Source organism: Comamonas suwonensis (genome assembly GCF_012844455.2).
Classification (GTDB): Bacteria; Pseudomonadota; Gammaproteobacteria; order Burkholderiales; family Burkholderiaceae_C; genus Comamonas; species Comamonas suwonensis.
In genome coordinates, this window is sequence record NZ_JABBCQ020000006.1 from 1 (window position 1) to 56,869 (window position 56,869).

At 59.5% G+C, this 56,869-nt stretch carries 57 protein-coding genes (1 of these 57 cut by a window edge); 15 read left to right on the plus strand and 42 right to left on the minus strand.

Annotated elements, in window-relative coordinates:
* The first annotated feature begins 236 nt into the window (after positions 1–236).
* Positions 237–2,123: an ATP-binding cassette domain-containing protein gene (locus HF327_RS08130; RefSeq protein WP_169107768.1), complete on the plus strand. Its 1,887-nt coding sequence runs from the start codon at positions 237–239 to the stop codon at positions 2,121–2,123.
* Between the two features lie 125 nt (positions 2,124–2,248).
* Here HF327_RS08130 and HF327_RS08135 read toward each other — a convergent pair whose 3' ends face one another.
* The 7 genes from HF327_RS08135 to HF327_RS08165 form a co-directional block, all read right to left on the minus strand.
* Positions 2,249–3,352, minus strand: a complete 1,104-nt coding sequence (locus HF327_RS08135) for a protein-glutamate methylesterase/protein-glutamine glutaminase (RefSeq protein WP_198460447.1) — start codon at positions 3,350–3,352, stop codon at positions 2,249–2,251.
* Positions 3,353–3,365: 13 nt separating this feature from the next.
* Positions 3,366–4,100: a chemoreceptor glutamine deamidase CheD gene (gene cheD, locus HF327_RS08140; protein ID WP_169107769.1), complete on the minus strand. Its 735-nt coding sequence runs from the start codon at positions 4,098–4,100 to the stop codon at positions 3,366–3,368.
* A gap of 24 nt (positions 4,101–4,124) precedes the next feature.
* Entirely contained in the window at positions 4,125–5,039 is a 915-nt protein-coding gene (locus tag HF327_RS08145) for a CheR family methyltransferase (protein WP_169107770.1), read from the minus strand.
* A gap of 17 nt (positions 5,040–5,056) precedes the next feature.
* On the minus strand, positions 5,057–5,545 hold the full coding sequence (locus HF327_RS08150; protein WP_169107771.1) for a chemotaxis protein CheW: 489 nt from the start codon (positions 5,543–5,545) through the stop codon (positions 5,057–5,059).
* Between the two features lie 69 nt (positions 5,546–5,614).
* A complete protein-coding gene (locus tag HF327_RS08155; RefSeq protein ID WP_169107772.1) occupies positions 5,615–7,816 on the minus strand; it encodes a chemotaxis protein CheW in 2,202 nt (733 codons plus the stop codon).
* A gap of 32 nt (positions 7,817–7,848) precedes the next feature.
* Complete coding sequence (locus tag HF327_RS08160) at positions 7,849–8,211, minus strand: response regulator (protein WP_169107773.1); 363 nt, start codon at positions 8,209–8,211, stop codon at positions 7,849–7,851.
* A 42-nt stretch (positions 8,212–8,253) separates the two neighbouring features.
* On the minus strand, positions 8,254–8,703 hold the full coding sequence (locus HF327_RS08165) for a hypothetical protein (RefSeq protein WP_169107774.1): 450 nt from the start codon (positions 8,701–8,703) through the stop codon (positions 8,254–8,256).
* 116 nt (positions 8,704–8,819) lie between these two features.
* Here HF327_RS08165 and HF327_RS08170 point away from each other — a divergent pair, with 116 nt between their 5' ends.
* The gene (locus HF327_RS08170; RefSeq protein ID WP_169107775.1) at positions 8,820–9,941 is read left to right on the plus strand and encodes a hybrid sensor histidine kinase/response regulator; all 1,122 of its coding nucleotides are present in this window, start codon (positions 8,820–8,822) and stop codon (positions 9,939–9,941) included.
* Positions 9,942–9,996: 55 nt separating this feature from the next.
* A complete protein-coding gene (locus HF327_RS08175) occupies positions 9,997–10,626 on the plus strand; it encodes a response regulator (RefSeq protein WP_169107776.1) in 630 nt (209 codons plus the stop codon).
* A gap of 148 nt (positions 10,627–10,774) precedes the next feature.
* On the opposite strand, the gene fliR is transcribed toward HF327_RS08175, so the two are convergent.
* The 13 genes from fliR to fliF all read right to left on the minus strand — a co-directional run bounded on the left by fliR (position 10,775) and on the right by fliF (position 22,232).
* Entirely contained in the window at positions 10,775–11,539 is a 765-nt protein-coding gene (gene fliR, locus HF327_RS08180; protein WP_169107777.1) for a flagellar biosynthetic protein FliR, read from the minus strand.
* Positions 11,540–11,678: 139 nt separating this feature from the next.
* On the minus strand, positions 11,679–11,948 hold the full coding sequence (gene fliQ / locus HF327_RS08185; RefSeq protein ID WP_169107778.1) for a flagellar biosynthesis protein FliQ: 270 nt from the start codon (positions 11,946–11,948) through the stop codon (positions 11,679–11,681).
* 21 nt (positions 11,949–11,969) lie between these two features.
* Positions 11,970–12,719, minus strand: coding sequence for a flagellar type III secretion system pore protein FliP (fliP, locus tag HF327_RS08190; protein WP_169107779.1), 750 nt, complete (start codon positions 12,717–12,719; stop codon positions 11,970–11,972).
* Positions 12,712–13,098: a FliO/MopB family protein gene (locus tag HF327_RS08195; protein ID WP_169107951.1), complete on the minus strand. Its 387-nt coding sequence runs from the start codon at positions 13,096–13,098 to the stop codon at positions 12,712–12,714. The genes fliP and HF327_RS08195 overlap by 8 nt, the downstream gene beginning before the upstream one ends.
* Before the next feature lie 49 nt (positions 13,099–13,147).
* On the minus strand, positions 13,148–13,585 hold the full coding sequence (gene fliN, locus HF327_RS08200; RefSeq protein ID WP_169107780.1) for a flagellar motor switch protein FliN: 438 nt from the start codon (positions 13,583–13,585) through the stop codon (positions 13,148–13,150).
* The gene (gene fliM / locus HF327_RS08205) at positions 13,575–14,579 is read right to left on the minus strand and encodes a flagellar motor switch protein FliM (RefSeq protein ID WP_169107781.1); all 1,005 of its coding nucleotides are present in this window, start codon (positions 14,577–14,579) and stop codon (positions 13,575–13,577) included. Before fliM ends, fliN begins: the two co-directional genes overlap by 11 nt.
* A 15-nt stretch (positions 14,580–14,594) precedes the next feature.
* Entirely contained in the window at positions 14,595–15,146 is a 552-nt protein-coding gene (locus tag HF327_RS08210; RefSeq protein ID WP_169107782.1) for a flagellar basal body-associated FliL family protein, read from the minus strand.
* 192 nt (positions 15,147–15,338) lie between these two features.
* Positions 15,339–16,655 (minus strand): flagellar hook-length control protein FliK, encoded by a 1,317-nt coding sequence (locus HF327_RS08215; protein ID WP_169107783.1) that lies wholly within the window; start codon positions 16,653–16,655, stop codon positions 15,339–15,341.
* Between the two features lie 2 nt (positions 16,656–16,657).
* Complete coding sequence (locus HF327_RS08220) at positions 16,658–17,122, minus strand: flagellar export protein FliJ (RefSeq protein ID WP_169107784.1); 465 nt, start codon at positions 17,120–17,122, stop codon at positions 16,658–16,660.
* A gap of 33 nt (positions 17,123–17,155) precedes the next feature.
* Entirely contained in the window at positions 17,156–18,550 is a 1,395-nt protein-coding gene (fliI, locus tag HF327_RS08225) for a flagellar protein export ATPase FliI (protein ID WP_169107785.1), read from the minus strand.
* Positions 18,547–19,368, minus strand: a complete 822-nt coding sequence (locus tag HF327_RS08230; RefSeq protein WP_169107786.1) for a FliH/SctL family protein — start codon at positions 19,366–19,368, stop codon at positions 18,547–18,549. Before HF327_RS08230 ends, fliI begins: the two co-directional genes overlap by 4 nt.
* Positions 19,361–20,356 (minus strand): flagellar motor switch protein FliG, encoded by a 996-nt coding sequence (fliG, locus tag HF327_RS08235; RefSeq protein WP_099740013.1) that lies wholly within the window; start codon positions 20,354–20,356, stop codon positions 19,361–19,363. The genes HF327_RS08230 and fliG overlap by 8 nt, the downstream gene beginning before the upstream one ends.
* Before the next feature lie 178 nt (positions 20,357–20,534).
* Entirely contained in the window at positions 20,535–22,232 is a 1,698-nt protein-coding gene (gene fliF / locus HF327_RS08240; RefSeq protein WP_169107787.1) for a flagellar basal-body MS-ring/collar protein FliF, read from the minus strand.
* Positions 22,233–22,405: 173 nt separating this feature from the next.
* On the opposite strand from fliF, the gene fliE reads away from it, so the two are divergent.
* Positions 22,406–22,714 carry a flagellar hook-basal body complex protein FliE gene (gene fliE / locus HF327_RS08245; protein WP_169107788.1) on the plus strand — a complete coding sequence of 103 codons (309 nt, stop codon included), beginning with the start codon at positions 22,406–22,408 and terminating at the stop codon, positions 22,712–22,714.
* Between the two features lie 184 nt (positions 22,715–22,898).
* Here the strand turns inward: fliE and HF327_RS08250 are convergent, their stop codons facing one another.
* The 4 genes from HF327_RS08250 to motA form a co-directional block, all read right to left on the minus strand.
* Positions 22,899–23,519 carry a protein phosphatase CheZ gene (locus HF327_RS08250; RefSeq protein WP_169107789.1) on the minus strand — a complete coding sequence of 207 codons (621 nt, stop codon included), beginning with the start codon at positions 23,517–23,519 and terminating at the stop codon, positions 22,899–22,901.
* A gap of 3 nt (positions 23,520–23,522) precedes the next feature.
* On the minus strand, positions 23,523–23,909 hold the full coding sequence (gene cheY, locus HF327_RS08255; RefSeq protein WP_099740009.1) for a chemotaxis response regulator CheY: 387 nt from the start codon (positions 23,907–23,909) through the stop codon (positions 23,523–23,525).
* Positions 23,910–23,980: 71 nt separating this feature from the next.
* Positions 23,981–25,042 (minus strand): flagellar motor protein MotB, encoded by a 1,062-nt coding sequence (motB, locus tag HF327_RS08260; protein WP_169107790.1) that lies wholly within the window; start codon positions 25,040–25,042, stop codon positions 23,981–23,983.
* Positions 25,043–25,084: 42 nt separating this feature from the next.
* On the minus strand, positions 25,085–25,945 hold the full coding sequence (gene motA / locus HF327_RS08265) for a flagellar motor stator protein MotA (RefSeq protein WP_169107791.1): 861 nt from the start codon (positions 25,943–25,945) through the stop codon (positions 25,085–25,087).
* 379 nt (positions 25,946–26,324) lie between these two features.
* Between motA and HF327_RS08270 the strand changes: the two genes are divergently transcribed.
* The 5 genes from HF327_RS08270 (at position 26,325) to HF327_RS08290 (ending at position 32,180) form a co-directional block, all read left to right on the plus strand.
* On the plus strand, positions 26,325–27,854 hold the full coding sequence (locus HF327_RS08270) for a flagellin (protein WP_169107792.1): 1,530 nt from the start codon (positions 26,325–26,327) through the stop codon (positions 27,852–27,854).
* Positions 27,855–28,162: 308 nt separating this feature from the next.
* Entirely contained in the window at positions 28,163–29,761 is a 1,599-nt protein-coding gene (locus HF327_RS08275; protein WP_169107793.1) for a flagellin N-terminal helical domain-containing protein, read from the plus strand.
* Positions 29,762–29,926: 165 nt separating this feature from the next.
* Positions 29,927–31,369 (plus strand): flagellar filament capping protein FliD, encoded by a 1,443-nt coding sequence (gene fliD, locus HF327_RS08280; RefSeq protein WP_169107794.1) that lies wholly within the window; start codon positions 29,927–29,929, stop codon positions 31,367–31,369.
* A 93-nt stretch (positions 31,370–31,462) separates the two neighbouring features.
* Positions 31,463–31,876: a flagellar export chaperone FliS gene (gene fliS, locus HF327_RS08285; RefSeq protein ID WP_169107795.1), complete on the plus strand. Its 414-nt coding sequence runs from the start codon at positions 31,463–31,465 to the stop codon at positions 31,874–31,876.
* Positions 31,877–31,880: 4 nt separating this feature from the next.
* On the plus strand, positions 31,881–32,180 hold the full coding sequence (locus tag HF327_RS08290; RefSeq protein WP_169107796.1) for a flagellar protein FliT: 300 nt from the start codon (positions 31,881–31,883) through the stop codon (positions 32,178–32,180).
* 224 nt (positions 32,181–32,404) lie between these two features.
* Here HF327_RS08290 and HF327_RS08295 read toward each other — a convergent pair whose 3' ends face one another.
* The 17 genes from HF327_RS08295 to flgB all read right to left on the minus strand — a co-directional run bounded on the left by HF327_RS08295 (position 32,405) and on the right by flgB (position 51,183).
* The gene (locus tag HF327_RS08295) at positions 32,405–33,124 is read right to left on the minus strand and encodes an RNA polymerase sigma factor FliA (protein ID WP_169107797.1); all 720 of its coding nucleotides are present in this window, start codon (positions 33,122–33,124) and stop codon (positions 32,405–32,407) included.
* A gap of 5 nt (positions 33,125–33,129) precedes the next feature.
* Positions 33,130–33,987, minus strand: coding sequence for a hypothetical protein (locus HF327_RS08300; protein ID WP_169107798.1), 858 nt, complete (start codon positions 33,985–33,987; stop codon positions 33,130–33,132).
* The gene (gene flhF, locus HF327_RS08305) at positions 33,980–35,593 is read right to left on the minus strand and encodes a flagellar biosynthesis protein FlhF (protein ID WP_169107799.1); all 1,614 of its coding nucleotides are present in this window, start codon (positions 35,591–35,593) and stop codon (positions 33,980–33,982) included. The genes HF327_RS08300 and flhF overlap by 8 nt, the downstream gene beginning before the upstream one ends.
* A complete protein-coding gene (flhA, locus tag HF327_RS08310; protein ID WP_169107800.1) occupies positions 35,590–37,692 on the minus strand; it encodes a flagellar biosynthesis protein FlhA in 2,103 nt (700 codons plus the stop codon). Before flhA ends, flhF begins: the two co-directional genes overlap by 4 nt.
* Positions 37,692–38,873 carry an EscU/YscU/HrcU family type III secretion system export apparatus switch protein gene (locus tag HF327_RS08315; protein ID WP_169107801.1) on the minus strand — a complete coding sequence of 394 codons (1,182 nt, stop codon included), beginning with the start codon at positions 38,871–38,873 and terminating at the stop codon, positions 37,692–37,694. Before HF327_RS08315 ends, flhA begins: the two co-directional genes overlap by 1 nt.
* A 178-nt stretch (positions 38,874–39,051) precedes the next feature.
* On the minus strand, positions 39,052–40,335 hold the full coding sequence (locus tag HF327_RS08320) for an HDOD domain-containing protein (RefSeq protein WP_169107802.1): 1,284 nt from the start codon (positions 40,333–40,335) through the stop codon (positions 39,052–39,054).
* 55 nt (positions 40,336–40,390) lie between these two features.
* A complete protein-coding gene (gene flgL, locus HF327_RS08325) occupies positions 40,391–41,593 on the minus strand; it encodes a flagellar hook-associated protein FlgL (protein WP_169107803.1) in 1,203 nt (400 codons plus the stop codon).
* A gap of 23 nt (positions 41,594–41,616) precedes the next feature.
* Complete coding sequence (flgK, locus tag HF327_RS08330) at positions 41,617–43,563, minus strand: flagellar hook-associated protein FlgK (RefSeq protein WP_169107804.1); 1,947 nt, start codon at positions 43,561–43,563, stop codon at positions 41,617–41,619.
* Complete coding sequence (flgJ, locus tag HF327_RS08335) at positions 43,560–44,612, minus strand: flagellar assembly peptidoglycan hydrolase FlgJ (RefSeq protein WP_169107805.1); 1,053 nt, start codon at positions 44,610–44,612, stop codon at positions 43,560–43,562. Before flgJ ends, flgK begins: the two co-directional genes overlap by 4 nt.
* Positions 44,609–45,757: a flagellar basal body P-ring protein FlgI gene (locus HF327_RS08340; RefSeq protein WP_169107806.1), complete on the minus strand. Its 1,149-nt coding sequence runs from the start codon at positions 45,755–45,757 to the stop codon at positions 44,609–44,611. Before HF327_RS08340 ends, flgJ begins: the two co-directional genes overlap by 4 nt.
* A 20-nt stretch (positions 45,758–45,777) precedes the next feature.
* Positions 45,778–46,497: a flagellar basal body L-ring protein FlgH gene (locus HF327_RS08345; protein ID WP_169107807.1), complete on the minus strand. Its 720-nt coding sequence runs from the start codon at positions 46,495–46,497 to the stop codon at positions 45,778–45,780.
* Between the two features lie 171 nt (positions 46,498–46,668).
* A complete protein-coding gene (flgG, locus tag HF327_RS08350) occupies positions 46,669–47,451 on the minus strand; it encodes a flagellar basal-body rod protein FlgG (protein WP_169107808.1) in 783 nt (260 codons plus the stop codon).
* Between the two features lie 18 nt (positions 47,452–47,469).
* A complete protein-coding gene (flgF, locus tag HF327_RS08355) occupies positions 47,470–48,210 on the minus strand; it encodes a flagellar basal-body rod protein FlgF (RefSeq protein WP_169107809.1) in 741 nt (246 codons plus the stop codon).
* A 156-nt stretch (positions 48,211–48,366) separates the two neighbouring features.
* A complete protein-coding gene (flgE, locus tag HF327_RS08360) occupies positions 48,367–49,620 on the minus strand; it encodes a flagellar hook protein FlgE (RefSeq protein WP_169107810.1) in 1,254 nt (417 codons plus the stop codon).
* Between the two features lie 49 nt (positions 49,621–49,669).
* Positions 49,670–50,332: a flagellar hook assembly protein FlgD gene (locus HF327_RS08365; protein ID WP_169107811.1), complete on the minus strand. Its 663-nt coding sequence runs from the start codon at positions 50,330–50,332 to the stop codon at positions 49,670–49,672.
* Between the two features lie 16 nt (positions 50,333–50,348).
* Entirely contained in the window at positions 50,349–50,753 is a 405-nt protein-coding gene (flgC, locus tag HF327_RS08370; protein WP_169107812.1) for a flagellar basal body rod protein FlgC, read from the minus strand.
* A gap of 16 nt (positions 50,754–50,769) precedes the next feature.
* Entirely contained in the window at positions 50,770–51,183 is a 414-nt protein-coding gene (gene flgB / locus HF327_RS08375) for a flagellar basal body rod protein FlgB (protein ID WP_169107813.1), read from the minus strand.
* Positions 51,184–51,389: 206 nt separating this feature from the next.
* Here flgB and flgA point away from each other — a divergent pair, with 206 nt between their 5' ends.
* From flgA to HF327_RS08390, 3 genes are all read left to right on the plus strand, one after another.
* Positions 51,390–52,148: a flagellar basal body P-ring formation chaperone FlgA gene (gene flgA, locus HF327_RS08380; protein ID WP_169107814.1), complete on the plus strand. Its 759-nt coding sequence runs from the start codon at positions 51,390–51,392 to the stop codon at positions 52,146–52,148.
* Positions 52,149–52,267: 119 nt separating this feature from the next.
* Positions 52,268–52,579, plus strand: a complete 312-nt coding sequence (flgM, locus tag HF327_RS08385) for a flagellar biosynthesis anti-sigma factor FlgM (RefSeq protein ID WP_169107815.1) — start codon at positions 52,268–52,270, stop codon at positions 52,577–52,579.
* A gap of 23 nt (positions 52,580–52,602) precedes the next feature.
* Positions 52,603–52,965, plus strand: coding sequence for a hypothetical protein (locus HF327_RS08390; RefSeq protein ID WP_169107816.1), 363 nt, complete (start codon positions 52,603–52,605; stop codon positions 52,963–52,965).
* Between the two features lie 74 nt (positions 52,966–53,039).
* On the opposite strand, the gene HF327_RS08395 is transcribed toward HF327_RS08390, so the two are convergent.
* The gene (locus HF327_RS08395) at positions 53,040–54,521 is read right to left on the minus strand and encodes an ArnT family glycosyltransferase (protein ID WP_169107817.1); all 1,482 of its coding nucleotides are present in this window, start codon (positions 54,519–54,521) and stop codon (positions 53,040–53,042) included.
* Between the two features lie 137 nt (positions 54,522–54,658).
* On the opposite strand from HF327_RS08395, the gene HF327_RS08400 reads away from it, so the two are divergent.
* The 3 genes in view from HF327_RS08400 to HF327_RS08410 are tightly spaced (each overlapping or abutting the next) and all read left to right on the plus strand, a layout consistent with a single transcriptional unit that may run on beyond the window.
* Positions 54,659–55,663, plus strand: a complete 1,005-nt coding sequence (locus tag HF327_RS08400; protein ID WP_169107818.1) for a glycosyltransferase family 2 protein — start codon at positions 54,659–54,661, stop codon at positions 55,661–55,663.
* The gene (locus HF327_RS08405; protein ID WP_169107819.1) at positions 55,663–56,076 is read left to right on the plus strand and encodes a GtrA family protein; all 414 of its coding nucleotides are present in this window, start codon (positions 55,663–55,665) and stop codon (positions 56,074–56,076) included. The genes HF327_RS08400 and HF327_RS08405 overlap by 1 nt, the downstream gene beginning before the upstream one ends.
* Positions 56,073–56,869: the 5' portion of a ChbG/HpnK family deacetylase gene (locus HF327_RS08410; RefSeq protein ID WP_169107820.1), read on the plus strand. The gene runs 34 nt beyond the window's last position; only the first 797 of its 831 coding nucleotides appear in the window; its start codon is at positions 56,073–56,075; its stop codon lies off the right edge, out of view. The genes HF327_RS08405 and HF327_RS08410 overlap by 4 nt, the downstream gene beginning before the upstream one ends.

The following is a 56,869-nucleotide window of genomic DNA, read 5'->3' on the forward strand; positions in this document are numbered from 1 at the left end:
CTTTCAGTGTATCACAGTTCTCATCCACTTCGCTGCGACTTTTTTAATCTTGCGAGGCAGTTGTTTGCTGCGATGGGTTGAACTATAGCATAGGTGAAACCCTAGATAGACCAAAACTGACACAAAAGCTTCACGCCTTAAAGGGGTCTTTGCCGTTGATCCCGCCCTTGCAGAAGATAGAGACAGAGGCCTGACGGCCTCTGTCTCTATCTAAGCGCATAGATAATGCGCGCACGATGGCACTGATTACTTTGTTGGACGCTCAATTGGCGTTCGGGCACGTGGCCCTGCTGGACCACGCCACTTTCTCCCTGGAAACCGGCGAACGCGTCGGTCTGATCGGCCGCAATGGCGCTGGCAAGTCTTCGCTGCTCAAAATTTTGGGCGGCCTGGTAAAAGCCGATGACGGTCAGATCCAGGTCCAAAACGGGGTTCGCATTACTTATGTGGCCCAGGAGCCGGACCTGAATCCGGAGCACACGGTCTTTGAATCCGCATCCGACGGTCTGGCGGCTGTGATTACCGTGCGTGAGCGCTATCTGGCTGGTGGCGAGGGCGAAGATCTGGATGTTTTGCAGACCCAGATTGAGGCATATGACGCCTGGAACTGGGAACAGCGCGTAGAAGAAACGCTGCAGCGTCTGCACTTGGATCCAGCCGCACTGGTGGGTAGCCTGTCTGGCGGTACCCGCAAGCGCGTGGCGCTGGCGCAAGCTTTGGTAGCCCGCCCCGATGTGCTGCTGCTGGATGAGCCCACCAATCACCTGGACTTGGACTCTATTGAGTGGCTGGAAGATTTGCTGATTGCCTTCAAGGGAAGCGTCATCACCATCACCCACGACCGCAGCTTTCTGGACCGCATTGCGACCCGCATTGTGGAACTGGACCGAGGCCACCTGCTCTCCTACCCCGGCAACTTTGCTCAGTACGTGGTGCAAAAAGAAGAACAGCTGGCTCAAGAGGCGGTAATCAACGCCAAGGCAGACAAGCTGCTGGCCCAAGAAGAAATCTGGATTCGCAAGGGCGTGGAAGCCCGCCGCACCCGCAGCCAGAGCCGCATCACCCGCTTGCAAGAAATGCGTGCCAATCGCTCCGCCCGCCGGGATGTGCAAGGCAGCGTGAACATGGATATTTCCTCTGGCAAGGGCGATAGCTATCAGGGCAAGATCGTGGCCGAGCTGACCGATGTCAGCAAGACCTACGGCGAAAAGAAGATTGTTGAAAAGTTCAGCGGCACGATTTTGCGTGGCGACAAGGTCGGTCTGCTCGGCCCCAATGGCGCTGGCAAGACCACGCTGCTGAAGATGATCCTGGGCGAGCTGGCACCGGATAGTGGCAATGTGCGCCTGGGCGCCAATATGCAAGTGGCCTACTTTGACCAGATGCGCCACCAAGTCGATCTGGACGCAACGCTGGAAGACTTCATCAGCCCCGGCAGCGAGTGGATTGAAATTGGCAACCAGAAGAAGCACGTCAAGAGCTATCTGAGCGACTTCCTGTTCTCGCCCGCGCGTGCGCATTCTCCCGTGCGTTCTCTGTCGGGTGGCGAGCGCAACCGTTTGCTGCTAGCCCGTTTGTTTGCCCGCCCTGCCAATGTACTGGTGCTGGACGAGCCGACCAACGACCTCGACATCGAGACGCTGGACATGCTGGAAGACCTGCTGCAAAGCTACGACGGCACCGTCTTCCTGGTCAGCCATGACCGCACCTTCCTCGACAACGTCGTCACCAGCACCATTGCCTGGGAAGGCCCTGGCCACTGGCGTGAATACGAAGGCGGTGTGACGGACTGGATGGAGCAATCTCGCCGCAGCAAGGCGATTGCAGCAGCCGCCCAGCCCAAGAGCACTCACAAGGAAGAGGCCAAGCCTGTGGCAGCGCCCGCCGAAAGCGTGGCCAGCCCCAAAAAGAAGCTCAGCTACAAAGAGCAGCGTGAGCTGGAAACCCTGCCCGCCCAGATTGCGGCACTGGAAGCCGAACAAAAGCAGATTCAGGAAGTGCTGGCGAACGGCAATCTGTTCTCCACCGACAACGCCAAGGCCGTTGCCATGCACCAGCGTGATGCGGAAATTGACGAAGCGCTAATGGAAGCACTGGAGCGCTGGACAGCCCTGTCCGCCTAAGAACAGCAGCAGACCGCTGCAATCAATAGAAGAGCGCCTTGCGCTTGTCTATCAAGGACTTTGGCTACTCATATAGCGAAGACCCTTGAATGACAGGCGCAAGGCGCTCTCTTTTTATTTAGCTTTTAGATGCGGTGATGCACTTGATCGGAGCCGCCGCGCAGCTTGATCAGCAGGGCTTGCGCAATTTGCGGCAGGGGCAGCACCTCGTCAGCCGCGCCACGGGCAATCGCTTCGCGCGGCATACCGAAGACGATGCAGGTGGCTTCGTCTTGCACGAGGTTGTAGCTGCCTGCGTCACGCATCTCGCGCATGGCGGCTGCACCATCGGCCCCCATGCCTGTGAGCATGATTCCGTAGGCGTTACGACCCGCATTGGCCGCCACAGACTTGAACAGTACCTCGACGGAGGGCTTGTGGCGGTTCACCGGCGGCGCATCATCGACCACGGCCACATAGTTGGCACCGCTGCGGCTGATAGAGAAATGCTTGCCACCGGGGGCGATATAGGCGTGGCCGGGCAGCAAGCGTTCGCCATGGGTCGCTTCCTTCACCGTCATCTGGCACAGACTGTTAAGCCGCGCCGCAAAGCTGGTGGTGAAGCCCGGCGGCATATGCTGGGTGATGACGATGGCCGGGCAATCGGCAGGCAAATGGGTCAGCACTTCACGAATCGCTTCTGTGCCGCCCGTGGATGCGCCAATGGCAATGATTTTCTCGGTGGAAACTCTCCCCAGCAGCGTGGGTACGGCTGACAGGCGGGCCACAGCAGGTTTGGCACCCGCAGCCACACCATGTGGTGCCACCGGCAGGCGATGCACCTGAGCGACCGCCGCCACACGAATCTTGTCCACGATCTGCGTGGCAAGCTCCTGCAAACCATTGGCCACCCCCACACGGGGCTTGGCCACAAAGTCAATGGCTCCCAGCTCCAGTGCACGCATGGTGACTTCAGCGCCGCGCTCGGTCAGCGTGGAGATCATCACCACCGGCATGGGGCGCAGGCGCATGAGACGCCCCAGAAAGTCAATGCCATCCATACGGGGCATTTCCACATCCAGCGTGATGACATCGGGATTCAGTTCACGGATCATCTCGCGCGCGATCAGCGGATCATTGGCCGATCCAATGCATTCCATATCGTGCTGACGGTTGATGATCTCGGCCAACAAACTGCGCACCAGCGCAGAGTCGTCCACCACGATCACCCTGATTTTTGGCTTTAGCAAAGCTCAACCTTCCTCAAAACAGATCCACCGAGCCACCCGCCGTGTTGCGCGCAACGACAGCGGCGCTGCCACGGCTGATTTCCTGCTGCACCAGCGCTTCAGGATGGGCATGGGCCAGTCGTTTGACCATGGCCTTGCCGGTGGATGGAAAAAAGACCACTTTGCGCGGGTAAATATCCAGCACGTCCTCAGAGACGATAGGAATGCGCTCGGTCTGCAAATACTTTGTCACAAAATCTGTGTTGCGTTCACCCACATTCATGGTCGTGAAGTTGGCCATGACCTGAGCGCCGCCGAAAACCTTGGCCTGCATGGACTCGCGCCGTGCGCCCATCTTCAGCATCTCGTTGATCAGCAACTCCATGGCGTAAGAGCCATAACGGCCCGAGACATCTCGGCTGTCACCCTCGGGCAACATGAAGTGATTCATGCCGCCAATGCGCATGAATCGGTCCCACAAACAGGCTGCAATGCAGGAACCCAGCACGGTGACGATGGCCATCTCGTCGCGCGAGACAAAATATTCGCCCGGCAGCACCTTGGCGGAATTGAGCTGAAAGTGCGGGTCGTAATAAAAGAACGAGGCTTCACCCGGCTGGCGTGGCCTACGCTTGAGCTGCTCCAGCGATGACACCGGCGCTGTTGCTGCTGGCTCAGAATAGGGCTGCCCCATATAGGCAGGACTGCGCAAAGACCGGCCTGCGGCGCCAGCACCCGGCATATCCGGCGGAGAGCTCAGATTCCTCATGATTGGCGACCCTGCCCTTCAGACTCATTGACGCTCATAAACGGTCTTCCCCTTGAGAGCGAACAGATCTCGCGCGTCGCTGAAATTCTCGGCATGGCCCACAAACAGCAGCCCGCCGGGTTTCAGCACCTGATGGATACGCTCCAGCACACGGCGCTGAGTCGGCGCATCAAAGTAAATCATCACGTTACGGCAAAAGACCACGTCGAATGTCTCGCGAAACGGCCAGTCGCCCGCAATCAGGTTGACGTTGATGAAATCCACCATCTGACGCAGCTCGGGCTTGATGCGAACCATGCCTGAGTTGCCGGAGCGCCCACGCAAAAAGAAACGGTGCAGCCGCTCGGTGCTGACGCCCTTGACGCTTTCAGCCCGGTACACGCCACGCGATGCCGTCTCCAGCACGCGGGAATCAATGTCGCTGGCCGTCAGCTGAAAGCTGGTCGATGCACCCAGACTCTCCACCGCCGTCATCAGAATGGAATAAGGCTCCTCGCCCGTCGATGCCGCGCTGCACCACACCTTCCAGCCATTGCCACCCGGCTTATGGCTACGCAGGTGCTGGGACAGAATTTCAAAATGGTGCTGCTCGCGAAAGAACGCCGTCAGATTGGTGGTGAGCGCATTGACGAACTCCTGCCACTCCGGCCCATCGTTAATCGACTCCAGCCAGTCCAGATAGCTGGCAAAGCTCTCATGTCCTGTCTCGCGCAAGCGACGGGACAGACGGCTGTAGACCATGGCGTGCTTGCCATCATGCAGACTGATGCCGGCATGTTTATAGATCAGTGTCTGAACGCGGGAAAAGTCACGGTTAGACCAGACAAACTCGCGCCCCTGAGTCAGCGGGCCAGACAAATGGTCTGGCGACGCATCGTCATCCTGCACCAGATGGGCAGGAGCTTTGTTGGATGAAGCGCTACGCCCCAGATTCAGCACACAGGCCTCTGGATCGCTCAGGCTTCAGAGGCCACCAGGCCCATGTCGACATTGCCCATGAGCTTTTCAATGTCCAGCAAGATGAGCATGCGTTCGCCCACCGAACCCAGGCCCAGAATGCAGCCACTGTCGATGGCGCTTTCGATATCGGGTGCGGGGCGCACGGCATCCGCGGCCAGCTCCATCACATCGCTGACCGAGTCCACCACAATGCCCACCACGCGGCGACCCAGATTCAGAATGATGACCACGGTGAAAGCGTTGTACTCCACTTCAGAGCAGTTGAAGCGCAGGCGCATGTCCACGATAGGCACGATGGTGCCGCGCAGATTGACCACGCCCTTGATGAATTCGGGCGCATTGGCAATGCGTGTGGGCGGCTCGTAGCCACGGATTTCCTGCACCTTCAGAATATCGATGCCGTACTCCTCAGCACCCAGGCGGAAGGTCAGATATTCGCGTGAGCCCGTGGTCAGGCCTTCGGCAGTCTTGTTGAGGATGTTCATGTCAGCTCTCTCTGGGTTATTCAGGTTGGTTCAGTCGCGGCGTGGCTTGGCTCAAGCCAGGCTCAATGGTCAATGGCGGGTTCGGCGCACCAGAGCGCCGGTATCCAGAATCAGTGCCACGGATCCATCACCCAGAATGGTGGCGCCCGAGACATTGGGCACCTTGCGGTAATTGCTCTCCAGGTTCTTCACCACCACTTGGTGCTGCCCCAGCAGCTCGTCCACCAGCAGGGCGACACGGCTGCCGTCGGCTTCGACCACCACCATGATGTTGCTGGTCTCGTTCTCATCGGCGCGCGGCACCTGGAAGGTTCGCTCCAGCGCAATCACAGGCATGTATTCATCACGCACCTTGACCAGCTGCGTACCGTTGGCCACGGTGTTCACATCATCGCCCTTGACCTGGAAGGACTCCACCACAGAGGACAGGGGGAGGATGTAAACCTCCTCGCCCACACCGACCGACATGCCATCCATGATGGCCAGTGTCAGCGGCAGGCGCACCGAAACCTTCATGCCCTGACCGGCGACGGAGTCAATCTCCACCGTTCCGCCCAGCGAGCTGATGTTTCGCTTGACCACATCCATGCCCACGCCTCGGCCCGACACATCGGTCACCACATCTGCGGTAGAAAAGCCTGGCGCAAAAATCAGCATCCAGACTTCGCTGTCAGGCATGCTGTCAGAGACATCCATGCCGCGCTCGCGCGCCTTGCTCAGAATCTTCTCGCGGCTCATGCCCTTGCCGTCGTCACGCACCTCAATGACGATGGAGCCTCCCTGATGCGAGGCTGCCAGCGTCAGCGTGCCGTTTTCAGACTTGCCAGCCGCCAGTCGCTCCTCCGGCATTTCAATGCCGTGGTCCACGCTGTTGCGCACCAGATGGGTCAGCGGGTCAGTGATCTTTTCGACCAGGCCCTTGTCCAGCTCGGTGGCTTCGCCCAGTGTGATGAAGTCCACCTTCTTGCCCAGCTTGCCCGCCAGATCACGCAACATGCGCGGGAAGCGACTGAACACGGTGGACATGGGAATCATGCGGATCGACATCACGGACTCCTGCAAATCCCGCGTGTTGCGATCCAGATCGGCCAGCCCCGCCAGCAGTTGTTGATAAGCCGTAGGGTCCAGACCCTGGCTGTTCTGCGCCAGCATGGCCTGTGTAATCACCAGCTCGCCGACCAGATTGATGAGCTGGTCCACCTTCTTCACATCCACGCGGATGCTGGTGGACTCCATATGCGCAGCGGCCGCCTTGGGTGCAGCCTTTTGTGCCCCTGCCGCAGCTGGGTCTTGCGCTGAACGCTCTTGATTCAATAGCGCATCAGGGCTGCCAGGTGCTCCGGCAAAAAAGCCATAGGCTTCCTCTGCCGACAGGTGGACGGAAGGCGTAGCCTGCTCATCATCCCCGGCCACAATCGCGTCAGGCTCAGCTACCGCAGCCTCAACCTCAGAGACAGGGACTACGAGCTGTTGTGTCAGCTCCTTGATCTGCACCTGCTCTTTGGAGACGTGGAAAACGAACAGATCACGCAATTCGTCATCGGTAGAAACGGTTCTGACCTCAAACAGGCGGTAATCCGGCTTGCTGCTGACCTGATCCTGAATCGTGCCCAGACCAGGAATATCGCGGAACAGCTCCTTGATGGCATCGCCCAGCTCCAGCTTGGGCAGTGGGCCAATGTCGATGTGCAGCACGCGTGCACCTTCGGGTGGCTCCGTGCCGATCACGACGCCGGGCGCTGCGACCTGAGCGGGAACAGAAACTGGCACAGGCGCTACAACAACAGGAGCTGCTTGCGTTTTATCAGCAACGGCTGCAGCACGATTAACCTGTGGAATCTCCGTCAAACCCTGGGCCAGTGCTTCAATGCGCACCACCAGTTCGGCAGTGGATATCGGCTCGCCCTCATCACCCGACTGGTGACGTGCCAGCAGGCTGCGGCTGGCGTCTGCAGACTCCAGCAGTACATCCACCATGGCGGGAATAGGCGTGATTTCATGGCGACGCAGGCGGTCCAGCAAGGACTCCATGCGGTGCGTCAGCTCGGTCACGTCTGAGAAGCCAAAGGTTGCCGCCCCCCCCTTGATGGAGTGGGCGCAGCGAAAAATGCCGTTGAGTTCTTCGTCATCGGCGGCCGACAAATCCAGGCTGAGCAGCATCTGCTCCATCTGGTCGAGGTTCTCGCTGGCCTCCTCGAAAAAGATTTGATAGAACTGGCTAAGGTCAAAGTCCGCGCCCGAACCTGTGCCATCCTGGTGTGTATCCGCCATGGTGTTTCCTGCTGTGATTCGTTGTTATCGGCTTAACGGAGGACTTTCTGAATGACTTCAATCAAACGATTGGGGTCAAAAGGCTTAACCAGCCAGCCCGTAGCCCCTGCAGCACGGCCTGCCTGCTTCATCAAATCGCTGGATTCCGTCGTCAAAATCAAGATGGGCGTGCCCTTGAACTTGGGGTCTTCACGCAGCTTGCGGGTGAGGCCAATGCCGTCAAGGCGCGGCATGTTCTGGTCGGCCAGCACCAAATCTATGCTTTCTGCCTGGGCTTTTTCCAGCGCATCTACACCGTCGACGGCCTCCACCACCTTAAAGCCAGCACTGCTCAATGTGAAAGAAACCATCTTTCGCATCGAGGGGGAATCATCAACAGCCAGAATCGATCGCATGTACAGCTCCAACAGACGGGCAACAGTAAACAGGGTAGAAGGTCAAAACAGCTCTACAGAGCCGGCATCCATCTCGCTTTGCGTGACGGGGTTGGGTTTCTCGGGCAGGCTCGGCAGGCAGACGTCTGTTTCTGCCTCGTCCTCATCCGTACCCATGGCAGCAGCCCCCAGCCTGAAAGCGCAGGCTTGCAAGGTATGCGCCATGTGAGCAATCAATTGTGAAGACATATCGTGGAACTGCAGCTCGGTGACGGCCAGGCGCAGCGCCTCACGCGCCGAGTCCAGTCCTGCCGTATTCAGCAGAGCAGGGTGAGACAATTGGCCGTTGGCCTGCTCAAAGCGCTCAAGCAAATTATGCGTGGCATGGTCCAGCAGCCCCTCAAGCCGCTGCAAGTCACGCAGCGTGACCAGCAAGGCATCTTGCAGCTCCGCAGCCACCATCACCGGCACGGCAACCGCAGGCACACCCGATGGGTTTTGCATTGTCTGCATCGTTACTCCAACTGCGAAAAACCTTCATGACGACCACGCCGCCATGCACCACGAAATAAACAGATCAGAAGCCCTTGCCGCCGCTGGTCAGTCCTGACCTGACGACTATTGCTCCAATGTTCCAAAATGTATCCAATGATAGCGTTCTTGGCGATGTGCAATTACAGGATCAGCACGTGAAAATCCTCCATATTGAAGACTCTGTCGCAGATCAGGCCCTGGCGCGGCTGAGTCTCAAGCGCGGACCGCTGTCCTGCACCCTCACGGCGGTAGACACTCTGCCCGCTATCGAAGACGCTTTGCAGAAACAGACGTTCGACCTGATTCTGGCGGACTACTACCTGCCCGGCTTCACGGCGCTGGATGTCTGGGAACTGGTTCGCACCCGCGCCGACGCCCCGCCATTTGTGCTGCTGTCGGGTGCCATTGGCGAATCGGCGGCGGTGGATATCATGCGACTGGGCATCAGCGACTACCTGCTCAAAGACCAGATCAGCAGCCTGCCCCATGTCATCCAGCGCGCGATGGAAGTGCACGAAGCCCGGCTGGCACGCCGCCGTGCCATGCAGGAGCTGGCCCAATCCGAAAAGCGCCTGGCCGAACTGACCGAGCACCTGCACACCAGCATTGAGCAAGAGCGGGCCAATATCTCGCGCGAGATTCATGACGATATTGGTGGCTCGCTCACCGCCGTCAAGTTCGATCTGGCATGGATGAGCCGCAACAGCCCTGAAGGCGCGCTGCGCGAGCACGCCCAGTCGGCACTGGCAATGCTGGAGCACGCACTGGGTGCCAGCCAGCGCATCATGCAGAACCTGCGTCCGCCAGTGCTTGACCAAGGGCTGGTCGCAGCCGTGCAATGGTTGACTCAGGACTTTGAGCGTCGCACCGGCATCCCCGCCCAGCTGCACACCAGCCGCGAGCACATGGAGATAGCCCCCGCTCAGCAGGTCGCCGTGTACCGCACGGCGCAAGAATCGTTGACCAATATCAGCAAATACGCACAAGCCAGCCGTGTGACGCTGGATTTATCCGATCACGAAGGTTTTTTGACACTGGAAGTAACAGATAACGGGGTAGGCTTGGCCCCAGAAGCCCGTGAAAAGACCCAATCCTTCGGGCTTCGTGGGTTAAGTGAGCGCGCACGAACAGTCAACGGATGGCTGGATGTGAGTAGCCACCCCGGTCGAGGAACCTCTATCATCCTCACCATTCCTCTGACTGATACCGACACATGAGCAACGCACTATGGCTAGTTGAGCCTTGGCGAGCTGTTTACCTGGGAGGTGTACCTTGATTCACGTCGTGCTATGCGATGACCATGCCATTTTGCGACGAGGCATACGCGACACCCTGGCCGAGGCCACGGACATCATCGTCACCGCCGAAGCAGGCTGCTACGCCGAACTGCGCGAGCAACTGCGCACTGCTACCTGCGATGTGCTGCTGCTGGACATCAACATGCCCGGTCGCAGTGGTCTGGAAGTGCTGGCCAGCGTGCGCGAAACCCACCCGCACATCCACGTCATCATGGTCTCTATGTACCCCGAGGATCAGTACGCCCTGCGCAGCATCAAGGCCGGCGCGGCGGGCTATGCCAACAAGGCGGGCGACCCGGTGCAGCTGATCGAAGCCGTGCGTATCGTGCAAAGCGGCCGCAAGTACCTAACCCCCGAAGTGGCCCAGATGCTGGCCGAAAGCTTGGCACAGCCCGTTGCCCCCGTGCCCCACGAAACCCTGTCCGAGCGTGAAATGCAGACTTTGCTGAAGATTGCCAGCGGGCAGAAGCAGACGGATATTGCGCAGGAGCTGATGCTGAGCCCCAAGACGGTGAGTGTTTATCGGGCCCGAGTGCTGGAGAAGCTGGGGATGAGTAGCAACGCCGAGTTGACGGCTTACGCGATCCACAACAAGCTGATCTAGCCCTGCACTTATCTAGCTCTAGTGCTTATGCATCAAGCGGCAGCAGCTATCTTTTTGATAGATATGCTACGTGCTTGCTTTGCCCTGTTACCCATTCCGAGAAACCCGGCTTCTGCAAGCGAATCGGGTATGCAGCCTAACCCGCCCATCAAACCCCAAAAACCGCGACACCCTTCAGTAACAGCTCCACCATAGGCTGCTCCATCAGCGGCAAAGTCGCCACCAGCCCCACCAGGCCCACGGTCAGCGTGACCGGGAAGCCCACTGCATAAATATTCATCTGCGGCGCAACGCGGGAGATGATGCCCAGCACCAGGTTGACGAACAGCAGCATCGCCACCATAGGCAGCGCAATCCAGAAGGCACTGGCAAACACCGCACTGCCCATCTCGTGAATGCGCATCTGCGAGAGGGCCTGCAAAAAATTGCCATCCACCGGGAAGGCCTCAAAACTCTTGAGCACGGCCATCAGCACCAGCAAGTGGCCGTTGATGACAATGAACAACAGCGTCGCAATCTGCACCATGAAGCGCGCCACGGCGCTGAGCTGTGCGTTACTGGTGGGGTCGAAGAATGAGGCGAAGTTCAGACCCATTTGCAGACCCACTACTTCACCGGCCACTTCGATAGCGGCCATGACCAGGCGCACGGCAAAACCGACGGATAAGCCGATGACCACCTGCTGCACCAATGTGCCCAAAGCTTGCGCCGAGGCGATGCTGACCACTGGCTGCTCGCCCAGCATGGGCTGCGCACACAGCGCGACCAGAAAGGCCAGCCCGACCTTGAGCCGCATGGGAATGGCTTTTTGAGAAAAAACAGGGGCTGTGGTGAACAGCGCCAGCACGCGCACAAAAGGCCAGATCAGGGGCGAGAGCCAGGCCGCAATCTGGGCTTCGCTGAAGGTAATCACTTCAGTGACTCCACAGCGCTTGAAATAGCGCACACACTAAGAAACCGCTGCGGCCAAAGCAAGGGATGCCAAGCAAGGGCCGCCCCGCAGCGAAGGCATCGTCCTCCTTCAGTGGGAAGCCGCAAAGCGGCACAGGGAGTCATCCCACGGCTCCGGGGATGCCCTCAATAGTGCGGCGAATGAAATCCACCAGCGTGGACAGCATCCACGGCCCGGCCACGGCGAACACCGCCACGGCGGCCAGCAGCTTGGGCACAAAGGCCAGTGTGGCTTCATGCACCTGCGTGACGGCTTGAAAAATGCTGACAAGCAGGCCCACACCCATGACCACGCCCAGCACCGGCATGGAAATCATGAGCAGCAAAGTCAACGCCTCGCGGCCAAAGGTCAATACAAATTGAGAGGTCATGACGTTCTCTGAAAGAAGCCGCTAGACAGCAAAACTGGCGGCCAGCGAACCAATGATGAGATTCCAGCCATCGGCCAGCACAAACAGCATGAGCTTGAAGGGCAGCGCCACCAGCACGGGCGACAGCATCATCATGCCCAGCGACATGAGGATGGAGGACACCACCATGTCGATGACCAGAAACGGAATAAAGATCATGAAGCCGATCTGGAAGGCGGTCTTCAGCTCGCTGGTCACAAAAGCGGGTACCAGCACGCGCAGCGGCGCGGTTTCAGCGGTGACGCTGGCATCCAGCTTGGCCAGGCGTTTGAACAGCGAAAAATCGGACTGGCGCGTTTGCTTGAGCATGAAGCTGCGCATGGGCGCTTCGGCCTTGTCGATGGCCTGCTCGAAGCTGATGCTGTTCTGTGTATAGGGCAGGTAGGCGTCCTGATAGACCTTGTCCAGCGTCGGGCCCATCACAAACATGGTGAGGAACAGCGACAGACCAATCACCACCTGATTGGGCGGCGCAGACTGCGTACCCAGCGCCTGACGCAGCAGGCTGAGCACGATGACGATGCGGGTAAAACCCGTCATCAGCAGCAGGATGGCGGGCAGAAACGACAGTGCCGTAAAAAACAGCAATGTCTGAATAGGCACAGAATAACTGGCACCACCGGCACCCTGCCCTACCAGCAAGGGCAGGCTTGCAGGTGCGCTCTGCGCGGCGGCCAGCAAGGGCAGCGACAGCAGAGCAGCGGCGGCGGTGCGAGAGACGAACTTAGTCATTTCCAGAATCCCGGGCAGAACCCGCAGCCTGTGCACGCACCAGAGAGTCGGTGAATGAGGGCGGTTTTGCTACATATTCATTAGCAGCTTGCGCTTTTCCTGCATGGGTTTGAAGCACATGCAGGCATTGAATCTGCTGCGCGGTGACGCCCAGCACCAGGCGCACGGCTTCATGGCCCTCGCCCACTTGCACCGTCACCACGCGCTGCTGGGGGCCAATAGAAAGCGAGCCCAGTACCAGCTGCTGCATCGGGGCCGCGCCCCGCGCCATGCCCATGCCGCGGGGCAGCAAATTTTTGTTCTGCAGGCGGCGCACCAGCCAGGGCAGCGCCAGCATGGCGACGACAAACAAAACGACCAGAATCAGCGTGGGCCACATGGATGGAGCGGCTGTCATTGCAGTACCTGTGGCCGCGCTTGCCGCGTTCTCAACCACGGCTGACCCGGCGCAGGCGCTCGGAGGGGGTCACCACGTCCGTGAGGCGAATACCGAACTTGTCGTTCACCACCACCACTTCGCCCTGAGCGATGAGGTAGCCGTTGACCAGCACATCCATGGGTTCGCCAGCCAGTGCATCGAGTTCGACCACCGAGCCCTGCGCCAGCTGCAGAATGTATTTGATGGGTACCTTGGTGCGACCCAGCTCCACGGAGAGCTGAACCGGAATATCCAGCACCATATTGATGTCGTGCACAGGCACATCACCGTAGTTGCTGCGCGATGCATCACCGCTCAGCGGGCCGCCTTGCTCAGAGACATCGGGGCCGCTTGCGGCCTGATCGTGCTGACGCTGTTCTTCCAGCGCTTCGGCCCAACCCGAAAAAGGATCATCGCCCGCGGGCTTGTTGTTTTCATCAATTGCCATGCTTCTCTCCCATCCAGCCTGCATCGCCGCCGCGCAGGCTGCGCTCCACGCGGATTGCATATTTGTCGTTGTGCGTGCCGTACTGGCACTCGAAAACTGGCACCCCACCAATGGAGGCACGAATCAGTGGCTCGCGGTCCAGCTCAATAAAGTCGCCGGGGCGCATGGCCAGCAGTTGCTCCACCGTCGCATCGGCGCGGGCCAGCTCGGCCACCAGCGTCACCTCGGCAGATTGAATCTCACGGGTCAGCACCTTGACCCAGCGGCGATCGACCTCGATCGCATCACCCTGCGTGGATGAATACAGCACATCGCGAATCGGCTCCAGTGCGGCATAGGGCATGCAGACATGGATGGAGCCGGAGATATCGCCAATCTCCAGCTGAAACGCGGTGGAGACCACGATTTCGCTGGGTGTAGCGATATTGGCGAACTGGGGCTGCATTTCCGAGCGCTGATAGGCCAGCTCCAGCGGGTAAATGCCGTGCCAGGCTTTTTTGTATTCCTCGCAGATCACGTTGACCAGACGGTTGATCACGCGCTGCTCGGTGGTCGAAAAATCGCGACCTTCGATACGGGTCTGCAGACGGCCTGTGCCGCCATACAGGGTGTCGATCACGCCAAAAATCAGCGAAGGTTCGCAGACGATCAGGCCATTTCCGCGCAGCGGGCGAATGGCCATGATGTTGAAATTGGTGGGAACGGCCAGTTCGCGCAAAAAGGCGCTGTAGCGCTGCACGGTCACCGTGCCGACAGAAACCTCGGGGCTGCGGCGGATGAAGTTGAACAGGCCGATGCGGAAATTGCGGGCAAAGCGCTCGTTGACAATTTCCATGGTGGGCATGCGCCCACGCACGATGCGTTCCTGACTGGAGATGTCGTAGTTGCGGATCTGGCCGTCATCGACCTCCACCACTTCGGAACGCTGGCTTTCGCCGGTAACGCCTTCAAGAAGGGCGTCAACCTCTTCCTGGGAGAGAAAAGAATCGCTCATTCACTTCCTCTCTGCTTACTGAATGATGAAGCTGGAAAACAGCACGCGGCGCACGGGGCTCTTGCGGCTGGTGCGCGAGCTGTCTTCGTCCGCGTCTTCATCGCGTGAGCGCTTCTTGGCATTGGCGCCATAGCCCAGCGGTGCGGAGACCTCTTCCAGTATGTCGGCGGCCAGTTTTTCCTTGCCTTCACGGGCCAGCAGCTCATCGGCCGTGCGCTGAGACACCAGCAGCAAAATGCCGTTGCGAATGCTGGGCAGGTATTGTTTGACGGTGGAAGCGGTCTTCTCGTCGTTCAGCTCGAGCGTAATGCCCAGTTGCACAAAACGATCACCACCGGGGTCCGACAGATTGGCTACCATATTTTCCAGCGGCAGAAAAGTGGGCACCGAGGTCTTGGCGCTGACTTCTTCATCGCCCTCGCCACTGCTGTGCTGGCGTTGCATCATCAGCACATAGGCGGCAGCCGCCACAATGGCCAGCACGGCAACGATGGCCACGATGACGATCAGCTTCTTGCTTTTTGCAGGAGCAGGTGCAACAGGGGCGGCATTGGGATTGGCTGACACGGCGGGTTTCCTCAAGAGTGGGGGATGGCATCCACCCCGCAGCCATTGCCACGACACGGAAGATCCACGCCTGAATTATTCGCCGCCCACCACCCCGACCATTGCCGGAATAAAAGCGCGAAACCCGGTTTGATCCGGGTTTCGCTATCGCATTAACAGAGCGCGCAGGCTGTAAGAAACGCTACTTCCGCCTCAGACAAACAGGTCCACGCCCGTCTGCGCTGCTCGTGAGACCTGGCGTGTATTCAGCGCATCCACCGGCAGATCAGCCGCATTCACCGCCACCCGGGCGCTTCTGGCCTGCGCGCGCTGGCCATCATCCGACTGCCCGCCAGCGCCTTGCTGATGGGCGCCGCCGGCATCCACGCTCACGCCACTCAGGTTCAGACCCTGCGCTTCCAGCAGCTCACGCAGCTGAGACTGGCCATCCGCCAGCAGCTGGCGGGCCTGCTCATCATCCGCTGCGAAGCGCACATGCGCCTCCTGGCCGTTCAATTGCACCTGAACCTGAATCGGCTTTCCTTCATGCTGAATCGACAGCGAAGCGTTCTGCACCTTCTGGTGCACCCAGAAGGCCACTTGCTCGGACACTTCCTGCTCGCGCTCGGCAGGCGCCGACTCTTGACCGCTCAGGCTCTGCCCCAGATCCGATGCGTTCTGGCCGCCTCCCTGCATGCCAGCACCCGCTGCGCCCATGGCAGCGCCAATAGCGACAGCAGCGCCCGTTAAATCGTGCGATCCACTGCTGGAACCCGGCTTGCCTGCTACCCCACCCTCGTCCAACGACGCTGGGCGCGCAGCGCGCAGCAAGTCCTTGAGTCCTTCCAGGGTCTGTGGCTGCACGGCCGTCATGCCTTGCAGGCTGACGCCCTGATGGCCTGCCGCCTGCAGCTTCTGCGCAGCCTGCTCGGCACGCGCAGCCACGGGCTCATCAGCCGCCGCAAGCAAGGCGCTCTGGCTTTGCTCACTGTGATCGGCTTTGACGGGCAAGGCAGCATCATCAAAATTAGTAGCTACTTGCGCCTGTATTGATTGGGCTTGAGGCTGATTTGACTGCAAATCCTTACCCATAAAGGCCGCATGCGCGCCACCAGCACCCACATCGCCAGTCTGCAAGGCTTGGCGATGCGCCAGTTGCGTGACATTGCTGCGGCCCGAGAGAAAGTCGGTGGCCGCGCCCTGACGCATATCATCATCCCCTTGCGTATCCAGCCGTGCCGTCTGGCCCACCAGACTCATCCACGGCGCATGGCCTTGGGCAACAAGCAAAGTATCTTGCTCGGCAAGCCCAGGCAAGGTGGTTTTTTCTTCCTGTGCATCACCGGGCGGCAAGGCGACCTGCGGCAGGCCGGTGGCAGCAAAACTATCCAGCGCCGCCAGCAGCGATGAAAAAGCAGGGGCTTCATCACCCGCCGCCAGCGTGCTTTTGACCGAGGTCATGGCCTGAGCTGTGGTCTTGGCCACACGCGACTCAGCGCTGCGCGGGGTATCAATTCTGGTTTCCGCCATCGTCAAGCCTCCTGGAGCTGCAAGCCAAAGCTGCGCCGAAAAAAAGCCATGGCGGCGCGCTCATCGGTGTCTTTTTGCTCGCGGCGCATCTGCACCAGCGCCATGTCGCGCTTGCGCACCTGCACCACTTTTTGCAGGCTTGTCACGCGCAGTTCGGTGGCCAGCAAGGCCTGGCGGGCGGTTTCAAGGCGAATATCCTGATCGGCCACCATTCGGGTCTGCAGGCCAATGGCGTGCTGCAGCCGCTCCATGAACTGGTACTGGTGGTGCATGACCTCGGGTTGCACGGCCAGTCCTTCCTGCGCGCCCCAGCGGCCCTGCATCTCCTGCACATAGCCCTGCAACTGGTCCATCTGGGCCTGCGCCGCCTGCTGGGCGCGCTGGCGCTCCTGCATGGCGGTGCGGGCCGCGTCACGTTTGCGCTCTGCAGCTTCAATGGCGACATTCAATGCATTCAAGGACGACATCTAGGACAACTCCTTCACTCAACCGTTGCGGACTCAACCCTGTTGCATGGCCTGCGCCATGCCGCTCAGGCTTTGCTCCATGCTGGAGCTTTCAAACATGCTTTGCTGCAGAAAACCGGTCATGGCCGGTTGCAGCGCAATCGCTTCATCCAACTGCGGATCAGAGCCGGGCACATAAGCGCCCACCTGCACCAGATCGCGCCCCTTCTGGTAGCGCGAATACACGGCGCGAAAGCGGCGAGCCAGCTCGAAATGCTCACGCGAGACTACGTTGTGCATGACGCGCGAGGCCGACTGCTCAATGTCGATGGCCGGGTAGTGCCCGGTCTCGGCCAGTGCCCGCGAGAGCACGACGTGACCGTCCAGAATGGCGCGGGCCGCATCGGCAATCGGGTCCTGCTGGTCGTCTCCCTCAGACAGCACGGTGTAGAAAGCAGTGATGGAGCCCACACCATGCAATCCATTGCCGCTGCGCTCGACCAGCGCAGGCAGCTTGGCAAAGCACGATGGCGGGTAGCCCTTGGTGGCCGGGGGCTCGCCAATGGCCAGAGCGATTTCGCGCTGGGCCATGGCATAGCGGGTCAGCGAATCCATGAGCAACAGCACATGCTTGCCCTTGTCGCGGAAATGTTCGGCAATCGCCGTGGCGTAGCTGGCACCCTGCATGCGCAGCAGTGGCGGTGCATCGGCCGGGGCAGCCACCACCACGGCACGACTACGATCCTGCGCCCCCAGAATGTCTTCGACGAATTCCTTGACCTCGCGGCCACGCTCGCCAATCAGCCCCACCACAATCACATCGGCCTGGGTGTAGCGCGCCATCATGCCCAGCAGCACGGACTTGCCCACGCCCGAGCCGGCAAACAGGCCCAGACGCTGGCCGCGCCCCACGGTCAGCAGCGAATTCAGCGCCTTGACACCGGTATCGAGCGACTCGCGCACCGGGTCGCGGTCCATGGCGTTGATGGGGTTGCGGTCCAGCACCTCGGGCACCACGCCCTCCAGCGCGGGGCCACGGTCCAGCGGAATGCCTTGCGAATCGACCACGCGGCCCAGCAGACCATCCCCCATGGGCAGGCGCAACACGCCCACGGTCTGGCTGACGTCCTCGGCCGCCTCCACGCCCAGCTGGGGCACGGGAATAAAGGGCGCAGCGGGCACGACCATGGCCCCGCTGGACAAGCCCTGAATATCGCCGGCAGGCATCAGAAACGCGCGCTCGCCAGCAAAACCAACGACTTCGGCCAGCACGGGCTCCTGTCCTGGTTGATGGATATGGCATTGCGCGCCCACGGGCACGCGCAGGCCTGAAGCCTCCAGCACCATGCCCGTTAGCTTGGTCAGGCGGCCCCGGCATTCCAGCGGCACAGGCTGGGCATAGCGCGCCCGCGCCTCGCTCATGAATTGCTGCCAGGAGTTGTCACTCATGCCTTGTCTCCCTCGTACCAGGTGGAGACCAGGCCCAGCGCAGCCACAGCACGGCGCCAGCGCTTTTCCAGACCACCATCAATCTCGGCACCGCCAGACTCCACCTTCACATCGCCCGCAGCAATAGAGGCATCGCCCACCCACTGAATGCGGCTGTGCGCGCCATGCTCGGCACGCAGGGGCTCATCGAGCACCTCAAAGTCAGCAGGATTGAGGCGCACGGTCACCGGGCGGCTTTCTTCGACCAGCATGTCCAGCGCTTCGCGAATCACGGGCAGCAAGGCCTGTGGCTGGCTGCGCAGCTCCTGGCGCACCACCTGCCGGGCAATGTCGCAGGCCAGGTTCAGCAGCTCTTGCGCCGTGGCGCTCTGCATCTGCTTGAAGTTGTCTTCCAGCCCCTGCAGCACGCTGTTGACCCGGCGCACACTTTCACGGCCTTCACCGCTGATATGGTCATCCATGCGCTGCTGCCATTGCTGCTGTGCCTGTGCGCGACCTTCGGCCAGGCCTTGGGCATGACCTTCTTCGCGGGCCTGCTCCAGCAATTGCTGCAACTGCTCTTCATCAATGGCCGGCTCTGCAGGCGGCTGCTCCACCACTTCGGCCTCAGGCTGGGCTTGGGGCTGGTGCGTGATCGAAGGCGAAAACCCGTTGAACTGGGGAGAGCCGGCAGGGATGAAGGCCGCGGCCTGCATGGGCTTGAAGGCATCGCCCGGCGCATCCACCGCACCAAAGCGCCACCGCACCACGGTGCTGTTGTCAATTTCTTCCTGCGGAATAAAGCGCGAATTGGAGCGTGGAGGCTGGCCGTTAGACATAACTGTCCTCCGCGCTATTGCCGATAGTCACCTGCCCTTCTTCGACCAGACGACGAACGACCTTGAGAATTTCCTTCTGCTGCGCTTCCACTTCGGACAGGCGCATGGGTCCACGTCCGTCCAGATCTTCGCGCAGCGACTCGGCCGCACGCATGGACATATTGGCCAGAATCTTGTCGCGCACCTCCATGGAGCCGCCCTTGAGCGCCACGATCAGCGTCTCGGACACCACTTCGCGCAGCACCATCTGCACCGAGCGGTCGTCCAGCTTGACCAGATCGTCGAAGACAAACATCTTGTCCATGATCTTCTGCGCCAGCTCGGGGTCGTAGTTACGGATGGTGTCCAGCACAGCCACATCGGCATTACCGGCCATCTGGTTGAGCATTTCAGCCGCCGTCTTGACGCCGCCCAGCGAGGTTTTGCGAATCTTGTCGCCACCAGCCAGCACCTTGAACAGCACCTCGTTCAGATCCTTGAGTGCCGTGGGCTGAATGCCCTCCAGCGTGGCCACGCGCAGCATGACTTCGCTGCGAAAGCGCTCAGGCAGCTGCATCAGCACGGCGGCGGCCTGCTCAAACTCCAGGTGCACCAAAATGGCCGCCACGATCTGCGGATGCTCACCGCGCAGCAACTCGGCCACGGACAGCGGGTCCATCCACTTCAGACTTTCAATGCCCGAAATATCACCGCCCTGCATGATGCGGTCGATCAGCAGCGCGGCCTTGTCATCGCCCAGCGCGCGCTTCAGTACCGAGCGCACATAGTCGCTGGCATCGTCTACCAACAAGCTCTGCGAGGCGGCATCGCTGGTGAAGCGCTCAATCACAAAATCAACCTTCTCCCGCGTCACACCACGCATGCGGGCGATGGTCTCGCCCAGCTTCTGCACTTCCTTGGGCGAGAGATGTTTGAACACCTCAGCCGCCTCTTCCTCACCGAGGGAGACCAGCAAGATGGCAGCGTCGTTCAGACCTCTATCGTCCATATTCAAACTCTCTGTGTATTCAGTTCTCTATGACGCTTGGCGTCACTCACATGCTCTGCACAGGCACACCCAAGTCAGTGACACCGAGCAAGAGCCGCCTCGCAGCGAAGGTGTTGTCCCCATTCCATAGCGCGAAGCGCGTAGAGAAAGGGGGAAGGCGCTTCAGCGCCTCAGAGGGTTAGCTCTCACCATTTATCCATGTCTTCACAATGTTCGCCACCGCAATCGGGTTCTGTTTGGCCAGGCTGCGCGCCTGATCCATGCGTTCCTGCTCCTTGGTCGGCGACAGATCCGTCACCGGGCCAGCCAAGGCTGGGCGATCCAGCGCATCGCCTTCAATCGCGTTGAGCTGACCACCGGGCGCCGTCTTGCTCGCCTTGAGCAAGGGACGAACCAGCCCCAGCAGCACCAGTGCGCCAAACAGCGCCAGCGCAATCGGCACGCCAAGGCTCTTGGCCATGGCCTGAATTTCAGGGTCTTTCCACATGGGCAGCTCGACCGGTGCAGCACTGCTATCCATGAATGGCGCACTGACCAGATTGACCGAGTCGCCGCGATCCGCGCTGTAGCCCACGGTCTCGCGCACCAGCATCAGCAATTGCTCTTGCTGCTGGGCCGAAAGCGGTCGCATACCCGAGCTGACTGCCGCTGCAGCCGCCGCCGTACTGGCATCACCCGCAGCCACCGCCAGCGGTGCGTTGACAACCACTGCCGCTGTCAGGCGCTTGATGTTGCCGGTGCTTCCGCGTGTGACCTTGACGGTCTTGTCCACTTCGTAATTCGTAATCGACTCTCGCTTGCCGCTGCCCTGCGCGCCACGCCCCTGACCCCCATCAGCAGCCTGAGGCGCTGGGTTGGCACCGTTGATGGGCGCTGTGGAGTTGGTCGGTGGCTGGTTGCTGGTGGCGCCGGGGACACCGGTGGGCGGGGTCGCCTTGGCTTCGCCCCCCGTCTCCATCACCTGCTGGCTGCGCACCGCACCACTGTCACCTGCCTGGTTGGGGCGGTGCTGCTCAGAGGTTGATTCGGTCTGGCTGAAGTCCAGATCTGCCGAAACCTGGGCCTTCACATTGTTCTTGCCGACGACGGGCTCCAGAATGTCCAGAATGCGGCGCACATACTGCTGCTCGACCTGCTGGGTGTAGAGGAACTGCTGCATGTCCACGCTGCCAGCGCTGCCGTCTGGCGACTGCGACAGCAGCTTGCCCGTATCGTCGAGCACGCTGACGGCGCCGGGCTCCATCTCAGGCACGCTCGACGCCACCAGATGCACGATGCCGGCAATCTGCGCGCGATCCAGCACGCGGCCGGGGTGAACGCTCAACAGCACAGAGGCCGAAGGCTTTTGCTGCTCGCGGAAAAATCCGTTTTGGTTGGGCAGTGCCAGATGCACGCGTGCGCTTTGCACGGCGTTGAGCGCGAGGATGGAGCGGGTCAGCTCGCCCTCCAGCCCGCGCTGGAAATTCAGACGCTCCTGAAACTGGGTGATGCCGAATTTGCTGTTTTCCATCAGCTCAAAGCCAGTCACCGAGCCTTTGGGCAAGCCCTGCGTGGCCAGCTTCAGGCGCACATCGTGCACGCGGTCTGCAGGGATCAGGATGGAGCCGCCGCCTTCGCTGTACTTGTAAGGCACGTTCATCTGCGTCAGCTGCGCCACGATGGCACCGCCATCCTTGTCGCCGACATTGGAGAACAGCATCTTGTAATCAGGCTGGCGGTAGAACACCGCCGCGGCCACGATACCGACGGCGACCAGCGCAGCCAGTGCACCCCAGCGAAGACGCTGACCTCGATCGAGCGCATTCCAGCGCTGCGTCATCGCAGGGCGGGAAACAGGCACAGCATTGGGGACAGGTACTTCAGCTACAGCAGACATCTTGGTTCCATGGTGTCAGACCCCACACGGGGTCTAGCGTCCAGTGGATTATTCGGACTCACGGCTATCGCGTTCCCTCGATAAGAGCGCCGATTCACCCATTTATTACCCGTCTGCCATCTGCTGAAAAAACTACGATCACCTCCAACTCATCAAGCCTGTTGGATATTGATATGGACCTGAAGATCCCTGCCCTCTCCCCCGCCCAACTGGGCACCCAGCTCACCAAAGTCGGCGGCGCCGGCACTGCGCCCGTGGCTGGCGGATTTGGTCAAGCCCTTCAAAGCGCGCTGCAATCGGTCAGCTCTGCGCAAAACCACTCCAGCCAGCTGCAGCGCGAAGTGCAGCTGGAAAACCCGGCCGTAAGCCTTGAGCAGACCATGCTCGCCATGCAAAAGGCGCAAATCGGCTTTCAGGCCACGCTGCAGGTACGCAACCGTCTGGTACAGGCTTACTCAGATGTGATGAATATGCAGGTGTGACTCCCGCACCTCAGACACGGCAGATTGCCCTCCAAGGCTTGCCCGCATGTTCTAGTGACATGCGGGTTTTTTGTCGCCTGCGCCCGGCAACAAGCCATCCCCAAAAAAACAGCCTGAGTCTCAGAGAGACCAGACTGTTTTCAGGCTCTAGTGCTTATGTATCAAGCGCAGGCAGCTATTCTTTTTAAAAACCCAGACTCGCCAGCAGATCATCCACCTGCGTTTGCGATGTCACCACATCCACCGTGTTTTCCGGATCCACCACAGGACCGGCGAGCTTGGGCTGCGCGGCTTCGACAGGCGCCAGAGCTGGTGCCTGCGCGGCTTCGGGCGAGGTCTGAATCAGCAGCTCCAGCAGCTGCGATTCCAGATCTGCCGCCAATGACACCACGCGGGCAATGACCTGGCCGGTCAGGTCGTGAAAGTCCTGCGCCATCATGATTTCGGTCAGGTGGCTGCCCGTCTGCTGCGTGCTTTCTTCCACATCCTGCAGATAGTTCATCACGCCGCCCTTGGCCACAGCGGCCACGGGGTCCTTGATGAGTTCTGCGCGCATGGAGCCGGTGCGCTCGGCCAGCGAATCCTGCTGGCTCTGCATCACCTCGACCTGGCCCAGCACCTTGTCCGCCGCCTCACCCGTCAGGCGGGCGATATAGGACAGGCGGCTTTGCGCATCGGGCAACTCACCCATGCTGCCGCGCAAGCGATCCGCATAGCCCAGCTCATTGAGAGAGTTATGCAACTGGCGTGTGAGCACGCCAATCTTGTAATGGACGTTGACAGAAGCCCCGGGGTCGCTGCTCATGGCTTAGAGGTCGAGTTTCTTGATGATGAGGTTGACCTTCTCTTCCAGCGTGGCCTTGGTGAAGGGCTTGACGATATAGCCAGCCGCGCCGCCCTGTGCTGCAGCGACGATGTCTTCCTTGCGGGCCTCGGCCGTCACCATCAGCACAGGCAGATGCTTGAGCTTCTCGTCCTGCTTGATCTCGGTCAGCAACTGAAAGCCGTTCATGTTCGGCATGTTGATGTCGGTCACCACAAAATCAAACTTGCTGGCACGCAGCTTGTTGATGGCAACCATGCCATCTTCGGCCTCATCGGCATCGGCAAAGCCACTCTCCTTGAGCAGGTTGCGCACGATACGGCGCATGGTGGAGAAGTCGTCAACAATCAAAAATCGCAGGGCATTAGCCACGAGAGGCCCTTTCGGTCGGAATAGGTGCGTGGGAACAAATCTTCAGCCGTGATAGTAACAATTTGTCAACTTCATGGCGATGGGCGTGCATTGTCAGGCTTTTCGACAGCCTCCGGGGCAACTTCAGGGCTTGTTACAACAAACTCTTCCTTGGGCCCCAAAGACTGCTGGGCGACCGAGCTGGGCGCAGCAGGTCTTGGCTTGGTCTTGTTGATGGTGCTGGCAGCCTCTTCGGCGCTGGTTACCTGCTCCGTGTTGCGGTCCTTGTCTTGACCCAGCATACGGCGCTCGGCTTCCTTGGTCAGCACAGTAATCGTGATGCGGCGGTTCTGCGCGGCGCGCGTTTCCTCGGGCAGCAAGGGGTCGCTGCTGGCCATGCCCACCACGCGCGCCAGCTTGTCCATCGGCATGCCGGCGGCCACCAGCTCGCGGCGCGACGCATTGGCCCGGTCGGCGGACAGCTCCCAGTTGCTATAGCCCCGATCGGCATTGCCATAGGGCGCTGCATCGGTGTGGCCAGAGAGACTGATGCTGTTCTCCGCACTGCCCATGGCTGCGCCAATTTCCCGAAGAATGTCGCGCATATATGGTTTGACCAAGGCGCTGCCGCTGTCGAACATGGGGCGGTTTTGCTCGTCGACGATCTGGATCATCAGCCCGTCCTGGGTGATCTCGGTGCGAATCTGCGAGCGGTATTCGTTGAGCTTGGAGTTGCTGGCGATCATCGCTTCCACCTTGGCCTTGAGCGCATGCAGGCGCTGAGCGTCCCGCTTGGACTCATCAGCGCGCCCCATGGCCTGGCTGGAGCGACGGTTGGCGTTGTCATCCGCTTCCGAGCGGCGCACCTGGCCGTGAACCTTGGATAAGTCGTTGCCACCGCCGGGCACGATACTGGAGCTATTGCCCGCACCGCTGCCACCCGACATTGCCACCTTCAGGGGGGAGTTGAAATACGCGGCAATGCCTTGCAGTTCGCCCTGGGCAGTCGATCCCAGCAGCCACATCAGCAAGAAGAACGCCATCATCGCCGTCACAAAGTCGGCATAGGCAATCTTCCAGGCACCGCCATGGTGGACATGGGCCGCCTTTTTTACGCGCTTGATGATGATGGGCTGCAGCTTCTTGTCAGCCATGGAGTCGCTCCAGATCAGACTCGCAATGCAAGTGACCGCTCATCATTTCTTGCCCTTGACGTGGTTTTCCAGCTCCAAAAAGCTGGGGCGCTCGGTAGAGAACAGCACCTTGCGGCCAAACTCAATAGCCGTGCCCGGGTTATAGCCCTGCATGCTGGCCAGCAATGTGGCCTTGATGCACTCAAACTCCTTGGCCGCATCCTGCACGCGCTGCTCCAGCAGGGCTGCCATGGGCTCCACCAGCCCATAGGCCAGCAAAATACCCAGAAAGGTCCCCACCAGTGCCGAGGCAATCATGCCGCCCAGCACTGCGGGAGGTTGACCCACAAAGGCCATGGTGTTCACCACCCCCAGCACGGCCGCAATAATGCCGAAGGCTGGCAGCGCACCCGCCAGGCGGTTCAGCGCCATCACCGGACCATGGGCCTCGGCGTGATGGGCTTCAATTTCGCTGTCCATCAGCGCTTCGATCTCGTGGGAATTGAGGTTGCCCGAAACCATCATGCGCAGATAGTCGGTCAGGAACTCCATCACATGGTGATCTGCCATCAGCTGCGGATAGTTCTGAAATACGGTCGACGACTGCGGATCTTCCACATCGGCCTCAATGGACATCAGCCCCTCTTTTCGGGCCTTCTGCAGCAACTCATACAAGAGCGCCATGATCTCCATATACCGCGCCTTGGTGAAGCGCGAAGGCTTGAGTGCAGCCGGTATGGCCTTGAGCGTAGCCTTGAGCACCTTGGGCTGATTGCTCACGATGAATGCGCCCAGCGCGCCGCCGCCAATGGTCACCATCTCGAATGGCAGTGCCTTGACAAGAACACCCACGCTACCGCCATGCAGCACATACATGCCAAAGATGCAGCCGAAGGCGACGATATAACCGATGAGAACAAGCATAGGTGCCGATTGTGGAGTTGCTGGCCCGCCGCCATAGGCGCAAAAAGCTGGGCGTTTGGGCGATAGATCGGCAGCTAGCGCGAGATATGTAGGGAAAGTCTGACATGCGCACTCACGGGCGCGCAGCGACGCGCCGAGACTCAAAACGCTGAATCCGTTACATCCAGAAAAATATTTGCAGAACTCTCTAAAGTTTTGGGGGGATGGCTCCGATAACAACATCAACAGGGAAACAAAGCCCTGTAACCAGCGAGCCACAGCAGCAAATAAACAGGAACTGCAGGCTGGGGTGCTGGATTGGGCTGCCGCCGCCGCCCACCCTGAAAAGTTTCAGGTCACTGTGGCGGCGTCGTTTTGATCGCATCAAGGAGTTCGCACCATGGCAATGACCATCAACACCAATATCCAGTCGCTCAACGCTCAGCGCAATCTGGGCACCTCGCAATCTTCGCTGTCCACCTCCATGCAGCGCCTGTCTTCGGGTCTGCGCATCAATAGCGCCAAGGATGATGCGGCTGGCCTGGCCATTGCCGAGCGCATGAGCGCTCAGGTTCGCGGCCTGAACCAGGCTCAGCGCAATGCCAATGACGGTGTTTCTTTGGCCCAGACGGCTGAAGGCGCACTGGGCACCATTGGTGGCAACCTGCAGCGTATTCGTGAGTTGGCTGTTCAGTCTCGCAATGCCACAAACTCTACGGAAGACCGAGCCGCACTGCAAAAAGAAGTAGCGCAGCTGACGAGCGAAATTGATCGTGTGGCCAGCACGACTTCTTTCAACGGCACTAAGCTGCTGGATGGCTCCTTCACCAGCCAAGCTTTTCAGGTGGGCGCCAATCAAGGCCAAACAATTGATATCGCTTCGATTCAGAATTCGAGCGTTTCTCAGTTGGGTGACTGGAATAGCGTGGTTCAGGGTGCAAAGACCACAAGCGGCGCAGTACAGGCCGATGCGACATCGACGCCCGTCACGACCACAGCTGCATTTGATTTTTCGGCGCTAGAGGCTGCCACAGGCTTTGCTGGCGGCGACGTCACCATCGGTGATAAGACAGTTACCCTGAGCGCGATCCCTCTTGACGCCGCCAAGACGGCCCCATCTGATGATGCTGCGATGCAAAAAGCCATTGCAGACCAGATCTACAACGGCTTCAAAGATCAACTGCCCGCCGGTGTTTCCATCGCCTACGATGGTGCTGGAAAAATAGATCTGACAAACGCCTCGTTGGACGACACAATCAAGATCGCTAAAACGGGTACTGAAATCACTGCAGCTAATGCAACCGCAGCTGCTGGTACCGGCGCATTCTCCGCCTTGACGGGAGACAACTTCAAGATCAATGGCGTTGGAATTGAGGTCAAGGGTCAGTACAGCAGTGATCCTAATGCTCGTCGCCAGCAGCTGGTTGATGCAATCAATGGCTATACATCGCAAACCAATGTCACAGCTTCGGTTCAAGGCGACAAGGTGGTGCTGAATAGCAAGACTGGCGATATCAAGATTGAGACCGATAAGGTCGATCTTCTGGCAGCGAACGGTTTCAAGGCAGTTGATACTGCGGGCACTGTCGACGGTTACAAGGCTGCTGAAACTAAAAAAGGCTTTCAAGGCATTGATGTCTCGACCGTTGAAGGTTCTGACAACGCCATCCTGGCCATGGACGCAGCACTGAAGTCGGTCAACTCCGCACGTGCTGACCTGGGTGCCATCCAGAACCGCTTTGAATCGGTAGTCTCCAATCTGAGCGTGAATAGCGAAAATCTCTCGGCTTCCAAGAGCCGTATCATGGACGCTGACTTTGCTTCGGAAACCGCCAATCTGAGCCGCTCGCAGATTCTGCAGCAGGCCGGTACGGCTATGGTGGCCCAGGCCAATCAGCTGCCACAAGGCGTGCTGTCCCTGCTGCGCTAAGCGCGAAATTCTCCCTGGCAGTGCTCTGCCAACGGTTTTCAAAAAGGTCTCTTCGGAGACCTTTTTTGCGTCTGGAGCTTTGAACTACTGTGCTCTGGGCGCTTTTCCGCGGACGGCTCAATCCCACAAATAGCGGGACTTTGGGCTGCTTTTCGGTCTTATGCATGGACTGGCTTGCCTCAACAATCTTCGTACCCGGAATACCAGACTTTTGTCGACGTTTCCGGTCACGTGGGCCAGCGCCGTTCGCTGGCCGTGAAAACGGCTAGTACGTCGCCGGTTTACTGGCTTGAAACAGGAGCACATGCATGGCAGCCATCATCAATACCAATATCCAGTCACTCAATGCACAGCGCAGTCTGAGCTCATCCCAAAGTCAGCTGGCGACCTCCATGCAACGCCTGTCATCGGGCCTGCGCATCAATAGCGCCAAGGATGATGCCGCAGGCCTGGCCATTTCTGAGCGCATGACGACCCAGGTGCGCGGTTTGACCGTTGCGATGCGCAATGCCAACGATGGCATTTCGCTGGCGCAGACCGCTGAAGGTGCCTTGGGTTCGCTGGGTAACAACCTGCAGCGCATTCGAGAATTGGCGGTACAAGCCCGCAATGCGACAAATTCCCTGGAAGACCGTGCAGCGCTGGATGCGGAAGTACAGCAGCTCAAAGCTGAAGTGACGCGCGTGGCACAGCAGACCAGCTTTAACGGGACCAAGCTGCTGGATGGATCCTTCACCAATATGGCATTTCAGGTGGGCGCTAATCAGGGGCAGACCATCGATATTTCCGCAATTGTGAATGCCAATGTGGATACCCTGGGTAGTTGGGAGAGCGTGGCTGTTCCATCAAAACTGACGGGTTCTGCAATTGCTGGCAGTAACGCAGTCGTGACCGTCCCTGCCAAAACCAGCTGGAACATTGCCGATCCGGCTGTAGATGGCTCCTATGGCCCATCTACTCTGTCGATCAATGGCGGAACGGCCGTGAATGTCGCTGCAGTCACTGCGGTTGGAACACCGCCTGCGACCGCCGTTCAAATAGCGACTGCCAAAGACACTTTGGCAACGAATATTCAGACTGCGCTGAATGCAGCCGTTCCGAACGGGCTAGGTGCAGGTGCAGTTTCTGTGAGTGTGGTGAATGGCAAGATTGAGATCGTCAACAACACAACGAGCAGTGCGGTTGTCGCTCCGTCTGCCGGGTCCCCTCTCGGTAACACTACTCTGAGCGTGAACGCGGCAAAGAGTGTGACCTCGGGTGGCATGCCTGCAGCAAGCGTGCAAATCAATGGCGTGACACTGAATTTGCCTGCGCAGGAAAGCGCTAGCAATCGGATCAATGATTTGGTAACCCAAATCAATTCAGCAAGCACTACTCCTAAGGTGCAAGCATCCATTGTGAATGGCGCACTTTCACTAACGTCCGCATCCGGTGATGTGGTTGTCGGTTTACCCGCCCCACAAACGATCCCTGTTACCGATAACGACGTTATTGCTGCAGCGACGGGTTTGTCAGTAGGAACAACCAATGAGTCGAGCCCCCAGCGCGTCCCTGGAACTAGAGGCTTCGTAGGTGCTGAGGCTGACAAGAAAGGCTTTGCAGACCTTAATGTGCTGGATGCCGAATTTGCAGACAACGCAATTTTGGCCATGGACGCTGCACTGACTGCGGTCAATGGAGCCCGTGCCACACTGGGTGCGGTACAGAGCCGGTTTGAGACCACCGTCAGCAATCTAAGTGTCAATGCCGAAAACCTTTCCGCATCTCGCAGTCGCATCATGGATGCTGACTTTGCAGCTGAAACCGCCAATCTGAGCCGCACGCAGATCCTGCAACAGGCGGGAACGGCCATGGTGGCTCAGGCGAATCAGCTGCCCCAGCAAGTGCTCAAGCTGCTCCAGGGTTAATTCAGGTAACCGAGCGAAGTTCTGCACTCAAGTGGCTTGGCTTTTTGCCGATAAACCGTGTGCAGTACTGTCCACAGGTGGCAGGCTGAGTATGTCAGCCCACCGATTCAATGACGCAAACCATGTGTGCTGCGCGCGTGCGCGTTTGCGGCTAGGGAGATTTGTATGGGTATCAATTCGGTGGGTATTGGCAGTGGACTGAATGTGGAGTCCATCGTCTCGCAGCTGGTGGCGCTGGAGTCCAAGCCTCTGGCCACGCTGCAGACCAAGGCCACAGGCATCAATACGCAAATTTCGGCATTCAGTCAGCTCAAATCTCAGATTGCCAATTTGCAGGAGCAGGCCGCCAAACTCACCAAGAAAGATACCTGGCTGGGCAATACCTTGACTTCGTCCAATTCGGCTGCCGTCAGCGGTACAGCCACGTCGGCTGCGGTGCAAGCCACTTATGACTTGATGGTTTCGCAAATGGCCGCAGGCCAGACGGTGGGCTCGGGTCTGGTGACCAATGGCTCAGCTTTGGGGACCGGCAAGCTGACCATCACCATGGGGCAATGGGACAGTACCGATAAAGCGGGTGTGTCTAGCGGTTTCAAGCCCAATGACAAGGACGGCAAGGAAGTCAGCTTCACCGTGGATATCACGGCCGAAGATGATTCCCTGGCCAAGATTGCAGCAAAGATCAATGCCGCCAAGGGCGATGTCAGCGCTACCGTTCTCAAGGATCACACAGGCGAGCGCCTGGTGCTGCAGTCCAAGACCACGGGTGTCAATTCGGCTTTCAAGGTGGAGGCAGAGGGCGCGGGCTTGCAGCAGCTTGCGTATGACGGCGGAAATACCGCTGGCAGCATGAGCCGATCTGTGCAGGCGCAAGACACACTCGCCACCATCAATGGCATTCAGATGGCGTCGCACACCTCCACCTTCACGGACGTGGCGGAAGGTGTGACGCTGACGGTTTCGCAAAAGTCAGTCAAAGACGCTGAGCCCGTGCGCATCACCATTGCCAATGACAGCGCAGCAGGGAAGACGGCGCTCAAGAATTTGGTGGAGTCGTACAACGCTTTGAGCAGTGCGCTCAAAACGATGACGGCTTACGACAAGGACAGCAAGACTGCCGGTACCTTGCAAGGTGACTCCACTGCGGTGAACCTGCAATCGGCTCTGCGCCGTATCGTGTCCGGCCCTGGCGGTTCAGACAGTGCGTTTGGCAGTTTGTCGCAGATCGGTCTTGCCTTTCAGGCAGATGGCACGCTCAAGATAGATGACACCAAGCTGGACAAGGCACTCAAGGACCCGGAGAGTCTGTCTCAATTTTTTGCTGTAGATGTGGAAGATGCCAACGAGGATGGTCTCGCGATTCGCTTGAAAGATTTCACGACCGGATTGCTGGCGACGGATGGAATGTTTAGTACCAAGGACACCTCACTCAAGGAGTCTTTGAAGCGCAATTCGTCGGACCAGTCTCGCCAGAGTTCGCGCATTGCGGCTTATGAAACACGGCTGCGCGCCCAGTACTCGCGGCTGGATACACAGATGGCGAGCTTGTCCGCGCTGGATACCTATATCACCCAGCAGGTCGCTTCCTGGAACAAGTCCAGCAGCTGAACTATCAAGCGCTGAAGATAGGACTTAATTCCCCTTTGAGTCTGCCGATAACAAAAGCAGTAATTTGAGAAACTGCATCTAAGGAGTGTCGTGATGTTTTCCCCTGCTAATGCGCGCGCAATGTCGGCTTACCGTCAGGTGGGTGTGCAATCCATGGTGGACAGCGCATCACCTCAGCAGTTGATCAAGATGCTGTTTGATGGCCTGCTGGCGTCTATCAATGCCGCTCGTGGCGCAATTGAGCGCGGCGATATCAGCGAGAAAGTGCGCCATATCAGCAAGGCCATACGCATTCTGCAAGAAGGTCTGCTGGGCGCTCTTGATCAGGAAAAAGGCGGTGAGCTGGCCGGCAATCTGGCCTCTCTTTATGAGTACTGCACGACACAGCTGACATTAGCCAATGCCCGCAACGATGCGCGCATGGTGGATGAAGTAGCAAACCTTGTGGGGACCGTGGCACAGGGCTGGACTGAAATAACAAATGCACCGGCTCCTGCCAGTGCTTAAAAATATGGAGCACACATTGATCGACTTCTACCGCGCCATTGAGGAGAGCAGTGCCAAGATGCTGCAAGCCGCTCAGGAAAAAGACTGGGACGGTGTTGCGCGCTATGAAGGCACTTGTGCCGTGCTGATTGAGCAACTGCGCTTTCGCTCTCGTGATGAAAAGCTGGCCCCCGATCTGCGCAAGGAAAAGGCACGCATCATGCAGCGCATCTTGCGCAACGATGCCCAGATTCGCGTACTGGCCGAGCCCTGGCTGGCCACTTTTGAGCACATGTTTGACGGCCAGCCGCATGTGATGCACTGATCACAAAACTTCCACAAAAAAGCCCTGCTGCAGCAATGCAATAGGGCTTTCTCTTTGGGTCTTTATTCAGATGAATATTTGGCTTCAAGTGCAATACCATCAATCGATAGAGTGCTATCAAATTAAAAGTGCCGACCAAAGAGAAGCCGCCTGGTTCACAGATCCATATCTGCAACCACAGCGGCTGGTTTCTGAAGAGGTTCGCCAACAGCGAACCACGGCAATCAATGTGCGCGCATCTTGGTGCGCAGGCGGGCAATAGCCTGGCTATGCAGCTGGCAGACACGGGATTCGGTCACGCCCAGCACAGCGGCGATTTCCTTGAGATTCATGTCGTGCTCGTAGTACATGCCCATGACGTACTGCTCGCGCTCTGGCAGGTTTTTGATGGCATCGACCAGAGCCAGGCGCAAACGCTGATCGCGCAGCAGCGCGAAGGGATCGGCACCCGCGTCGGCGACATGGCGATCCAGATAGTCGTCACTGCCGTCAGCGTCGCTACCACCCATGTCTTCCAGGTAGACGAGCTGGGTGCCGCGTACCTTGCCCAGCAGGGACTGGTAATCGTCCAGCGCCATGCCTAGCTCGGCAGCAATTTCTGACTCCTGAGGCGAGCGACCAAGGCGCTGCTCCAGACGGTTCAGCGCATGCTCGATGTCCTTCTGACTTTTACGAGAGCTGCGGCTCATCCAGTCGCCTTCGCGTAGCTCATCAAGCATGGCACCGCGAATTCGCTGGCTGGCGAAAGTATCGAATTGCACGCCTTGCTCGCTCTCGAATCGTGACAGCGCTTCGGCCAGGCCGATCATTCCGACCTGGATCAAGTCATCCAGCTCCACATTCGGTGGCAGTTTGGCGATCATGTGCAGGGCAATCCGACGCACAAGCGGTACATGCTGACGAATCAGCGCATCGCGGTCGAGTTGGCCTTTGGCGGTGTACATGGCAGTCAATGGCTCCAGACAAGAGATTCAGGCGCAGCAGCCGCTGCGGGCTGGGTGTGCATGGGCAGGATACAGGCCGTCTTGAGCATGTGCAGTGTGAGCTGATGCAGGTCACTGGCTTGACGCCAGCGCAAACGCATGAGCACCGGTGCATCGCCCAAGTGGCGCTGCGAACACTGTAGCAAAGCATTCAGACGCTGTAAGCGTGTCTGAGCATTTTGCTTGGCTGTGAGCACGCTGCTTTGCTGGCGACTCCAGTCGTATTTTTGCGGACCGCTTTCGGCAAGAGGAGACTCAAGCGCGGCAATCGTGCACTCCACGCCCGCAAACACGGCAAGGTGCTTGAGCTGCCGATAGCTGTCAATCAAATGCTCTGCATCGGGCGGCACGACCAGCAGCGGTTGTAGACCCTGGCCTTGCAGCAGAGGCGTCAACGCCTCACTGCTCGCATAGATGATGACCGTGGTGTAGCCGCGCACATAGGCTTGCAGCGCCGTCAACAAATCCATGCCCATTTCATCGGCCGTGGCCTTGAGCTGTTTAAGCCCTTGGCGTGCTGGCAGGCTGGCTACGGACTGGGTATCACTGACGGTAGAGCGCAGCCCGGCCTGCGCCTGCCATGCGTGCTGCACCAGCAGCTGTGCAAGGCCAGGCGTGTGCAGGGATTCTGTCTGGCTGCCATCCAGCACCAGTACTTTTTGCCCAAGGCGTTGCAACTGGGCGCACAGCGGCCAGAGCACGGCCTGCTCTGCCGCCGCACCCGAGGCGCTTTGCAGCATGGCCAGCACGCGCAGACCAGCGGTACTCGCATCGCTGACATGCAGGGCCATGCCCTGATGCATGGGGGAGCGACGCTCAAGCATGGGCGGCCTCGATGCCGTTGGCAGACGAGGGGGTGAAGAAGAAATCCAGATCCAGCGACTGCGGATCAAATGCGGATTTGACCGCTGATCGCATGGAGGCCGACACCAGCAACTGGGCACTAGCGCGCTCCCAGTCTTCAGGCACGCGCTGGCCGTTGGTCACGCCGCGCAGCTGAATCTGGTGGCGAATCAGGGTGTCGACCGATGGACCGATCTTCACGGCTTCATCGACCTTGGTGAGGATGGCCTGGTGCGAGCCACGGGCCTTGAAGGCCTGCATGACGTCGTCCTGCGCATCGCCTTGCGCCGCTGCGTTGACGGCCAGCAGTTGCTGCACGCCGTCGATAGCCAGCACATCCATGATTTCGTCTTTACGGGGGTCGCGCGGGGCCACACCTGTGGTGTCGATGATCACCATTTTCTTGCTTTGCAGCAGACCCAGCAGGTCTTGCAACGCAGCCTTGTCATGGGCTTGGTGGGCCACCATGCCCAGCATGCGTGCATAGGTGCGCAGCTGGTCATGACCGCCGATGCGGTAGGTGTCCAGCGTGATCAGGCCCACAGAGGCAGGACCGTGCTTGGCGGCGCACAGCGCGGCCAGCTTGGCCGTGGTCGTGGTCTTGCCCACACCGGTTGACCCCACCAGCGCGAACACGCCACCCTGGTCGTAAATAGCGGGCTGGGCAGCATCGGTGCGCAGATTGCGCTCAAGCACCTGCATGAGCCAGCGCACGGCGTCGCCCGCAGACAATGATGCAGGCAGGCGCTCAATCAGCGCACGCGAGAGTGTGGGTGAGTAGCCAGCGCGGATGAGCTTGTGCATCAGACTGGATTGAATGGGGTTCTGGCGCGTCTGACCCAGCCAGGTCAGGGTGTTGAAGCGCTCTTCAATCAAGTCCTTCATGGACTGCATCTCAGCCATAAAGTTCTGAGGAGCCGCTGCGGGCGCAGCCTTGGCGATGCTTTCCTTGGTCTGAATCGGCTCGGGGCGCATCGGGTTATGGCGTGCCACCCCCGCATTGGCAGCAGCGGCCTTGGTAGCCATCGCAGGGCGTTCGCTGTTGCGATCCTGCACCCTCTGGGCGAAAGTGGGTAGGGCATCACTGCTCTCCAGCGAGGATTCGTGGCGGCGGCGCAGCATGCGTTCGCGCACATAGTCCTGGAAGGTCAGCGTGCTCATGGAGAGCTCTTCTACATCGTCCTGCACGGAGTGCTGGGCCAGTTCCTTGATGGGCTTGACTTGCGCGGCCTGGCTCTGCACCTGGCTTTTCATTTCTCGTGCCTGCTCTTCCTTGGCAGTCTGGCGGGCCAGCACATGGTCTAGCGTGCTCATGCCTTCGCTGCGGCTTTCGGCGCGCTTGGGCGCACGTTCTTTGCGCAAGCCCATGCTTTCATCAGCGGCACGGCGCTCCAGTGCTTGCTGCAGGGGAGAGCTGGTTTCAAGACCAGCGTCCATATCCTTCAGCGTTTCTTCAGCCGTCGCCATGACTTCCACGCCATCAGGCGTCTGACGGTTGGAGAGAATCAGGGTGCCGTCGCCAAAAACCATGCGCGCCTTGGCCAGTGCCTCACGGGCGGTCGGGGCGTAAAAGCGTTTGATGTTCATGCGGATGCACCTTTAAGAATCGGGCCGATGCGTATGGTGTGCGTCTCGGGAATCTCGCTGTGCGCGAGCACCTGCAGACGCGGCGCCACACGGCGCAGCAGCTTGGAAAGAGAGTTGCGGATCGCGTCTGGCACCAGCAGGCAGGCGGGCAGGCCCAGCTCTTCCTGTTGGTTGGCGACATCGACCGCTTTTTGTGTGAGGATTTCCGCCACGCCGGGGTCCAGCGATGGGGCATTGGGATTCGACAGTGCCTGCACCAGCAGGCGCTCCAGGCCGGGCTCGATGGCAATCACATTGAGCTCGCGGGTGGGGCCATAGATCTGCTGCACGATGGCTGGCGACAGCGCAATGCGCACGCGACGCGCCAGCTCCACCGGGTCGCTCGTCTGCGTGGCGTTTTCGGCCAGCGTCTCGATGATGGTGCGGATATCACGAATGTGCACAGAGTCCTCCAGCAGCAGCTGGAGCACTTTCTGGAACGTTGTGATGGGCACCATTTTCGGGATGACTTCTTCAATGAGTTTGGGAGCGAGCTTGGCCACGTGGTCAACCAGTTGCTGTGTCTCGGTACGGGACAGCAGCTTGGCCGCGTGCACTTGCATCAAGTGTGACAAATGCGTGGCCATCACAGTTTCCGAATCAACGACGGTAAAACCGGCCATTTGTGCCGCTTCCTTTTGCCGTTCATCGATCCAGTGGGCTGGCAAGCCGAATGCCGGGTCGGTCGTGGCGGTGCCAATCAGCGGCGTGGTGATGCCACCGGGGTTGATCGCCAGAAACATGCCGGGAAAGGCCTCGCCCTCGCCCACCATCACGCCGCGCAACGTCATGCGATAAGCGCTGGGCTTGAGTTCCAGGTTGTCACGCACATGGACAGCGGGTGGCAAAAATCCCACTTCCTGCGCAAACTTGCGGCGCACCCCCTTGATACGGGTCAGCAGATCGCCCTGGCGGCTCTTGTCCACCAGCGCAATCAGGCGGTAACCCAGCTCCAGTCCCAGCAGGTCCACGGGCTGCAGATCGTCCCAGGTGGCCTCGCCATCGGCCTGCGCCTGTTGCTGCTGCGGCGCAGGGGCGCTGCTTTGCTCAGCCACACGGGCTTTCTCTTTTTTATCGAGCGACCACGCGCCCCAGCCCAGCAAAGCGCCCATGAGCAGAAATACCGTGTGCGGCATGCCGGGGATCAGGCCCAGCATGATCATCACGCCTGCCGTAATGCCCAGCACCTTGGGCGACATGAACAGCTGCTGCACGATCTGGCGGCCCATGTCAGCATCTTTGCCCACGCGCGAGATCACCATGGCCGACGCCACCGAAATCAGCAGACCCGGAATCTGCGCCACCAGCGCATCACCCACGGCCAGCAGAATGTAGCTGTCTGCCGCCTGCCCGGCGGACAGGCCGTGCTGCACCATGCCGATGATCAGGCCGCCAATCACGTTGATCACCAGAATCAAGATGCCGGCAATCGCATCGCCGCGCACAAACTTGCTGGCACCGTCCATGGAGCCAAAGAAATTGGCTTCCTCACCCACCTCGGCACGGCGGCGCTTGGCCTCTTTTTCGTCGATCAGACCCGCATTCAGGTCGGCATCCACGGCCATCTGCTTGCCGGGCATGGCGTCCAGCGTAAAGCGGGCAGACACTTCGGCAATACGCTCGGCGCCCTTGGTAATCACCACAAAGTTGATCACCACCAGAATACTGAACACGATCAGACCCACGGCAAAGTTGCCGCCAATCAGAAAGTGACCAAACGCCTCAATCACCGCACCCGCAGCGCCGGGGCCGGTGTGGCCCTCCATCAGCACCACGCGGGTGGAGGCCACGTTCAGCGACAGGCGCATCAGCGTCGTCAGCAGCAGCACCGAGGGGAAGGCCGCAAAGTCCAGCGGCTTGATCATGTAGGCTGCCACCATCATCACCATCAGCGCCACGGCGATGTTCAGGGTAAAGAAGGTGTCCAGCATCCACGGGGGAACCGGCAGCACCATCAGGCCGAGGATGGCCACCACCAGAAGAGGAGCCGTCAGCCCTTGCAGAGCGCCGGCATTGCTGCCAGACCATTTCTGAAAAATTTGCAGAGGATTGGACTTCATCACACATTACCTTCTTGCTGCGCAGCGGCATCTGCCTCTGCGGTCTGGGTTCGACCGCGCTGCGGATCCAGCTCCACCGGCACCGGGGGCTCGCCCAACTCTTCAGGCATGGGGCCTTGACCGCTCAATGCGGCCTTGAGGCGATAAACATAGGCCAGCACTTGGGCCACCGCCGTGTAGAGACCGGAGGGAATGGCCTGATCCAGATCGGCATGGGCATAGAGCGCACGCGCCAGCATGGGCGACTCCAGCACGGGAATCTTGTGCGCACCGGCAATTTCACGAATCTTGAGCGCTACCAGGTCTGTGCCCTTGGCAATCACCTGCGGGGCGGCCATGGTGGCGTCGTCATAGCGCAGTGCCACGGCATAGTGCGTGGGATTGGTCACCACAAAGTCCGCACGAGGCACGGCGGAAACACTGGCACGATCGGCAATCTCGCGCTGCTTCTGGCGCAGCTTGCCCTTGAGCTGAGGGTTACCATCAGATTCCTTGTGCTCCTGCTTGACTTCCTCGTGGCTCATCTTCAGGCGCGACTTGAACAGAAAAGCCTGCAGTGGCACGTCGATCACCGCCACCAGCAGCACCACAACCAGCAGCAGCGTGACGCCGGTGCTGAGCCAGGATCCGACCATGGACAGCGCCATGGGCGATGGCTGGGCCGACACCGAGGCGATCTCGGCAATGTTCGCACTCATGTACTTCCAGGCCACAAAGCTCAGAACAATGGTCATCAGCACCATCTTGACCACGGTGGTCATCTGCTGCTTGGAAAACAGGTTTTTGAGGCCCGACAGGGGGCTGAGCTTGCTGAATTTGGGCTCAATGGTCTTAAAGCTGAAGATCCAGCCGCCCGCAGCCACACCCGACAGCACCGAGGCGCCAGTGGTCACCAATGCAAAGATGACCGCCACGCTCAGGCCCAGCACCAGCATGGGCTGTACCCGCTCCAGCATCATGGCGGGCGTCTTCGCGGCTGCAGCGTTGAACACCAGTTGCTGGGCCATGGCTTCGCGCATGTAATTGATCAGGGGCTGCGTGCCCATCAGCATCAGCAATGCACCAGACCCCAGAATCGCCAGATGCGAGAGATCGCGCGAACGCGCACCCTGACCGTCTTCTCGCGTTTTCTGCAGCTTGCGCTCGGTAGCGGGTAGATTTTTGTCTTGGGATTCGGACATGACGCACGGACGGATGGGATAGCCAGATTGTCCGAATCTGGCGCCCATGCAATGCGCGGATAAGCGGCAGCCAAGCCCTGTTTATGCGCGACTAAAGCGCAAGTGAAACCATCGTTTTTGATAGCTGCTTGCGCTTATTCATTAAAGGCTAAAGCCTTCTTTTATGCAGAATTTTTGCTTAAGACTGAAGTTGCGGCATACCCAGCTTCAGCGCGCTAAGCATGCGCAGCAGCGTGCGATTGAGGTCTTCCGCCTCCCAGCCTTCTTGCTCGCGCAGCTGGCGAATAGGGGCCGGGTCGCACCCCTCCAGCGCCTGACTCATCTGCAGCACGGCGGCATAAGGACCAGAGCGCGTGACGATGGCATCAAAAATGCGTTCGTTCAGCGGGGTGCGACGCAGGATGTTGGCAACCGGCTCGTGCAGCATCAAATCCAGCTGCGAGAACAGGCTGCACAGATACATCTCACGCTGCAGGTCCAGACTCACCCCGGCTTCAATCAGCTCCTCGGCCAGCTTGGCACGCAACACCACCTGGGTGCGCAGCGGCACCAGGTCTTGCTCAACGCAGGCATGGGGTAACTGGTCTGCCAGCCAGCGCTCCAGCGTGCCCAGCCCCAGCATGACCAGCCCGCGACGCAGCGAATCCACGCCACGGCGCAGACCCAGAGCGGCCGAGTTGGTATAGAGCAAGAAGCGATAGGCCAGCACCGGGTCTGAGCCCAGAATTTCCTCCATCACATCCAGCGACTGCTCTTTGTCGATGGCTTTCATCAGCCTGAACAGCGCATCGCGCGACGGCTGTGGCTGCTGCAGGCGATAGGCCTGTATGGTGTCCGCCACAGGCCAGCCCGCCACGGCCGCGGCTTCATAGTCATCCAGGCAGGCTTGCGCCAGCGCCAGACTCTGCAGCCCCTCATACATCTGGCCATTGAGCAGATTCAGCGGTGGACTCGCAAAAAAGTGGGCCGCTTGCGGCTTGTCTGCGGCTTTCACGGCCAGCGATACCTTGACTTCACCCGATCTCACGCTATTGGCAATGCCGCTGGCACCCTCCGGCGGCAGGCTCAGCAAGCTGCTGGCAAAGCAGCGGGCTGCATCGGCATCAGGCACATCGGCCAACCCGCCAGCCCAGACCAGCATCAGCCCGCGGGCCTTGGCTTTTTGCACCAGCGCGTAAATGCCTTCATCTTGCGCCAGCCAGTCGCCGCGCACCTCAATCCACGGACTGCCTTGCGGCGCATGCTCCAGCAGATTGCACAACACCTGGCGGGACTGAGGCGAGACCAGTAGCGGCGGCGCTTGCCGGCTCCAGATTTCATCCACGCTGCGCAGAAAGTGCGCCAGATCGGCGCTGGTGCCGGGGTCTTCATGCACATAGAGCTGAATCCCCGCCAGACGCCGCGCACGGCCCCAGAGTGGCCGGTAGCCAAGTGTCAAAGAACTGAGAGCAGACTGAACCATGAAACGCGTAGGCTGGTGACATGCAAGCCATCAAGACGGGCCAGGCCCGCCGCGATCAGCTGATGTAGTTGAAAAGAGAGAGCTTCTGCATCTGCGCATAAGACTGCAAGGCGGCTTGCAAACCCACCTTTTGCGTCTCCACATCCGACAGCGCAGTGATCATATCGATATCTTCTGCACGTGAGCGCGCTCCTTCTTGCGTCAGCGACTGATCTTTCATATCCGACTCAAGTCGATCCGCACGATTGAGCTGATCGCCCGCATAGCTGCGAACAGCCTGCACCCGGTTCATGCCAGAGTCCAGCTCGCTCATGGCGCGCCCCAGTCCCTGCTGCAGCGCTGCAGATCCGTTGGTGCCGCTCTTGACGGTGCTGATAGCCTGATCAAGCACCGTGAAGATATCGGTGCGCTTGCTGGGTGCCATGGTGAAGCTGTCGCCATTGGCTGGCTCACCCTTGATGACGATTTGCTGACCATTGATGGTGATCGCCTCACCCGCTTTATAGGTGGCCGAAGGTGTCGACGTACCAGCGCTGGAGTTGATCACATAGCTGACCGCTCCAGACGCGGGATCCTTGGAAAACACCAGCGTATAGCTGTCGCCTGTCACCTTGCTTGGGTCCGTGATCGATCCCGTATCCGCCCAGGCCTTGCCAGAGTTGGATACGCCGCTACCGACTTCAAAAACGCCGTTGCCCGTAGGTACGTTGAGCCATGCAGCATGCCCGTCCAGCGAGATAGGAAGGCCATTGTCACTGCCCGTGTTCTGTCCGGGGTTGAGCGAGCTTTGTGCGCCCGGTGGAACGCTTTGCAAAGGCGTATCGGAGCTACCCAGCCCACGGAAGATGGGCAAACCATTGGAGTCCTTGGCGTTGGCGTAGCCCAGAATCTGATCGCGCAGACTTTCCATTTGCTTCACCAGCGCATCACGGGCCACTTGGTCGTAAGAGCCGTTACCGGCTTGAACCAACAGATCCCGAAAATCCTGCAAGGCACCATGGGCCTTGCCCAGCTCAGATTCCCCCTGCGCAATCACGTCACGCTGAGCACCCAGCACACGCTGCTCGTTTTCAGAGCGGGTGATGCGCGTGCGTGCACGCTCGGCCTGCGCTGCGGCAACAGGGTCATCGCTGGCGCGCAGCACGCGCTTGCCTGCGGTAGTCTTTTCCATCAGCTCAACCAGACTGCTCTGACGCGAGCCCAGGTTGGAGATGGTGCTGTCATACATATTGGCCGTGCCAATGCGGTTAATGCTCATGCCTGTTCTCCGGCGGTCATGGGTTAGCGGCCAACGGCCTGGATCACGCTGTCAAAAATACCTTGAGCCACTTGCAGCATCTTGGCCGAGGCCTGATAGGCCTGCTGAAACTGCAGCAGCTTGGCGGCCTCTTCATCGAGATTGACGCCCGACACCGCGGTTCGGTCGCCTTCCAGATTTTTGGCAATGGTTTCCGACAGCTTGGCGGCATAGGCTGCGCTTTGCGTGCGCGTTCCAATCTGCGCCATGGTGGTCGAGAAGCCATCGCTGAGCGTAGTGGCTCCATCAAAAATCACGGCATCGCGCAAGGACAGGAAAGAGCTGGCGTTACCCGTGTCCGAGCTGTAGAAGGTATTGGGCGCAAAACTCACGCTGTCGCTGTTCGTACCGTCGATGGCCGGTGTTCCGCTCAGCGTGACCTTGAGGCCCGGCGCCAGCGCAATCGCCTGACCCGACACATAAGTGCCAGTGGCAGCGACACCTGTCGGCGCTGGATTGATGGTGTACGTGACTGAGCCATTGGCACCAGGGGAGAAAGACAGGGTCGTGCCTGCCGGCAGCGCGCCAGAGAAGCCTTTTTCTACCGTCAGGCTGGACATGCGCAAAGCGGCATCGCCCAGCGAATTGATCTTGGCCGACACGGGGTTGGCTGCTGCCAGGTCGTTGCCTGAGTGCACTACCGACTGAATATCATGCGCAGCCTTTGCCATCGGACTGAAAAGCACGGACTGGCCCGCCTGACCTTCATTCTTGAGGTCAAACTGCAAACCATCAACAATCACGTTGTCGCGCAGGTCTGCCAGGTCATTGAATGGGGTAGCCTTGCCATCCGACAGGCGCACAACCTGCCCCTTGGGCGCATCGACACCAAACACAATCTTGTAATCAGACGCCTTGAGCTGGCTGGAATCCTTGACCGTGACCGTAGGCGTATCGGGCTGCGCCCATTGAGCACCCGTGGTGGAGCCTGTCGTCGTCATCGGAATATTGAACAGCGCCCCGCCCGGCTTGCCAGACAAGGTCAAACCCAGCTGATTCTGCGTATTGAGCGTGTCGCCAATCGCAATCGCCATGCGACCCAGCAGGTTGCGACCCTCGGCCAGATCGTTGTTCTGGAACTGCAGCAGACCCGCAATTTCACCGCCACCGGTCATGGCAGGCGTCAGCTCTACCGGCTGGCCGCCCTGCTGCTGAAAGTACAAGCTCATCTTGCCGCTGCCCGGGTACTGGGTCGATTCCTGCATGCTGAGCTTGGCAGAATCCAGCCCCAGCACCAGCGGCTGGCTGCCGCCCACAAACAGGCTGATGGAGCCATCTCCCGCATCGACCTGCGAGGTCTGCACATATTTGTTGATATCGCGCACCAGCTGGTCGCGTTGGTCCAGCAAGTCGTTGGGCGTGTGGCCTGTGGCCATGGCACGACTGATCTGCCCGTTGAGTGCGGCCACCTGCTCGGACAGGCTGTTGACCACATTCACGTCATTGCTCATCTGCTGGCGCGTGCTGTAGTCCATCTCATCGAGCTGACCCGATGCCGAGCGAAAACGTGCGGCCAGCTCGTTCATGCGTGTCAGCACGACCTGGCGTGCCGATGAATCGGTGGGTGCGCTGCTCACATCGGCAAACGCATTCATCATGCCGTTAATCGCTGCGCCCAGACCATTGCTACCGCCCGAGAACACTTCCTGCAACTGGTTAAGCGACTGCGAACGCGCCGCATCGGCAGCGCCTGCCGCCTTGGCGGCCGTGGCCTGACGATTCAGCAGCTCGCTGAAGTTGCGCATGACGGTGGCTACATCGGCACCATTGCCGATATAGCCATTGCCCATGTTCTGCCCGACCGAGGTCTGAAATGCCACCGTCTGGCGCGAGTAGCCTGCGGTGTTGACGTTGGCAATGTTGTTCCCTGCCGTCTGCAGGGCAAGCTGGTTGGCCATCAGGGCGCGCGCGCCCACGTTCAGAAGACTCATGACTGGTTCTCGTTGATCTTGTTGATCGGAGCAGCGCGATTGCCGCCAATAGCGACGCCCCCCATAGCGCGGCTGGCAACCTGGGCTGCGCTGTTCACGTTGTGATTGGCTGCAGCGACATTGACCTGCTGCACGCTCTGAATGGCGCGGCTGAGCTTTTGTGCGTAAGCCGGGTCGGTGGCGTAGCCGGCTTTTTGCAACTCGCTGGCGTAGGCCTGTGCAGAGCCCGTCTGAGCCATGGCTTTTTCATAGCGCGGGCTGCTGCCGATCAGGCGTGCGTAGTCGCGGAACGACTCTTCAAACGAGTCATAGGCGCGAAACTTGGCCGTGATTTTTTTGGGCGCACCGTTGATGTATTCAGTCGTCGTAACCTCGGCCACCTTGCCCGTCCAGCTGCCACCGGCCTTGATGCCGAACAGGTTGAAGGAGTTGCTGCCGTCCTTGTTACGGATTTCGCTCTTGCCCCAACCGGTTTCATGTCCGGCCTGACCAATCATGTAATGGGCAGGAATACCGCTTTCACTGGCAATGCGCTGAGCGGCGCTGTTGTGCGCCGTCACAAAGTTATCGCGCCCCTTGGGCGCTGGTGCATAGGCGTTCACGGACTGCGTGGCCTGTGCGCGACTGCCGCTCCATGCGCCGTTACTGCCCACATTGCGCCAGGCACTGCGACTCATGCTCAGGGTAGAGGGGACCGCGATTTCTGCATCATCCGCAGCCTCTACACCCATGGTGCGCGCCAGCTGTTTGCTGATCGCGTCCGTCAGCCCCCCGGGCTGGCCGGCCATGGCCACGGAGAGCTGTTGGTCGAGCAGGTCGGTGCTGAGGTTGCCCTGCGCGCTGTCGAGCAGGCCGGACTTCATGGTCGCCTCGCGCATGCTCTTGATCATCTCGCGCATGAACAGCGATTCAAGCTGCTTGGCCGTCTCGCGTACGGCCTGCGGATTGTTCTCGCCTGCTGCGGTTTTCAGAGCATTGAGCGATCGTGCATCAACGGCGAGCGCATTATTCGCCGCCAAAGATGAGGATTGAGATAAAGACGTGCTCATATCACCTCCAGCTCGGCATCCATGGCACCTGCAGCCTTGATGGCTTGCAAAATGGCCAACAAATCCTGGGGCGTAGCGCCCAGAGAATTCAGCGCCCGCACCACATCCGTCAGTTGGGGAGAGTTAGGCATGCTGATGACCTGGCCAGGCTCTTGTTTGACCTGAATGTCAGACCTCTGCGCTACCACGGTCTGCCCTTGCGAGAACGGTGCTGGCTGGCTGATAACCGGCGTGGTACTGATGGTGATGGACAGATTGCCGTGCGCAATCGCGCAGGGGCCCAGCGTCACGGCCTGATTGAGCACGATGGAGCCGGTGCGCGCATTGATGACGACCTTGGCTGCGGGCTTGGATACCTCAATGGGCATTTCCTGAATTTCGGCAATCATGCGCACGCGCGAGCCGGGATCTGCCGGTGCATTGACCTGTACCGTACGCCCATCCAGCGCCGTCGCCGTGCCCGATCCCATTCGCTGATTAATGGCGCGAACGACCTTGTCAGCCGTCTGGAAATCCGTTTGATTGAGCCCCAGTGTGATGCTGTTGCCTTCATTGATGGGGCTGGGTACCGAACGTTCGACCTGCGCGCCCTTTGGCACGCGGCCCGCACTCAGGTGATTGACCTGAACCTTGGAGCCCCCGGCTGCAGCGCCTGCGCCGCCAACCACCACATTGCCCTGTGCCAGTGCGTAAATCTCACCATCCGCACCGCGCAATGGCGTGGCCACCAAAGTACCGCCCTTGAGCGACTTGGCATTGCCCATGGATGAAACATTGATGTCAATTGACTGGCCTGGCTGGGCAAAGGCAGGTAGCTCGCCAGTGATGATGACCGCCGCAACGTTCTTCAGCTGCAGCTGCGCCGCATTGCCGGAAGCAGGCAGCGAGATGCCCATTTGTTCGAGATAGTTAGCCAGCGCCTGCTTGGTATAGGGCATCTGCGTGGTCTGGTCGCCCGTGCCATCAAGACCAACGACCAAGCCATAGCCCGTCAACTGGTTGCTGCGCACCCCCTGGATGGCTGCAACCTCTTTGATGCGTGTGGCATGTGCAGGCAGGGTGAGCCCGCAAGCGCCAAGGGCGGCGACCACCATCAGGGTGGTGCGTGCCGAGCGCAATGGCAGGAGCGTGGACAGTACTTTCATACTGCCCATTCTCGGAAGAATCAGAACGGCATAACGTTCAAAAAGAACCGTGACAACCAGCCAATTGACTGGGCTTCGCTTCCCTGTCCACGACCACGCGATTCCACGCGCACATTGGCCACTTGGGTCGATGCCACGGTGCTACCGGGGCGCAACGAGCGCGGATCCACCGTACCGGTAAAGCGCAGCACATCGACGTTCTGATTCACGCCCACCTGCTTTTCACCAGAGACCACCAAATGCCCATTGGGCAACACCTCAACCACGGTGGTGCTGATCGCTCCGATGAAGGTATTGACGTTGCTGGTGGACCCCTTGCCCGAGAAGTCAGATTTGCTACTCAACTCTGCATTGAGGCTATCTTTGATGGTCTGGGTCGCTCCGCCCGTGAAGAAGGGGAGTGCCGTGACACCCGCACCCAAGCTATTCTTGCGCGTCACACCGGAGTCTTGATTTTGGCGTGCCGTCACATTCTCTTGAATCTGCACGGTGACCAGGTCACCCACCATGCGCGCGCGGCGATCTTCAAACGCCGGGCGATAGCGCGATGCGTTGAAAAGGCTGCCAGAAGGCGTCTGCGCCACCTGCTCAAGCGGCTGCAGCACGGGCGGCGTGGTGGCAACAGGCATATCCACGGGCGGCGGTGCGTTGGGAGAGAGTGCACAACCAGACACCAGCAAAGCCGCTGCGATAGCGCTGCTGATGGCGCTGGAGCGATGGGAAACAATGACCTTGAACATGGCGGCAAATCCTTGGCAGTCTGGTACTTGGACCCTGATGCCTTTGGCGTGCGCGATGCACGCTATTGAAAGCAGAGCTACTAGCGCTTATCTTTAATGAGTTTGAATAATGATTTCATTCAGAAAACAAACACAGCAAGCGCAATCAGCTCCTTAATACATAGTGATCAATCAGAGCTGCGCCAACTTGGCCAGCATCTGGTCGGAGGTCTGAATGGCCTTGGAATTCATCTCGTAGGCGCGCTGGGTCTGGATCATGGTCACCAGCTCCTGCACCACGTTCACGTTCGATGCTTCCAGATAGCCTTGCTGAATCGTGCCCAGACCGTTGGTGCCAGGCGTGCCCTGCTGGGGCTGACCCGAAGCCGCCGTTTCCACATACAGGTTCTGGCCTCGCGGCTCCAGACCGGCTGCATTGATGAACTGACTCATCGCAATATTGCCCACCTGCTGCGGCGCGGCCTGACCCGCCAAAGTGGCGCTGACCACGCCGTCATGGCTGATCGAGATCTTGGTAGCGCCTTGCGGGATGGTGATGCCATTGGCCACAGGCAGGCCGCTGGAAGTCACCAGCTGGCCCTGCGCATCGACCTCGAAAGAGCCGTCGCGGGTATAGGCAATCGTGCCGTCGGGCATATTGACTTCAAAGAAGCCGTTACCGTTAATCGCCACATCCAGCGCATTGCTGGACTGCTGCAGACTGCCCTGCAAAAAATTGCGCGAGGTCGCCACCGTGCGCACACCCAGACCCAGATGCAGGCCCGTGGGCAGCTGGTTTTGCTCCGTGGTCTGCGAGCCGACCTGGCGCAGGTTTTGATAGATCAAATCCTCAAACACCGCGTTGGCACGCTTGTAGCCCGTGGTCGAGACGTTGGCCAGGTTGTGCGAGATAACGTCCAGCTGGGTCTGCTGGGCTTCCATGCCGGTCTTGGCGATGAACAGCGAATTAATCATGGTGAATTCCTTTGACTATCAACCGTTCAGGCTGAGAAGTTGGCTTGCTGATTTGTCGTTGGTTTCAGCGGTCTGTAGCAGCTTCATCTGCTGCTCGAACTGGCGCGAGGCGGCGATCATGCCAACCATGGTTTCGACGGTGTTCACGTTCGATCCTTCAATCGATCCCGACAGCAGTCGCGCCGTTTCGTCATTGGGCAAAGCGTCACCTTGCGCGGCTCGAAAGAACCCGTCATCACCACGCACCAGCGGCTCATCGACCGGTGGCGTCACCAGTTTGAGACGCGCCACCGCCACAGGCATTTGATTGCCGCTCTTGGCCGTCAGCGTGCCGTCCGAGCCCAGCGAAATAGAAGACTCTGGCGGAATGTCGATCGGTGCACCACCATCGGACAGCACGGCCTGACCATTGCTGTTCACCAGTTGCCCTTCAGGCGAGACTTCGAAGATGCCGTTGCGGGTATAGGCCTCCTGGCCATCCATGCCCTGCACAGCAAACCAGGCCCGCCCCATGGCCATGGCATCCAGCGCGCGGCCGGTACGCTGTGCGGGGCCGGGCGTATCTTGATAGCCTGAAGTCGCTTCCAGCGCAAACACGCGCGTACTCGCACCACTGCCCTGTACAGGGACTGAGCGAAAGGTAGACATCTCGGCACGAAAACCATTGGTGCCCGCATTGGCCAGGTTGTGCGCCAGCACAGCCTGGCGCTGCGCTGCGGCGTTGGCACCGGTCATCGAGGTGTAAATGATTTTGTCCATGATGGATTCCTTCCTCCCCCTGAGTCGCTTTGCGCCTCCCCTCTCTCTTCGGGAGAAGGACGACATCCTTGCTGCGGGGCAGCCCTTGCTTGATGTCTCTCGCTTGGCTTCGCGCCCTATTTCAGAGAAATTGCGTTGCTAAAAAGGTTGTATTGATCAGCGCAGATTGACGAGCGTGGAAAACACTTGATCCTGCGTCTTGATAGTCTGTGCATTGGCCTGATAAGAGCGCTGCGCCGTCATCATGTTGACCAGCTCTGCGGTCAGATCGACGTTGGACTCTTCCAGCGCACCGGCCTGAAGCGAGCCAAAGGTTCCAGTCTGGGCCGAGCCATTGAGTGCAGGGCCAGAATCGGCGGTCTGCACCCATTTGTTGTTGCCAATCGAGCCAAGACCCTGTGTATTGGTAAAGGCGGCCAGTGCAATCTGTCCTTCGGTTCGCGTGACACCGTTGGAGTAAGCGGCAACGATAGAGCCATCGCGCCCCACATTGATGCCCGTCAGAGCGCCGGAGGTGTAACCATCTTGCTTGAGGCTGCTGACTGCAAACTTGGCACCGAACTGGGTCAGGCCACCGAAGTCAAATGCCACATCAAATGCGGGCAATCCGTTGGGATTGGCTGTGCCGCCGTTAATACTCAGATTCAGCGAAGTGCCGGTTCCAGGCGTGACGCCCGTGAGTTTTCCGCTGGCATCGAACGTCGCCTGACCGATGGGGGTGGCAGTCGCATCAAGTGAGTTGTAGATGTTCCACGTATTGCCCGTGGCATCCTTTTCAAAGTACAGGTTCACGGGGATGGCTGTTCCCTGTGTGTCATAGACATTGAGCGAAGTGCCGTAAGTGGCACGCGGTGTGGCGGCAATAGGTGGCGTCGCAGTCGCATCACCTGCAGCCAGCGTGGCGCGTGAATCCAGATTCAGCTCCACGCCCACTTTCGATGTCTGCTTGGCAGGAATAGGCTGGCCCGTAGGAAAACTCAGCGGCACAGGCGTAGCGCCCGACTGGATCTTTCCTGTCGCCGGATCCACCATATAACCCATGACATTGTCGTTATCGACAGTCTTGAGGTTGCCCTCTTTGTCGAGACCGAAGTTGCCTGCGCGGGTGTATGCTGTGCTGCCATCCGCCTGCTTGACCACAAAGAAGCCGTTGCCGTTGATGGCAATATCGAGGCTGTTGCCAGTAGAGGTAATGGAGCCCTGACGGAACTGCTGAGACACAGCAGCCACATTCACGCCAATACCGCTGCTCTGGCCGCTGGCCGAACCGATGGCGCTGGCCACCATTTCTGCGAAATCCGCACGCGATGACTTGAAGCCTGTGGTGTTGGAGTTGGCAATGTTGTGGCCGATCACATCCAGATTTTTGCTGGCTGCGTTCAGACCCGAGAGGCCTTGTTGGAAACCCATGGTTGTTCTCCTGCGGGGCGGTTAATCGGTAAAAGAGCGGGACGGCGACTTAGTAAACAGCCTTGACACCCGTGTAGGCGATGGCTTCGCCGTTATCGAGCTCAAGCATCAGGCTGCCACTGCCGGCACTGGCCGCAATCACGGCGTGCGGGGCCAGCGGCGTCGATGCCACGGCAGCGGTGCCATTGGTGGCCTGCACGGAGTAGCGCAGCTGGGATTTATCGCCGCTGTACTTGTCAGCCGCGTCCCAGGTGAAGTAGTTGCGACCTGCGGCGCCTGCGCCCAGGTCGATGGTGTCCACCAACTCGCCGGTGGCGGTGGTGATCTGAATCTTGACGTTGGCCGCCTGGCCTTCCAGGTCAAAGGCAGCGGTGTGCGTTCCATCGGCAGCAGTGCCCAGCGTGTTGCCCTCGGTCAGCACAGTACGGCCGATCATGGAGGTGCCCTGCAGCATCTGCATTCCGGTGAACTGGCTGGACATGGACTGCATGGTCTGGTTCAGCTGCTGAATCCCGGTCACGGTGTTGATCTGCGCCATCTGCGAGGTCATCTGCGCATTGTCCATGGGGTTCATGGGATCTTGGTTGTTCAGCTGCGCCACTAGCAGCTTGAGAAAACGGTCCTGCGCTTCATTGGCATCAGATACCGAATTCTTGGTGTTACCGGTGGAGGTAGTCGTGGTGCCGTCCACACCGCTTGTGCCGTAGATCATGTGTGTGTTCCCGGGCTTACTGGCCCATTTGCAGAGTCTTGAGCAGCAGCGACTTGGCTGTGTTCATGACTTCCACGTTGTTCTGGTAGGAGCGCGAGGCCGAGATCATGTTGACCATCTCGTCCACAGCGCTCACGTTGGAATGGGTGACATAACCCTCACCGTCGGCCAGCGGATGGCTGGGGTCGTGAATGCGGCGACCGGGCGTGCTGTCTTCGCTGATGGCGTTGACTTTGACGCCAGCGCTGCCATCCCCTCCCATGGGTACGGTCTGAAACACCACTTGGCGCGCTTTGTAGACGCTGCCGTCAGGACCGGCCACGGCATCAACGTTGGCCAGATTCGAGGCCACGACGTTCAGTCGCTGCGACTGGGCGCTGACCGCGCTGCCCGAGATATTGAAGATGGAGAACATCGACATGGTTTGGCTCCTGGGCTTACTGGCCTTGAATGGCGCTGAGCATGGTCTTGGACTGACCGTTGATGAAGCGCAGCGTCGCTTCGTAGCGCACGGCGTTGTCCACAAAACTGGCGCGCTCGCGGTCCAGATCCACGGTGTTGTTGTCCAGACTGGGCTGGGAGTTGACCGAGTACCCCAGCTTGGCTTTGAGCGCCTCATCCGAGGTCTGAGCCTGCAAGGGGATATGCCCGGAAGCCGTGGTACTGGCCTGTGTCAAAGGCTTGGGGCCACTGGTGGCGGCCATCAAGGCTTCACGGAAATTGAAGTCGCGCGCCGCATAGCCGGGGGTGTCGGCATTGGCGATGTTGCTGGCAATGGCTCGCTGGCGCTCGGCGCGCAGCAGCAGCGCCTCGCTCTGGAAGTCCAGTCGTTCAGTCATTTTGTTCAGCATTGCGGCCTCGCTTTCAAAAATTCAATGCGCCGTAGTCGCACAGACTGCGGCATGCGAGGATTATGAAAATCACACCGCAAAACTAAAGCGTGAAGAAAGCGGTATTGCACTTCTACTTCGGCCCATTGCCAAAGCACGCCTACACCTATATTTGCGACCAAGGTCTGCAGCTCTTGTGTCTGCAGCTTGCCCCCAAGGATTGATGCATGCCTGCCCGCCTCGCCCAACACCTCACACTTAGCCCCATGCAAGGCGTGGCTGCGGCATGGGGCCTGGGCGCTTTGCTGCTGGCTACGGGCGTGCAGGCGCAGGATGGCGCTGCCCAGCTCAGCCAGATCGGGCAGCGGTTTATAGACAGTGCACTGCACCAGCCCGCCGCTGACGCGCCTCAAGCCAGCAACGGCAGCCCCTTGCGCATGGAAGTGCAGATGGGCCAGTTGGACTCACGTCTGCGCCTGGCTGCCTGTGCGCGGGTCGAGCCTTATCTGCCTGCGGGCAGTCGCCTCTGGGGTCGCACCCGGCTGGGCCTGCGCTGCGTGCAAGGCAGCGTGCCATGGAATGTGTTTCTGCCCATCACCGTGCGTGCCTATGGCCAGGCCTGGGTGGCACAGGGCAATATTCCCGCAGGCAAAACCTTGAGCGCTGAAGATGCAGCCCCCGCCGAAGTGGACTGGGCCGAAGACAGCGCCCCGGTCATTGCCAATGCGCAAGACTTTATTGGCATGGTGACAGTCCGCCAATTGGCCTCCGGCCAGGCGCTGCGCCAGAACATGGTGCGCCCGCCTTCGCTGTTCAGTGCCGGCTCACCCGTGCAGGTCATGGTCAACGGCGGCGGCTTCAGTGTTTCCTCGTCAGGCAAGGCCATGGCCGCTGCCGGGGAAGGCCAGCAAGTTCGGGTTCGCATGGATAATGGCCGTCTTGTGACAGGCACGGTCAATGCCAATGGCGTGGTTTACGTTCAGTAAATTGAGAGCAATGACTCACATTTCTGAATCCATGTCAAAAATTCCTCAAGTTTCACGCGCCCTTGTCGAAAGCAAGGCTACAGCGCCCTACGCCGATACAGGGCGATTGGAGAACCAGCATGAAGATAGGTAACAAGCCGGAGCTGCCGCAAGCTGCCGCAGCCAAGCAGACGCCCAAGTCCGCAACCACGGTGGCCGCCGAAGAATCGACCAAGGGTCTTCCCGAGCGCGCCGCCGGTGTGCCCGTGTCCTTCTCGTCCTCGGCCCGTGCCCTGGACAGCCAGAACCGCACCAACACCGACTTTGATGCCGATCGCGTCAAGTCCATGCGCGAAGCCATTTCAAATGGCAGCTTTCGCATCAACGCCGATGCCATTGCAGACAAGCTGCTGAGCAACGCAGAAGAATTTCTGGTTCACGCCCGCGCCTGAGCGACTGAACTAAGGTTGACACAATGACTTTGCAGGAAATGCTCGATTCGCTGGATGCGGTGGTTCAGACCGTATCGGCATCACTGCAATCTTCAGATGCTTCTGCGCTGGAGCAATCCAGCAACCGACTACGGGACGCCATGGTGGCCGTTTCCCAACTCGTCAAACGTTTCTCCCCTGAAGACTGGACGCCCGCGATGCTCGACCGCGCCCAGCACCTGAACGCTGAAATTACGCTCATGCGCGATCAGTTGGCACGTCTGACCGTACTCAACCAGCGCCGCGCGCAAGCGCTGGTTCCCACAGCCGATGACAGCACTTATGTAAGCAGCCTGCGTGGAGCCTCCCAGTCTGGCCGTGCACGCATTTATCACGCGGCCAGCTGAACGCGATCAAACAATCCTCGGCACCCATAAAAAGGCGGACCTTCAAGTCCGCTTTTTTGTTCCAGTCCCAGGTTTCAGTACTCGCCTGACTTGATCTTCACCGGACGCCACGACCAGCGCTCATAGGCACGTACAGCACCTTCGGGCAGCGGATCTGCATCGACAAACACCTCAATGATTCGGGCTGATGCCAGCTCTTCCTTGTGAATCCATGGGCTGTACTGCAGATTGCGCTCCACAAACACGCGCGGTCGCTCCGGCAGCGCCATGGAAATGCGGCCAGCCAGCGCCTGCGGACCAATGATGATGTCGATAGGTCCGCCCACCGCCTTGTGCGCCGCAGGAGCCAGCCCCTCCACAATCTTGCCCACAGGGATATGGTTCTGGTGGCTGCTCTTGTAGCCCGACAAACCTATGGGCGATGCCAGCCAGAATTGCGCCAGCAGCAGGGCCTGCACAACACCGAACGTCACCCACGCAGCACGCAATCGGGCAGAGCTGCTCCACTGGCTCGCCGGTGACTTCACCAGCTCCATCGCTGCAGGCACGCACAGGAACATGAAGGCGGTACCCCACTGCAAGTGCAGATAGGAACCCGTAAACAGGCATAGCGCCAGGATGGACAGCAGCGGAACCAGTCCCCAAAGCAGCCAGAATTCACGCAGCATTTTGTCTTCAGTCGTGAGCTCATTCTCATGCGTCTCCTTCGATTCGGCCTTGCCTGTACGGCGTCGCCCCCACCAAAGGGCTGCACCGAGCACGACCCATGCAGGCATGCAACGATTGAAGATCCAGTCCACCGCAAACCTCCAGGACATCTGCATACGAGCTGCCGTATCCAGATGCAGACCTAAAGAAGTGCGCTCCGCATAACGCATGGGCATCCAGTCATGGGTGGTCAGCCAGTACAGATGCGGTGCCAGCGTCAGCAGGCCCGTCACCGTGGCCAGCAATGCACCCTTGACATGCACCGGATTACGCCAGGCGCCAATGCGCAGCCACCACAGGCCAATCACCCCCAGCGCCAGCACATACTGGTATTTGCTCAGCATGGCCAGACCCGAGACCACGCCCAGCAGCGCCCAGCCAGCCAGCGACGGCTTCAGCGTCACATGCCAGGTCAGGGCTACGGCGATGGAAATCCACAGCATCATCACCACGTTATGGTTGTAGTAGTACAGCCGCCCGCAATAGAAAGTGATGCACAAAGCGGCCAGCAGTGCCACCGTGGCATAAGCCTTGCCGCGCATGCTGCACAGCAGTCGCCAGAAAATTGCCAGTGAGCCCAGCGTGACAACGCCGCCCAGGACATAAGTCAGCCCAATGGATGGCCCGACAACAGCCGCTGCAGCCGCCGTAATCCAGGTAGGCATAGGCGGGTGCTTGAAGTACCCCAGCTCCAGCGAGCGAATCCAGATCAGCTGCTCCACGTTATCGCCGGGGGCAGCCAATGCCGTGACCCAGTGAATGCCAAGCCAGATCACGCCATAAATAAACAGCAAAATGGTCACGGTTCGGCCAGAGAGGACAGAATATTCGCGTTGCGCAGCGGTCATCAGGCAGTCACAAAAGAAAAGAAAAAGCAAAATTGCGGATCACATGATCAGGGCCGTGAGTATAGCGACGGGGTTTTTTGTGCAACACAAACCATTACCAGCCCAAGAACCTGCAGAAGAATGGCGAGAATCAGCCCATGACCGACTTTCACGCCGAATACGCACCAGCAGCCCCTTCCGCCCAGTTGCCGCGCCAGCCCCTGCGGCTGAGCTGCGTAGTGCCGGCCTATAACGAGCAAGCCAATATCGAAGGATTCCTGCACGCTCTGGCTCAGACCGTGCAGACCCTGACCCCAGATTTCGAAATTGTCGTCGTCAACGACGGCAGCCGTGACAGCACGCACGAGCTGTCCATGCGCATGTCGCAGGAGCTGCCACTGCGCTATCTGGCCCTGTCGCGCAACTTTGGCAAAGAAGCCGCTTTATCTGCCGGCATCGACCACGCACGCGGCAATGCTGTGCTGCTGATTGATGCCGACTTTCAGCACCCGCTTGAGATGCTGAGCGAGATGCACGCGCTATGGCAATCCGGCTACGAGATGGTCTATGGCGTCATTACCGATCGTGGCGCAGAAAGTGGTGCCAAGCGCATGGGCACCAATCTGTTCTATCGCGTCATGAACTCGGGCAGCGCGGTCAAGCTGCCGCCCAATGCGGGCGACTTCCGCTGGATGGACCGCAAGGTGGTCGATGCCCTCCAGGCCTTGCCTGAAAACAACCGCTTCATGAAAGGTCTGTACGCCTGGGTCGGCTTTAAGACGGTGGCCCTGCCTTTTGTGCCTAAAGACCGTGTCGCTGGCAATTCCAGCTTCAATCTGCGCCGCCTTGGCTCGCTGGCCTTGCTGGGGCTGACCTCGTTCACCACCCTGCCCCTGCGCATCTGGAGCATGGTGGGAGCGGGCATTTCGCTGCTGGCACTGGCCTATGGCATGTGGATTGCTGTAGAGGCACTGTTCTTTGGCAACCCTTTAAGGGGCTGGCCCACGCTGGCCGCCAGCATCATGCTGTTCTCAGGCGTGCAGTTGCTGTCTATCGGCATTCTGGGCGAATACATAGGGCGGATCTATGAAGAGGTCAAACGCCGTCCCATCTATCTGGTGGCTCACGATGAAGACTGCAGCCCGCTGCGCGAAAAGCCCTGATGAAAGCTTTGTTCCAGAGGCTGCGCGGCCTGCCGCAGCTGATTCAGTTTGTACTGGTGGGCGGCGCAGCGGCAGCCACGCATCTGGCCGTGGTCGGCTTGCTTGTTACGTTCGCAGGGTTGGCTCCGCTGCATGCCAATGTGCTGGCCTTTCTGATTGCCTTTGTGGTCAGCTACAACGGCCACGCTCTGCTCACTTTTTCATCAGTACAAGCAAGGGGCTGGGCGGTCATGGCAAAGTTTTTTGCCGTGGCCTGCCTGTCTTTTGCCGCCAATGAGTTGCTCTACTACATCGCCCTGCAGTGGCTGCACTGGCATTACTTCTGGAGTCTGGCTGGCGTGCTGGTACTGGTCGCCATCGGTACGTTTGTGATGAGTAAATTCTGGGCCTTCCGGGCACACCGCAGCACATGAGCCACATACCTTCTATCTCTCGCGCCATCTTGCTATGCGCGGATGATTACGCCTTGCACCCGCTGGTTGATGACGCCGTGCAGCAACTGGCCCGCGCGGGCCGCCTGTCTGCCACCAGTTGCATGACCACATCACCGCAATGGCGTCAGGCCGCTCCGGCCTTGAAGCCCCTGCGCCCTTTGCTCTCTGTCGGTCTGCACTTCAACCTCACTGAGAGCCATGGCGACCAGCACACGGCACAGACGCTGGGCCAGGTCATCCGCCAAGCTTATTGCCATCAAATGTCATCCGTGCAAATGCGTACCGCATGGCGCGACCAGCTGGATGCCTTTGAGCAAGCCATGGGCACGCCGCCAGATTTTATCGACGGCCACCAGCATGTGCACCAGTTGCCGGGCCTGCGCACTGCCATGCTTGAAGAAATGCAGTCCCGCTACGCCGCACATGAGATGCCATGGGTGCGCTCCACCGCGCCCGCAGCCGGACTGTGGCGCAGCCCCAAAGCCGCCATCATTGCGCTGCTGGGCGGCTGGGCGGCTGGGCGGCGGCTACGCAAGGCTGGCATTCCCATCAACAAAGGTTTTGGCGGCGTGTATGGCTTTGACGCCCCCGATGCCTCCACCTATGGCGCGCAAATGGCAAGCTGGCTTCCGCACATGGCCGAAGGCGGTTTGCTGATGTGCCACCCGGCCAGCGGAATCGTCGCAGGCGATGCCATTGGCCAACAACGCCCCGTGGAGTTTGAATACCTGATGTCTGACACCTTTGACGCGCTGCTGCAGCGCAATGGCTG

Coding starts and splice junctions, on each gene's coding strand:
- HF327_RS08160 (WP_169107773.1), bottom strand. CDS start 8,211: ATGCGATCGATTCTGGCTGTTGATGATTCCCCCTCGATGCGAAAGATG.
- motA (WP_169107791.1), bottom strand. CDS start 25,945: ATGCTTGTTCTCATCGGTTATATCGTCGCCTTCGGCTGCATCTTTGGC.
- flgB (WP_169107813.1), bottom strand. CDS start 51,183: ATGCTGAACAAAATGACTGAACGACTGGACTTCCAGAGCGAGGCGCTG.
- HF327_RS08170 (WP_169107775.1), top strand. CDS start 8,820: ATGTTCCAAAATGTATCCAATGATAGCGTTCTTGGCGATGTGCAATTA.
- fliI (WP_169107785.1), bottom strand. CDS start 18,550: ATGAGTGACAACTCCTGGCAGCAATTCATGAGCGAGGCGCGGGCGCGC.
- flhA (WP_169107800.1), bottom strand. CDS start 37,692: ATGAAGTCCAATCCTCTGCAAATTTTTCAGAAATGGTCTGGCAGCAAT.
- HF327_RS08345 (WP_169107807.1), bottom strand. CDS start 46,497: ATGTTCAAGGTCATTGTTTCCCATCGCTCCAGCGCCATCAGCAGCGCT.
- flgM (WP_169107815.1), top strand. CDS start 52,268: ATGAAGATAGGTAACAAGCCGGAGCTGCCGCAAGCTGCCGCAGCCAAG.
- HF327_RS08270 (WP_169107792.1), top strand. CDS start 26,325: ATGGCAATGACCATCAACACCAATATCCAGTCGCTCAACGCTCAGCGC.
- HF327_RS08150 (WP_169107771.1), bottom strand. CDS start 5,545: ATGAACATCCTCAACAAGACTGCCGAAGGCCTGACCACGGGCTCACGC.
- HF327_RS08300 (WP_169107798.1), bottom strand. CDS start 33,987: ATGCTTGAGCGTCGCTCCCCCATGCATCAGGGCATGGCCCTGCATGTC.
- fliG (WP_099740013.1), bottom strand. CDS start 20,356: ATGGACGATAGAGGTCTGAACGACGCTGCCATCTTGCTGGTCTCCCTC.
- HF327_RS08320 (WP_169107802.1), bottom strand. CDS start 40,335: ATGGTTCAGTCTGCTCTCAGTTCTTTGACACTTGGCTACCGGCCACTC.
- flgJ (WP_169107805.1), bottom strand. CDS start 44,612: ATGAGCACGTCTTTATCTCAATCCTCATCTTTGGCGGCGAATAATGCG.
- motB (WP_169107790.1), bottom strand. CDS start 25,042: ATGGCTGACAAGAAGCTGCAGCCCATCATCATCAAGCGCGTAAAAAAG.
- HF327_RS08405 (WP_169107819.1), top strand. CDS start 55,663: ATGAAAGCTTTGTTCCAGAGGCTGCGCGGCCTGCCGCAGCTGATTCAG.
- HF327_RS08295 (WP_169107797.1), bottom strand. CDS start 33,124: ATGTACACCGCCAAAGGCCAACTCGACCGCGATGCGCTGATTCGTCAG.
- HF327_RS08315 (WP_169107801.1), bottom strand. CDS start 38,873: ATGTCCGAATCCCAAGACAAAAATCTACCCGCTACCGAGCGCAAGCTG.
- fliS (WP_169107795.1), top strand. CDS start 31,463: ATGTTTTCCCCTGCTAATGCGCGCGCAATGTCGGCTTACCGTCAGGTG.
- fliN (WP_169107780.1), bottom strand. CDS start 13,585: ATGGCAATTGATGAAAACAACAAGCCCGCGGGCGATGATCCTTTTTCG.
- HF327_RS08230 (WP_169107786.1), bottom strand. CDS start 19,368: ATGTCTAACGGCCAGCCTCCACGCTCCAATTCGCGCTTTATTCCGCAG.
- flgG (WP_169107808.1), bottom strand. CDS start 47,451: ATGATTAATTCGCTGTTCATCGCCAAGACCGGCATGGAAGCCCAGCAG.
- HF327_RS08390 (WP_169107816.1), top strand. CDS start 52,603: ATGACTTTGCAGGAAATGCTCGATTCGCTGGATGCGGTGGTTCAGACC.
- flgK (WP_169107804.1), bottom strand. CDS start 43,563: ATGAGTCTTCTGAACGTGGGCGCGCGCGCCCTGATGGCCAACCAGCTT.
- fliF (WP_169107787.1), bottom strand. CDS start 22,232: ATGTCTGCTGTAGCTGAAGTACCTGTCCCCAATGCTGTGCCTGTTTCC.
- flgE (WP_169107810.1), bottom strand. CDS start 49,620: ATGGGTTTCCAACAAGGCCTCTCGGGTCTGAACGCAGCCAGCAAAAAT.
- flgL (WP_169107803.1), bottom strand. CDS start 41,593: ATGAGCATTAACCGCATTGGCACGGCCAATATGTATGACAGCACCATC.
- fliM (WP_169107781.1), bottom strand. CDS start 14,579: ATGAGCGATTCTTTTCTCTCCCAGGAAGAGGTTGACGCCCTTCTTGAA.
- HF327_RS08165 (WP_169107774.1), bottom strand. CDS start 8,703: ATGCAGACAATGCAAAACCCATCGGGTGTGCCTGCGGTTGCCGTGCCG.
- fliE (WP_169107788.1), top strand. CDS start 22,406: ATGGACCTGAAGATCCCTGCCCTCTCCCCCGCCCAACTGGGCACCCAG.
- HF327_RS08215 (WP_169107783.1), bottom strand. CDS start 16,655: ATGGCGGAAACCAGAATTGATACCCCGCGCAGCGCTGAGTCGCGTGTG.
- fliP (WP_169107779.1), bottom strand. CDS start 12,719: ATGACTAAGTTCGTCTCTCGCACCGCCGCCGCTGCTCTGCTGTCGCTG.
- HF327_RS08220 (WP_169107784.1), bottom strand. CDS start 17,122: ATGTCGTCCTTGAATGCATTGAATGTCGCCATTGAAGCTGCAGAGCGC.
- fliQ (WP_169107778.1), bottom strand. CDS start 11,948: ATGACCTCTCAATTTGTATTGACCTTTGGCCGCGAGGCGTTGACTTTG.
- HF327_RS08400 (WP_169107818.1), top strand. CDS start 54,659: ATGACCGACTTTCACGCCGAATACGCACCAGCAGCCCCTTCCGCCCAG.
- flgF (WP_169107809.1), bottom strand. CDS start 48,210: ATGGACAAAATCATTTACACCTCGATGACCGGTGCCAACGCCGCAGCG.
- HF327_RS08290 (WP_169107796.1), top strand. CDS start 31,881: ATGGAGCACACATTGATCGACTTCTACCGCGCCATTGAGGAGAGCAGT.
- HF327_RS08155 (WP_169107772.1), bottom strand. CDS start 7,816: ATGGCGGATACACACCAGGATGGCACAGGTTCGGGCGCGGACTTTGAC.
- flgC (WP_169107812.1), bottom strand. CDS start 50,753: ATGTCGATGTTCTCCATCTTCAATATCTCGGGCAGCGCGGTCAGCGCC.
- HF327_RS08340 (WP_169107806.1), bottom strand. CDS start 45,757: ATGAAAGTACTGTCCACGCTCCTGCCATTGCGCTCGGCACGCACCACC.
- fliD (WP_169107794.1), top strand. CDS start 29,927: ATGGGTATCAATTCGGTGGGTATTGGCAGTGGACTGAATGTGGAGTCC.
- HF327_RS08250 (WP_169107789.1), bottom strand. CDS start 23,519: ATGAGCAGCGACCCCGGGGCTTCTGTCAACGTCCATTACAAGATTGGC.
- flgA (WP_169107814.1), top strand. CDS start 51,390: ATGCCTGCCCGCCTCGCCCAACACCTCACACTTAGCCCCATGCAAGGC.
- HF327_RS08130 (WP_169107768.1), top strand. CDS start 237: ATGGCACTGATTACTTTGTTGGACGCTCAATTGGCGTTCGGGCACGTG.
- HF327_RS08275 (WP_169107793.1), top strand. CDS start 28,163: ATGGCAGCCATCATCAATACCAATATCCAGTCACTCAATGCACAGCGC.
- cheD (WP_169107769.1), bottom strand. CDS start 4,100: ATGAGGAATCTGAGCTCTCCGCCGGATATGCCGGGTGCTGGCGCCGCA.
- HF327_RS08195 (WP_169107951.1), bottom strand. CDS start 13,098: ATGTGGCCCACGCTGATTCTGGTCGTTTTGTTTGTCGTCGCCATGCTG.
- flhF (WP_169107799.1), bottom strand. CDS start 35,593: ATGAACATCAAACGCTTTTACGCCCCGACCGCCCGTGAGGCACTGGCC.
- HF327_RS08395 (WP_169107817.1), bottom strand. CDS start 54,521: ATGACCGCTGCGCAACGCGAATATTCTGTCCTCTCTGGCCGAACCGTG.
- HF327_RS08365 (WP_169107811.1), bottom strand. CDS start 50,332: ATGATCTACGGCACAAGCGGTGTGGACGGCACCACGACTACCTCCACC.